Raw genomic sequence first — 51,625 nt, 5'->3', positions numbered from 1 at the left:
CTACCAACTGAGCTAACAGCCCTAACGTTTAAAGTGTTTGTATCCCTAAACGTGAGAGCACATTATATATATAATTCTGACAATTACAACCCCACAGGATAAAAAAAGTGTAATTCTCTTATAAAATTGCCAATTTATTCCAGTTTCTTTAAATTTTTGCCATTATATCGATATTGACTGCTCTATTTTTGGCTAAAGCGAGTCAATACTCAATTATTAGTCTCGAGAAAGCGCCTCAACAGGATCTAGTTTGGCAGCATTACGTGCTGGCAAGAATCCAAATACTACGCCAATCAATGTCGAGCAAACAAATGCGGCAATAATAGAAGTCGGTGAGTAGATGACTTTGAAACTGTCACCGCCCACACTATTAATCAGCTCACCAATGGCAAATGCCATTCCAATACCAATCAGTCCCCCTAGGATACAGACTAGAACGGCCTCAATGAGAAATTGCTGCATGATGTCGCTTTGACGCGCACCTACTGCCATACGAACACCAATCTCATTAGTGCGCTCGGTGACAGAGACTAGCATGATGTTCATGACCCCAATACCACCAACAATCAACGAAATAACTGCAACTGATGAGATAAGTAGGGTCATCGTACCTGTCGTTGACTCAATGGTTTGACGGATAGAGTCTGAATTTCGTAGCTCAAAGTCATCTTTGCCATGGCGACTTTCTATCAAGTCAGAGATGGCCGTCTCTGCGGCACTAGAAGAGATACTATCATCTAACAACGCCACAAAGCGGTCGATATTGGTACTACCGGTGACGCGCGACATCACTGTCGTATAAGGCATATAGATAGTAGGCGTCGTTACACTGGGACCAAAGCCACCATCGCTCTCTTCAAGTACGCCAATCACGCGTCCAGGCACACTACCAACCAATATTACCTCGCCAACAGGGTTATCAATGTCTGAGAAAAAGGTCTGTTTAGCGTTGTCATCGATGATGATATCTTGACTACGTAATGTAATGCTTTTTGCATCAAACCCTTGGCCCAGTGCTAATGTCTCACCAGTGACGGTTAGATAGTCTTCACCAACGCCATTGACGGTAGCATCCTCCTGTATATTACGATAGCGGACACTAGAGCTGGCATTTACCTGAGGGCTGACGCTGATAATATAGGGCTGATTGCCGACCGCCTCTGCATCTTCTGGTGTCAAATTGTCATCATTATAACGGCGTCTAGGATCGCCTCTAGGGTAGCCATCATTGACAGTAATGGTATTGGTACCTAACGAGCTGATATTGGCAAGGATTTGCTGCTGAGAGCCTTGTCCAAGACCTACGATAGATACGACTGCGGCAATACCGATAATAATGCCGAGCATCGTTAGTAGAGTACGCATCTTATGCGCGCGCATGGCAAGCAAAGACATTTTGAAAGCTTCAAGCAGTCGATCAATAAAACTACCAAAGGCACTTTTGCGATGCTCGCCAAGGATAGATTCTGGTTTTTTGTCTGTATGCTTATAATGCTCAGTTTGATAGTCAGCGATGACATGGCCATCTTTGAGCTCAATCACACGCTCTGCTTGTGCTGCTAGTTTTGGATCATGAGTGACCATGATAATGGTATGACCTTGTGCGCTGAGGTCATGCAAAATCGCCATGACATCTTCGCCAGACTTACTGTCTAGGGCACCAGTTGGCTCATCTGCTAAGATAACATCGCCACCATTCATCAGTGCACGAGCGACAGAAACACGCTGCTGCTGTCCACCTGAGAGCTGATTGGGACGATTGTTGACCTTATTGCCAAGGCCGAGGTCAGTTAGTAGCTTCTCAGCACGATTGGTGCGTGCCTCGGTATCCATGCCCGCATACACGGCAGGGACGGCGACGTTGTCTTTGGCACTGATATCACCAAGCAAATGATAGCGCTGAAAAATAAAACCAAAGTGCTCACGGCGCAGTTCTGCTAGCTGATCGGCATCAAGCTTACGGGCGGATTGACCATAAATCTTATAGTCACCAGCAGTGGCTTGATCTAGACAACCTAAGATATTCATCAAAGTGGACTTACCAGAGCCTGACTGTCCAATGATAGCGACCATCTCACCTTGGTGAATCGTCAGATTGATATCATGCAAGACGCGAATGGTTTGCTCACCAGCAGGGAACTCTCTGATAATGCCAGATAGTTCCATAATGGGCTTGCCTGATGCAGAGTGGTTAGCGGTATTGGTTTTTGCTGAGTTGTTTGAGCGATTAGCAGAAGTGTGTGACCCTAAGTTTTGAGCCGTGCTACTTTCAGAGCTATCTTCAGTCGACGGTTTAGGAGATTGAGATATAGTCATAGCAATGTCTTTAATAAAGGCTAATAAGCGTTATAGTGTTGTTATGAAAGGGCTGCTATGTTTAGCAAGCCTTTCTTACTCAACATAGTCAAAGCACAAGTTACATTCGAGGTCCACCAGGTACGCGGCCGCTATCTGATTTCTTACCGCTCTCTTCACTGATGATTACTTCTTCCCCTTCTTTCAAACCACTTAAGATTTGCGCATTTACTCGGTTATCAATACCGACTTCTACAGTACGCTCTTCTACGGTTCCGTCATCTTTTAATACACGTACAAACTTGCCCGTTGTTGATTTGCCTTTCTCTTTAGCTCGCTTTTCTTGTATCACTGTTGATGGTACTAATAGAGTGTTTTTGGCTTCGTTGACGATGATATATATCTGTGCCGTCATATCGATTCGGAACAAGCGGTCAGGGTTTGGTACTTCTACGTAGCCGATGTAATAGATAGCAGCGTCTGTCGAGCTGGTGCTACTGATCTGCTCTGGGGCAGGTTCGATAGCGGTTAATGTCGCATCATACTGTTTGTCTGGATTACCGATAATATTGAAATAAGCAGGCATACCAGCACTGACGTTAATGACATCAGCTTCTGAGATTTGCGCGTTGATACGTACGGTCGATAAATCTGCTAACGTCACCAATGTGGGCGCCGTTTGGTTAGCATTGACCGTAGTACCTTGCTCAGTCGTAATAGAAACGACTGTACCTGATATTGGTGCACGAATCGTGGTATAGCTTAGATCTTCTTCAGCAGTACTGACGTTAGTTCGTGATTTGCGTAATGCTGCTTGCTGACTGTTGATATTGGCTTCTGTGGTCGCAATCGCGGCTTTAGCTGTGTCGATAGCCGCACGTGCATTGGCAACGGCTGCTTTTGCAGTCTCGACACTGGTCGCCTGCGTGTCATATTCTTGTTGTGAGATAGCATCGATAGCGACTAAGTCTTGCAAACGGGCAAAATCAGACTGTGCTTGTTTGAGCTCAGATTGGCGGCTAGCAAGATCGGAATAGGCACTTTTTAGTGCTGCCTGTTTGCTGAGCGACTCTGCTTGCGCGCTTTGTAGCGCGGCTTCACTTTGCTCAAGGCTGGCTTGTTCGTTGCTCAGGTTGTTTTTTTGGGTCACTTGGTCAATCTGTGCGATCAAATCGCCTTGCTTGACTTCATCACCGACTTCAACGTACAGGCGTTTTACCTCGCCAGATACCTGCGCGCCGACATCAACGGTATTTAACGCTTTTACTTTACCAGACGCCATGACATTGTTTTCAATATCACCGACTTCAACGGTTGCGGTTAAATAGTTAGGTGTGGTTTCTTCTGGTTTTAAAAAAGTATAGGCCAAAGCCCCTAATGCTACGATAATTAAGGTGATGACACCCCATTTAATAGCAGATTTTCTGCTTATTTTGCGCATGACAACAATCCAATCACAATTAAATCAAGTGTAGATATAGTAGAGACTTCATGTGCGAAAGGGAATGATAATTAGTTTACGAAAGGTTAAGGCCTATGTAGCACAGATAACATGACAGAAAATAAGTGGCTGCTAATGGTGGGATATTAGAAAGAATATATTTAGCAATGGATAAGAAAGAGGTGTGTTTTAGAAAATCTTTTCAGTAGGATGACTTTGACAAAAAAGTAATAGAAAGGGGAAAAAATAGAAAGGCATGCCCAATCATTAGCGACTCGTCTATCGCATCGCAAACAAACGCTTACCAGCTAGCTCCAATGCTGCTTGCAATAACAGCTCCCATGCTGGTTGGCGAATAAGGCCTTTGATGGCTTGGTCACAGCGATAGAGCAGAGCAGGCCATTCGCTCGTTTGTTCTTTTGACTGACGGCGGCACGCTTGTTGGTATAACCCTTGCTTACTACGCCAAATGCCTAATGCTTGAGGGTCTTGACCATCCAGCAGTTGGATAATTTGACGCATGTCTTTGCTAATAGCCCAGAGTACTAAAGTAGTAGGCTCATCGGTCGATTTTAGCTGAAACATAATTTTGGCAACCTGCGTGCTATTACCTGCAAGCATCGCATCAGACAAATCAAACACGCTAAATTGCGCGTCGCTGACTAAGGCTGCTTGTAAGTCTGCAATATCCAATGCCACATTATTTACCGGCTGTGTAAAACTATTATAGTGCTCGTTATCTTCATTATTATCACTATTGCTAGTAGCTAATTGCGGTGCAAACAGATAAGACAGGCGCCATAGCGTTTGATAAGCACTGAGTAGGTGGTGCTCAGTGTGTGACATAAGAAGTTGCCACGCTTCTTGTGACAGTCGTAATCCAAACTTCTGCGCCTGTATTTGCAACAACTGCTGGCGCTGCTGCTCGTTGTATAAATTGCAATCAATGACAGTGCCGTATTGAGCAAAAGGGGCAAACCACTTGCTGCTCTGACTGCGTTTGTCTTGCTTAGGTGTTAGCCATAATACGCTATGACTGTGCGCACCTGTTTGCGCCTCAACAGCAAAGCGCTCAAGCCCAGCAATAACTGCTTTATCAGGTTTATGATTGCCAGTCACGATTACGGCACTCGCATCATCAAATAGAGACTGGCTGCCAAGCTCTGACAATACTTCTTGCCAACTCTTCACCGATATCAGCTCTATACGTTTGATGGCGTAGTTTTGCGCGCGCCAATGTGGACGCAGCGCATCAATCAGCCATTGACTGAGTAATGGCTCGTCACCATGCGCCAGCCACAAGCCAGCTACCGCAACCGAAGATTGCAGGAGTTTGGGATAAGCTTGTATAAAGGTATTTTGCATAGCGTGGTAGGACACAGGTTGGTAAACAGATGATAGCATTTGTAAAAATATGACGAGCGCTGTCGAACTTGCTTAGCTGACTAAGTTAGTGCGTACGCTCGTTGTTCTTCATACTTAAATGGCTGCAAATGATAGAGCTTAATAACAGTATTTGTTAAAAGTTACTTCTCAGGTACGACGACAACCGTTGGCGTTGCGCCTTTATTCATCAGTACAGACTGCTTGGCAGCAGGTGCAACTTTTGGTAGCGAAATCGCCACATATTGATCCGTGATACGGCGTGCCAAGCTGTCATACAGCCAATCACGAATTTGGTCGCCTTGCTGGTCATCAGTACTGACTGATGCTTCATTGTATTGATAGCTACGCTCGACTTGGATGGGATTGGTAAGCGTGACGGGCTTGCCATTCTCGATCGTCTGGTAGCTGACATCAGCAGAGAGTACCAAGCGAATCTCTGTCAATACACCCACCAACTCGTAACGTTTAAAACGCACGTTACTGATATCGATCGCTGCAATCGGTTTAGCACCAGCTTGTTGATTGCTGCGAATCACATCATCAACTGTCATATTGCCAATGACATCGACACCTAATTTGGTTAGGCGGCGTGTCAATGGCAATTTTAGAGGAAATGAGGTGCGATTGTCTTCGATAATGACGGCTGTTTTGTTGGCATTGAGCAGCATTGGCGAATCATAGCCGCGTAGCTGAAAACCGCAACCACTAAGCCCCGCCGTTGCACCCAATATCGCAAACATGGGTAATGCTGTAAGTATTGCGGTTGCAAGCTTCTTTGTACCAGATCTGTTTGTACCAAAGTGCAGTGCGCTTGGCGTTGGTTGTGATTGCCAAGCTTGATGCTTATATGACATAAACGCTATCCTCATATGATAAAAAGGCTTAGAGCACTAAGCCTAGGCGACTAGCCTGCAACCACGATATTAACCAGCTTGTTGGGTACGACGATTTCTTTTTTGATCTCGCCTGTGATGAACTTTGCCACACTTTCCATCGTGCGGGCTTGCTCTTTTAGTTGCTCAGGATCGCTGTTCGGTGCGACATCCATCTTACCACGCATCTTACCATTGACCTGAACGACCATTGTGATCATGTCCTGTACCAGCGCACTTTCATCAACAGTCGGGTAATCTAAGGTTAAAGTATCAAGGCCGAGCTGCTCAAGCAAATGCTCACCAACGTGCGGCGCATAGACAGACAGCATAATCAGCAGATTGGTCAACGCTTCGTGTTTAACGTGTAGCTCTTGCTCGCTACTGGCGTTAAAGGCAGTCAACTCGTTGGCAAGTTCCATCAGGCTTGATACTGGAGTGTTGAGTGCTAAACGATCACCCAAATCACTATCAATTTTGGCGATGGTTTCGTGCGTCTTACGGCGTAAGTTTTTGGCTTCTTTACTCAGACCCTCTGTGTTCAATGTCGCACCGTTCAGCGTATCAATACTGATATTAGCGGCCGTTAGCGCTTGCATGTGATCATTAGCGATGCGCCATACTTTTTTCACAAAGTTATAAGGGCCTTTTAGCGCGTCATCTGACCATTCAAGCGTCTGATCGGCAGGTGCAGTGAATAGCGTATATAAACGTACCGTGTCCGCACCGTATTTATCAATAGTCAACTGTGGATCGACACCGTTATTTTTTGATTTAGACATTTTTTCGATTTTGCCAATCGTGACTGGCTGACCATCCAGCTTTAAGGTCGCTTTGATCGGCTGTCCACGGTCGTTGTAGTCGATATCGATGTCTTCTGCAAAGTAGTAAGTGGTACTGCCATCCGCGTTGACACGGTAGAAGGTGCCAGCGAGTACCATACCTTGCGTCATTAGGTTGGCAAATGGCTCATCGCCTGTGACCAAGTTTTCATCTCGCATGAGCTTATGGAAGAAGCGCGCATACAACAGATGCATTACTGCATGCTCAACACCGCCCACGTATTGATCGACTGGCAGCCATTTATTGGCAGCAGACTTGTTGACCATGTTTTGTGTGTCAGTTGGGCTAGCAAAGCGGGCGTAATACCAGCTTGACTCTACAAAGGTGTCAAAGGTATCGGTCTCGCGCTCAGCAGGGTTACCACATTTAGGACAAGTGGTATTGACAAACTCTGGTATATTCTTGAGTGGATTACCACGACCATCAGGTACGACGTCGGTTGGCAACACAACGGGCAAATCTTGCTCTTCAACAGGTACCGTACCACAATGCTCACAGTTGATCATTGGGATAGGGCAGCCCCAATAGCGCTGGCGCGACACGCCCCAATCCCGCAGGCGGTATTGGATTTTTTTCTTGGCCAGCGATTTTGGCTCAAGTTTGGCAAGCATGGCATCAAACGCCTGCTCAAAATCTAAACCGTCAAACTCACCTGAATTGACCAGAGTGTTGCGCTCGGTATAAGCAAGATTGACTTCACTATCATTTGCCTTAGCATCCGCTTTTAAATCATCAAAATAGCCATCAGGGGTATTGATGACTTGCTTGATCGGTAGGTTGTACTTCACCGCAAATTCATAATCACGCTCATCGTGAGCAGGCACGGCCATCACTGCACCTGAGCCGTAGCTCATCAGCACGTAGTTGGCGACCCAAACTGGCACTTCTTCGCCAGTTAAAGGATGCGTCACAGTCAGACCTGTGTCCATACCGATTTTTTCGGCTTTGGCGAGATCGGCCTCAGCCACTGAACCTTTTTTGCAAAGGGCACAGAACTGGGCAATCATGTCGTCTTTTTCAGCAGCGTATTGGGCAAGTGGATGCTCTGCGGCAACGGCGACATAAGTCACGCCCATCAAAGTATCAGGACGAGTGGTGAATACATCTAAGGTGTTTTCTTCGCCAGCAATCTCATAAGGGAAATGTACTTCCATACCGGCACTACGACCAATCCAGTTGCGCTGCATGGTCAATACTTCAGAGGGCCAATGACCTTCTAGTTGATCCAAATCGTCGAGCAATTCATCGGCATAGTCAGTGATGTTGAAGTAATACATGGGGATGTCGCGTTTTTCGACTGCCGCACCACTACGCCAGCCTTTGCCATCAATGACTTGCTCGTTTGCTAAGACAGTATTGTCAACGGGATCCCAGTTGACCGTCGATAGCTTTTTGTAGACTAGGCCTTTTTTGTACAACTGCAAGAATAGCCACTGCTCCCACTGATAGTATTCAGGGCTACAAGTGGCAAACTCGCGTGACCAATCAATAGACAGGCCAAGTAGTTTTAGCTGCGCGCGCATATTGTCGATGTTGGCAAACGTCCACGCAGCAGGTGGCGTTTGGTTGGCAATCGCGGCGTTCTCAGCTGGCAAGCCAAAACCATCCCAGCCCATTGGCTGCATGACCTCATACCCTTTTAGGCGGTAATAACGGCTTAAGACGTCAGAAATCGTATAGTTACGTACGTGGCCCATATGCAGCTTGCCGCTTGGGTAAGGGAACATCGACAGCATGTAACGACTTGGTTTGTCGCTTGGCTCATTGCTGACTTCAAAGCGCTTGTCAGTGGCCCATTTGGTCTGCTGCGCAGCTTCGATCGCTTGCGGGTTATAATGATGGTTGTCGGTTTGGTCTGCTGTCACGGCGTTGCTCATAGTCGGCTCGAAATTGGTTGATACTGATTTATTTAAGACGGATTTGTTTAATACTGATCAAAATAGGTGGAATTTGACAATGCCATAGCATAGCGTAATTTGGCGAAAATTGCGACGATATGATGCATTCGCTAATAAGGTTTGCCGATTAAAAGTGAGGTATTTTTTATATCCAGTCAGCCTCCGGTATAATAGAAACGTTCACCAGTATTTATGAATAATGATAAGGAGTCATCATGACCATCACCATTTACGGTATCAAGTCTTGTAGCACGATGAAAAAGGCGTTCACTAAGCTAGACGAGCTGGGCGTTAGCTATGAGTTTCATGATTATAAAAAACAAGGTGTCGATAAAGATACAGTACAGCGCTGGGTAAATGCGTTAGGGGTTGATAAAGTGCTCAATAAGCGCGGCACAACATGGCGCAAGCTAGAGGAGAGCCAAAAGCAAGCGGCTGACGCCAGTGTGGACAATGCCATTGAGCTATTGGTTGAAAATACCAGTATGATCAAACGTCCGATTGTGGAAGGTCAGATTGACGATAAAAATCAAGGTCAGCCAATATTGTTGTGCGGCTTTGATGAAACGGAGTTTGAGCGTGTGTTTGGTTAAAAACGGGCATAAAACGCCTGAGCTAATAATTAAATCTTAGCTCGGGCTTGATAACGCCAACAATAAACCAAATCACACTAAAGTCCCAAATAATGAGCACATAGAGGCGGATCTGCTCCGCTGTCCAATCAAGGGCAAACCAGTCAATCATAAAAAACGACTTCCAGCCCTCTATCCACTTTGCGCCGCCATAGCCTATAATCCACCAACAATAGACCGTTTCTAATATAAACAGCATAAACCACAGCGACAAGGACATGATTTACTCATTTCTATGATTGGCTCAAAGCGGCGTCTATCTCACGGCTAATCAGTGTACCAACCCCTTCGTTGGTAAAAATTTCCAGTAACGTGGCATGAGGCACACGGCCATCAACGATAACGGCACTTTTAACACCGCTACGTACCGCATCAAGCGCACACTGTATTTTGGGAATCATACCGCCTGAGATCGTCCCATCTTCGATTAAAGCATCGACTTTCTTGGGTGTCAGCCCAGTCACTACCTCGCCGTCACGGCCCAATACGCCTTTGATATTGGTCAATAGCATCAGTTTCTCTGCTTGTAAAAACTCAGCCACTTTACCAGCGACTAGGTCTGCATTGATATTATAAGTATTGCCTTCTTTATCGACACCAAGTGGTGCGATAACGGGAATAAAATCAGAGGCAATGAGCATATTGATGACGTCTTTATTGACACTGACTACGTCGCCCACAAATCCTAAATCTACGGGAACCGCGACACCATCGGTACCGATTTTTTCCATCATCAGTTTTTTGGCTTGAATCAAGTTGGCGTCTTTGCCCGTGAGGCCAATTGCGCGACCGCCGTGCTTGTTAATCAAGCTAACAATTGATTTGTTGACACTGCCGCCAAGCACCATCTCTACGATATCCATCGTGCTTTTGTCAGTTACACGCATCCCATCGATACGATCAGACTGACGCCCCAGCTCTTTTAACAAGTTATCAACTTGTGGGCCACCACCATGTACAACGACTGGATGTATACCGACCGTTTTCAGCAAGACGATATCACGAGCAAATGAGCTTTCGAGTTCAGGATCGGTCATGGCATTGCCGCCATATTTCACCACGATGAGTTTATCAACAAAGCGCTGAATATAGGGCAGGGCAGTGGTTAATACTTCAGCGGTGTTTTTGGCGTCATCTAAATTAAGTGTCATTCCTAACTCCTAAAGGGCGGGTTTTAAATGGGTTGTTCTTTTTAGCATATTTAATCGATACAGGTTTAATGCCGTTATTCAGCAGGCATGGCGATAATCTGTGTTGCCAGCTCTGCATCAAATGGGCGACACAACGCGGCAAAGGTCGCTTGAATGTCTTTTAGATCATCCATGCTGTCACCAGCGAAGCGCGCAGTCAGGCTATTACTGGTATTTGATTGACGCAACACGCCAAATCCGTGCGCAAAATCCAAGCGGACACCATCAATGCAGCTAAGTCTAGTACCTGCTGGCAATAAAGACTTGGCTTGTTCGACAGCTATATGGGATCTGATAGTGGAGCAAGTACAGACTGGTGACGCACATAAAGCAGTTGGTAGATTAGCGGCGTCTAGTCGGTAATCAGAAATATCAAACGAATCAGCATGAGTCGTCACGCTTGCTAGGTTTTGCAAGTAGGTACAAACCCTCGTTAATTGCTCCATGATTGAGCAATCTGTCCTAGCAGTCTGCGGCATCGGCAAATAATGATCTGCTGTATTGACCATGGTGGGCAAGCGTTGGAGAATATCTGATAGTGCATTTTTATCATCTAAGATATTACGAGACTTGACAAACCAATGCAGTAAGCGCAATGCAGCATATATGGCATCATCATAAGGGATAAAGCGGCCATCATTAAAAATAAAATGCCCTGATAGCTCACCTGCAAAGACAATTTGACTATCAGGATGCTGTACCTGTTGGCGCATAAAGCTGCTACCGGTTTTGCTAATCACTGGCATCGCGCCAAGATCCGCCAGTAGCTTTGGCAGATGATGCGCGCATTTAATATCAAATAGCACCTCAGACGCTAAGGAGCTGGTCAAAGAATCCGGACGTTCTGTTATGGCAATGCGTGCTAACAAGTAGAGTAGGTGATCAGGCATGACCACTTTACCGTTATTATCAACGATCATCAAACGATCACCATCACCATCAAATGCTAAACCAATATCGGCACAATGAGAAGCAACAGCTTGCTGCAGCGCTGTTAGACGGTTGGGCTCGGCTGGATCAGGATTACCAAGAGGAAAGCTGCCATCTGGCGTGTCATTGAGCACAATGACATGCTGGCAAAAACGGTCAAATAAGCGCTGAGTGATGTTGCCAGTGGCACCGTGCATACAATCAATAACCACAACCAAATCAAGCTTAGACGCTGTTTTTCGGTTGTTTGTAGGTGCTGTCTGATTATCCTGAGTCAACTGGCAAAAGACTTGCTCAATAGCCGCGACATAGACATCTGCTACTTGCTTGGCAGGCAGCTCTTTAAGCAAAGCTCTAGACAATTCAGTATTGCTGCTAATATTTATATAGTGTGAGTCTGGTTCTGAGTCTAAAGTTGCTTGCTCGACCTGATTTTTAGATAAGTAATGAGTATGAGAGATTAATTGTTGATAAAGGGCTTGTATCTCTAAGCTACTAGGAGATTTATGATTGACCAACCACTTGATACCCAATATGTCTTTGGCAGAGTGGCTGGCGGTTACAATAATGCCATGACCTTGATACTGCTTTGCCCAAAACGCCATCATGGGTGTGGTAACAAGACCGAGCTGGATAACGCACAAACCCTGTTGGGCTAATACAGTAGAGAGTGTACGTGCAATCGATTCGCTGCCATGACGCATGTCATAGCCAATAACGACGATAATTTCGGCTGCTATATTCTGTTGGAAGTTAACGGTGTTATTGGGAGGGCAAGTAACATCAGTAGCAGCATGGGCATTACTATTTTTTGTGAATAGGCTGCGTTGAGAGCCATAGAGCTGAGCAAAACGATGGCCCAGCGCTTGTACAAACTCATCGGTGAAATGCGTGTTTGTACCACGGATGTCATAAGCACGAAATAAGGATTGCTGCGCCGCAAAAGATGGCATGGCTTATTCTCCTTATGAACGTGGTAAATAGGTAATTATGAATACAAAACGGGTAGCGTAACATTCTATTAATGTAAACAATTACTCTTAGTCGCCATCCCAATAATTATTTTAGCCACTAAACTGGCACTGCTAACCTGAAATCGCCACCTCAACGATCATTAATTGAGCGAATAATTACTGACGGCCTGAATGCCCGAATCCGCCAGCACCGCGTACGCTTTCATCACTGAACTCTGCAACCACTTCAAACTCAGGACGGGCAACAGGCACCACGATATACTGTGCCATGCGCTCTGCAGGGCTCAGAGTAAAGTCTTCGTTACTGCGATTCCAAATACTGACCATCAGCTCACCTTGATAGTCGGCATCAATCAGCCCAACCAAGTTACCCAAGACGATGCCGTGCTTATGGCCAAGGCCTGAGCGCGGTAGAATCATGCCTGCATAGTTAGGGTCTTGAATATAAACAGCAAGGCCCGTACCGATCAAATGGGTTTCGCCTGCTTTGATCGTTAAAGGCTCATCAATACAAGCGCGCAGATCGATACCAGCACTGCCATCGGTAGCGCGAGTCGGTAGAGAAAACGCGTCATCTTCAGTAATTTTAGGGTTGACCACTTTTACTTGTACAGCTTGCATAACGCACTCACTTAACGATTTAGAAGTTTTATAAATTAAGACTATTTAACAATATTGTATAAACAACAATGATATATAAATAGCAATGCTATATTTTTATTGGATACTTTATCATTTAGCAATTCACTAGAGTATTAACACACTCGCCAAGCCTAGGAACGACATAAAACCAACAATATCCGTCACGGTGGTCAAAATCACCGAGGCAGACAAGGCTGGGTCAATGTTCATGCGCTTAAGTAACAGCGGTATACTAATTCCCGAGACATTCGCCGCCGTCATGTTGATCGCAATGGCAAAGCCAATGACAGCACTAATTTCGATGTCATGAAACCATAATTGGGCAATAAATGCCATGATTATCGCCCAAATGATACCGTTTATCGCGCCAACCCACAGCTCTTTATTAAGGAGCCAGACTCGGTTAGAACCACCGATTTGACCCATTGCCATACCGCGGATAACGACTGTCAAGGTTTGCGAGCCTGCAATACCGCCCATACTAGCGACCACAGGCATCAATATCGCCAGCGCCACCACTTGTGCCAAGACTTCCTCGAATTGTCCAATCACCGCGGCTGCCAAGAGCGCGGTACATAGATTGATACCCAGCCAAACACTACGGCTTTTAGCACTGGTTAGAATAGGCGCAAACAGCTCTTCGTCTTGACTAACACCAGCAAGGTTTTTCATGGTGCTATCGACATCATCTTGGATAATCTCCATGATGTCCTCGCCATTTAGCTGTCCAACCAGCTCGCCATAGCTGTTCGTCACGGGCGCAAAGCGGATATCTTCTGAACGAAAAATTGCCGCGGCATCTTGGATATCTAGGCGATCATTAATGGTGATAGCCGTATCAATCAGTTCTGAGACCAGCGTATTTTGGTCATGTTTAATCAGATCTACCAGACTCAATAGCCCAAGTAATTGCTGGCTTTGATCGACCACGAGTAGCTCTTGGCTTTCGTCATCGAGTAGATCCTCGTTTTCGCGTAGCCAATCCTGTACATCCGCCAGACAGATATCATCCCGTATTTGGATAATATCAGGATCCATATAGCTCCCAACTTCCCAGTCATCATACGTATCAAGTTTATTGACTTGGACGCGTGTTTCTTCATCCAGCGTTGCCATGACTGAGGTACGCACACTCTCAGTCACGGTGTCCAAAATCTCAGAGATGTCTTGGGCGTCAAGATCTTGGGTAAACAGCGAGATTTCTTGAGAAGAAATATTCTCTAATAATGGCTGGCGGGTATCGTACTCGAGCTCAGCAAGTACCTCACCTTTAATGCTCTCTGGTACTTGCTCCCAGATGAGTAGGCGGTTTTGAGCCGGGAAGGACTCTAGTAGGCTTGCAATTTCATACTCAGATTGCTTTTCTAAAAACTCTGTAATCGCCTCATATGCTTTATCAGCAACCAAATCCTGCAAATACAGCAGTTTATATTCGGCACTATATTCAGCCGGATTATAATCTCCTGGTAGCACTGATGGTCGTTCCTGATCGGGCATCGAGGTAGGCATAAGTATTCCAATATCTTTTATAAAGTGTTAATAATAGCAAATGGCAAAACGTCGGGTTAGCGTTTGCCGAGTCAGTTCTTTTTAGCATCAGCACTGTCAATATTGATGTTAGCGCTTACCCAATAAAGCGCGAATATTGGCTAAATACTCATCAGCGACCGCTTCTGGGTCTTTGATGGCTTTTTTCTTTTTGGCCTTGGCGGGCCAGTCAACATGATCTTCAGGTAGCTCGTCCAAAAATCTGGACTCTAAGGTCACGCGCATCTGACCACCGGCACGGCGCTGGGCCGCAAGCGTCAAAGTCAGCTCACGACGCGCGCGGGTGATGCCTACGTACATCAGACGACGCTCTTCTTCGATCGTCTCACTCATAATAGAGTTGCGATGCGGTAGCATCTCTTCTTCAAGCCCCATGATATAAACAAAATCAAACTCCAAACCTTTTGCAGCATGCAAGGTCATTAGATTGACTTTGTTGGTGTTTTCTTCTTCTTGCTGCTGCTCGAGCATATCGAGCAAGACCAGCTTACGAATGATGGTATCAATCGTGCGGTCTTCGTCTTCTTCTGCGCGATTAATGAGAGATTGGATACTGGTATAGAGCATATCGATATTATCAATACGGTTTTTTTCTTGCTGCGGGGTTTTGGCATCGCTACGGACAAAATCAATATAACCCGTCTCATCAATCATTTGGCGTACGATTGGCACAGGATCAGGGTGTTGATCGAGCTCACGTGTATAGTGCTCGATGAACTCGCCAAACTCTTTGATCGTGCCATACGCTTTTGACGGCAACACATGAGCCAAGCCGGCATGAGTACAAGAAGCCAGTAGCGAGATACTATGCTCTTGAGCAAATAAGCCAAGCTTTTCTAGCGTAGCAGGTCCCATACCGCGCTTGGGTGTATTGATAATACGCAAAAACGCGCTGTCATCTTCAGGGTTCAAAATCAGGCGTAGATAGCCCATGATGTCTTTGATTTCACTACGCGCAAAGAACGACTGACCGCCCGATAACTTATAGGGTACTTGTAGCTGGCGCAATTGTGCCTCAAGCATTCGTGCCTGAAAGTTACTGCGGTAAAGTACTGCATACTGCTCCCACTCATTACCAAAACGCAATTTGTGCGTGACGATTTCTTTGGCGACGCGCTCAGATTCATCGTCATCATTACGGCAGTTGATAATCCGAATTTTTTCGCCTTGACCTTTATCTGACCACAGTTTTTTTTCAAATAAATGCTCGTTGTTCAGAATAACGGCATTGGCTGAGGTCAAAATACGGGTGGTTGAGCGGTAATTTTGCTCAAGCATGACGATTTTTAGTTTTGGGAAATCTTCTTTTAGCAGTGCCATATTTTCAGGCTTCGCCCCGCGCCACGCATAGATAGATTGGTCATCATCACCCACTACGGTAAAACGACCTTGCGGACCAACCAAATGCTTAATCATTTCATACTGGGCGGTATTGGTATCTTGATACTCATCGACCAATAGATAACGAATACGGTTTTGCCATTTGTCTCGCAGCTCTCTATTTTCACGCAAGATTTTGGTCGGCAGTACAATCAAGTCATCAAAATCGACGGCATTATACGCACGCAAGTTACGCTCATAAAGCGCATACAATGTCGCAAAAATCATGTCTTCTGGATCGTCTAACGTCTCCATCGCCTTGTCAGGCTCGATCAAATCGTTTTTCCAATCAGAGATCATTTTGATGGCTTTACCAACCAGCTCACGACTTTCAGCGCCACTTAAGTTGTCGCGCATCATCAGCTCCATCAAGAGGCGCTTACTATCATCGCTGTCCATGATAGAGAAGTTGCCTTTTAGCGGCGTATGCATCAGCTCATAGCGCAAAAACTGCAGACCAAATTGGTGAAAGGTCGATACAGTCAAGCCGCGCGTTTTTTCGCTTGGGAGCAGTTTGCTGACACGGGCTTTCATTTCACGTGCCGCCTTATTAGTAAAGGTCACCGCTGTGATGCGCTCGGCTGGCATGTCGCACTCTTGAATCAGATACGCAATTTTACGCGTGATCACCGAGGTCTTACCGGAGCCAGCACCTGCGAGCACAAGTAGTGGGCCGGATACGTAGAGCATGGCTTCTTGTTGTTTGGGATTGAGTTGACTCATAACGTGACCTGTAAGACAAAAGCAAAAAGAGGGTAGCGCTGATATAGCACAATTGATATCTTAATAATGTTTGTTATAAGGATAATAGAATTTAAGGTTTGATGATGACATATCGTAAAATTAGGTGGGTCATTATAAAGCAAAAACGGTCACTTTGGGGGAGGAGTTGGGTGATGAAAATAGGGTATGAGCGCACTTGATTTTTGGTAAATAGCGTGACAGCGTTTGCGCATCGAACAAAGCATGGATTTGGGGTTAATATAAGGTAACGTCTATATCATAATTTTTGGTAAAAAAAACACATTTTGTTTCATAGAAAATGACCGTCGAATACAGTTAAAAACTAGCTTTTAGGCACTGATATGCGTATAGTACATAAATAATTTATGCCAGTTGTCACGTCATTATTAACCACGTGTAATGAGCTATTAAATCAATTAAGTACGCAGTCAGATATGATATTGATTTAATACGTTGATCTTACGTTGTTAGAAGATGCGTTGGGCGACCAGCCTTTATCCGCGTGCATACCGGAATCTCTACCGTTGGTCAGGTCTGACATCGTCGTTAATAAGCTTGATAATTGGTTATTACCAGCAAAATACCTAACATGTGACTCAATGACAGTTACTTAAACACAGTGTCAGTGAATGACAACTGCTTTGTGTTTTCGTCTGCGTTATACCTGTCGTGAGGCGGCCTTAATGGGTCAGTGCCTGCGCTGTGTCTAACACTCGATTGGGTGAGGAGCACGTATTATCATGTCTGCTTTTAATTGGTCAGCAGTTGCTTTTATCTTAGCCGCCATTGGGCTAGTTGTCTTTATGCTGGTGGTACCGCGTTTACTTGGCGGTCGCTCTCAAGGCTTACAAAAAGAAGAGATATTTGAAGCGGGTGTTGTCGGATCTGGCAACGCCCGTATTCGTTTGTCTGCTAAATTCTATTTGGTCGCGATTTTCTTTGTGATTTTCGATTTAGAGGCGCTGTATCTCTACGCGTATTCTGTGTCAGTACGAGAGGCCGGCTGGCTTGGTTTTGCCGCTGCTGCTACCTTTATCACTATTCTGATTATCGGTTTGATTTATGAGCTGAGCTTGGGTGCGATGAACTGGGCACCTGCTGACAAGCTGCGTAAAAAGGCACGCTTATATGCCGCGCCTGCTGGCTTTAACTTAGCAGATATCACCAAGTTTGATGGTGCTCATGAGCTGATGGTCGATCCTACTGGTAAAGTACCCGCACAATCATCCGGTCAAATCAATGTCTCAAACAATATCGAAGCCAATCGCCGTCATCTACAAAACATCGATCATATTAATACCACAGGTAATGTGACGTCTGTGGACTTTGCGACGTCTGCACAAAACGACAAGCCTGCGCACTAGTGAGTGCTGCTGGCTTTCGCTGATCGCATTTTGTTGCAACGAGTGCTTGTGATTGGCCCCTTATTAATAACGAAATTTTTGGCGACAGCGTATACAAGATGAGTATGACGCCAAGCCTAATATAAAGGTTGTATGTTATGAAATACACATTAACAAAAGCCAACCCTGATGCAGATACCTACCCTGCACAGACCCGCCAAACGGTCAATGATCCTATCGAAGATGAAGTCAATAAAAACGTCTTTATGGGTCGTCTCGAAGACCTCGTTCATTCGACAGCAAACTGGGGGCGCAAGCACTCGCTCTGGCCATTTAACTTTGGTACGTCTTGCTGTTATGTTGAATATGCCACTACCTTAACCGCCGTTCATGATTTGTCACGCTTTGGGGGCGAAGTTATCCGCGCCTCACCCCGTCAGGCAGACGTTATGATCGTTGCTGGTACATGTTTTGTCAAAATGGCCCCTGTTATTCAGCGTCTTTATGAGCAAATGCTTGAGCCAAAATGGGTCATCTCTATGGGTGCTTGTGCCAACTCGGGCGGCATGTATGATATCTACTCGGTCGTACAAGGGGTGGATAAAGTGATCCCTGTCGATGTGTATGTGCCAGGCTGTCCGCCGCGTCCAGAAGCATTGATTCAAGGCTTGATGTTGCTACAAGAATCTATCACCAAAGAGCGTCGTCCATTAGGTATCCATGTCAATGAGCAGGGTATCTATCAGCCGCAAATGACGCCTGAGCGTGACCGTAAGCAAGCAGATCGTATCGCTGTCAAAAACCTGCGCAGCCCAGACAGCATCTAAGTTTAGACAGCATCTAAGTTTAGACAGTATCTAAATTTAGATAGCATGTAGATTTAGCAACCTCAATATTTTATGCGCTCATCATGGTTTGGTTATGACTGACATAGCTTCACTGTGATTGACATCGCTCAGTTATGATTAATGAAGGAATACATCATTCATGGTCACGGTAGTCGAAAACACAGATCCTAATATTAAGCCTGTCCCAGCCGTCATCACAGAGCTGGAGCAAAAGTACGCTGGTAAATTTGTCGTACAGCACACTGTGGATGAGATTCCAACAGTTTGGGTGGCGCGTGCTGATTTATTAGACATTCTCTTATTTTTGCGCAAACTGCCCAAGCCCTACGTCATGCTATTTGACTTGTCAGCGATAGATGAGCGTCTGCGTCAGCATCGTGCGGGTTTGCCTGACAGTGACTTTACGGTGTTTTATCACCTGATGTCGCTTGAGCGCAATAGTGATATACGTGTCAAGGTCGCACTGAGCGAAGACGATCTCAATGTGCCAAGCGCGACCAATATTTGGCCAAATGCCAACTGGTATGAGCGCGAAGTGTGGGACATGTTCGGTATTGTCTTTACAGGTCATCCGCATTTGACCCGTATTTTATTGCCAAAATACTGGGAAGGTCATCCGCTGCGTAAAGAATATCATGCGCGTGCGACTGAATTTACCCCGTATTTCTTGAATACCGCCAAGCAGCAATACGAGCAAGAAAACCTACGTTTTGTCCCAGAAGAGTGGGGCATGAAGCGCTCAGGTCGTGACGAAGACTTTATGTTCTTGAACATCGGTCCTAACCATCCCTCCGCTCACGGTGCGTTTCGCTTGGTACTACAGTTGGATGGCGAGGAAGTCGTCGACTGTATTCCAGATATTGGCTATCACCATCGCGGCGCAGAAAAAATGGCTGAGCGCCAGACGTGGCACTCATTTATTCCTTATACCGACCGTATCGATTATTTAGGCGGTGTGATGAATGAGCTGCCTTATATCATGTCAGTCGAAAAGCTCGCAGGCATTACCGTCCCACCTCGCGCTGAGACTATCCGTGTGATGATGAGCGAGTTTTTCCGTATTACCAACAACCTATTGTATGTCGGTACATTCATTCAGGATGCAGGTGGTATGACCCCTGTATTTTATATGTTTACCGATCGCCAAAAAGCCTATGACGTCATCGAAGCCGTGACAGGCTACCGTATGCATCCGGCTTGGTTCCGTATTGGCGGTACGGCGGCTGATCTGCCACGTGGCTGGCAGCGTTTGGTGCGTGAGTTCTTAGATTGGATGCCTAAGCGCCTGGACGAATATGTCAAAGCAGCATTACAAAACAGCGTGCTCAAAGGCCGTACCCAAGACGTCGCTCAGTATAATGCCAAGCAAGCATTGGCTTGGGGTGTGACGGGCGCTGGTCTGCGCGCGACAGGCGTGGATTTCGATATGCGTAAAGCGCGTCCTTACATGGGCTATGAAAATTACGATTTTGAAGTGCCAGTTGGTTACAACGGTGACGCTTATGATCGCTGTATGGTCAAAGTTGAAGAGATGCGTCAGTCATTGCGTATCATTCGTCAATGTATGGACAATATGCCACAAGGTCCTTACAAAGCGGATCATCCACTAGCCGTACCACCGCCAAAAGACCGTACGCTAAATGATATTGAGACATTGATTAATCATTTTATCTCAGTATCTTGGGGTCCTGTGATGCCAGCAGGTGAATGTACGACGATCGTCGAGGCGACCAAAGGTCTGAACAGTTATTATATTACCTCAGACAAAGCCACAATGAGCTATCGTACGCGTATCCGTACGCCAACGTTTGCTCATATACAGCAGATGCCATCGGTCATTAATGGCTCACTGGTTTCTGATGCCATTATGTATTTGGCATCGATTGATATTGTGATGGCGGACTGCGATCGTTAAGATTTTGATCTTTAAGGTTAAACCGCTGCTTAAAAAGTATTTGTTCATCAATATATTATTGCCTGATGGCACACCAAAATGCTGTCGCTTGTCGATATAACCACGGTTTTAAGTAGACTGATATTGGCTTGTGATAGAGCAGGATGAGTGAGGAAAGACAGAAGATTATGAAAATTGTTTCCGACAAAATGCCAAAAGTAGATGTGGAAAGCATCCTCACCACTGAGGAAATCGCTGCCATTCATGAGTTTATGCACCATTACCCACAGGCGCGTGCTGCCTCATTAGATGCGCTAAAAATTGTGCAAAAGCGCAACGGCTGGGTCGATGATGCGCAAGCAAACGCTATTGCCAACATCCTAGACATCCCGATGTCAGACATGGATGGGGTTGCGACTTTCTTTAACCGTATCTATCGCCAGCCTGTCGGTCGCCATGTGATTCTCATCTGTGACTCTGTGGCTTGTTATTTGACAGGTTATGAAGCGCTGTCAGCTGAGATCAGATCACAGCTGGGTATTGAGTATGGTCAGACCACCGCTGATGGACGTTTTACGCTATTGCCAATTTGCTGCTTGGGCAACTGTGATAAGGGACCAGCGGTACTGATTGATGAAGACACTTACGGCCCTGTCCAGCCATCTGAGGTCGCGCAATTATTGGAGCTATACGCATGAGTTTAACGATTTCAGAGCAAATTGCTCGTCGCGGTCAAGGCCAAGCGCCAAGCCAGCTAAATGCACAGCGTGTTCCAATCTATGGTGACAAAGCGACCGCCACTAGTGAAACCAAGCCATTGACGTGGCGTTTGGCGCATCATGATGCGGTGCTTGATTTAGCCACTTATGAGTCTCTAAAAGGCTTCACTGGTCTAAAAGAAGCGCTATCTAAATCGCCTAAAGACGTCGGCAATATGATTAAAGCGGCCAATGTTCGAGGTCGCGGTGGTGCAGGTTTTAACGCCGGTCTTAAATGGTCATTTATGTCACCACCAGACGGCTTGCCACGCTACCTCATCTGTAATGCTGATGAAATGGAGCCGGGTACCTTTAAAGACCGTCTATTGATGGAGCGTCTGCCGTTTCAGTTGATTGAAGGCATGCTCATTACTGCGCACGCTATCGGCGCGACTGACGGCTATATCTTTATCCGCGGTGAATATATATTGGCTGCTGAGCGTTTGGTTGCGGCTATTGAAGAATGTCTGGCCAATAATCTCATGGGCGACAATATTCTTGGCTCAGACTTTAGCTTCAATCTGCATGTGCATACTGGCGCTGGGCGTTATATCTGCGGTGAAGAAACCGCATTGATTAACAGCTTAGAAGGTCGCCGTGCTAACCCACGTACCAAACCCCCTTTCCCGCAAATCTCTGGTGCATGGGGTCGTCCAACCGTTGTTAACAACGTTGAGACTTTGTGTAATATGCCAGCGATTTTGAATCACGGCGTTGAGTGGTATCAGTCGTTATCTGAAATTAAAGGCAAAAGTAAAACGCCAGGCACCAAACTATTCGGCTGCTCAGGTTTAGTTAATGATCCAGGCCTTTGGGAATTACCGTTTGGTTATACAGCTCGCGAAATCATTGAAGATTTAGCCGGTGGTATGAAAGATGGTAAAACGCTCAAAGCTTGGCTGCCGGGCGGCGCATCGACTGACTTTTTGACTGCAGAGCATTTGGATGTGGTAGTAGATTTTGACACCATTCAAAATGCTGGTAGCCGTATGGGTACTGGTCTCATTATGGTCGTCGATGAATCACAAGACATGGTGCCACTATTGCGCAACCTTGAGATTTTCTTTCAGCGTGAGTCATGCGGTTGGTGTACACCATGCCGTGATGGTCTGCCATGGGGCGTTAAACTGCTTACCGCTATTAATAATGGTGAAGGGCAAGTGGGCGATGTAGAAAAACTAGAAGGCCTGACGCGTGACTTATGGATTGGTAAAACATTCTGTGCGCATGCTCCAGGTGCGATGGAACCACTAATGAGTGCGATTAAATATTTCCGTCCAGAGTTTGATCAAAAAATCGCGCAGGCGGTTGGTGTCGATGTTATTGATGCTGCAGCCAACCAACAGCCAGTAGTGAAATAAGGAGAGCGGCATGGCAGTCATACATATTGATGGAACCACTGTCGAAGTAGATAGTGCAGATAACTTGCTACAAGCCTGCTTATCACTTGGCATTGATGTGCCGTATTTTTGTTATCATCCAGCCCTTGGCTCAGTAGGCTCGTGCCGTCAGTGCGCGGTCAAGCAATTCCAAAATAAAGAAGATATGGAAGCCGGTCGCGGTCGTCTGGTTATGTCATGTATGGTTGCCCCTGGCGATGACATGTACATCTCGGTCACTGACGATGAAGCCAAAGCATTCCGCAAGTCGATGGTTGAGCTACTCATGACCAACCATCCACATGACTGTCCAACTTGTGAAGAGGGCGGCCATTGTCATTTGCAAGATATGACTTACATGTCAGGTCATAGCCGTCGTCGTTATCGCTTTACCAAACGTACCCATCATAACCAAGAGCTTGGTCCGTTTATCGCGCATGAGATGAACCGCTGTATCGCTTGCTATCGCTGTGTACGTTTTTACAAAGACTATGCAGGCGGCGAAGATTTGGGTGTTTATGGCTCAAACAATCGCGTTTATTTTGGTCGTGATAAAGATGGTCAGTTTGAAAGCGAATTTTCAGGCAACTTAACGGAAGTTTGCCCAACCGGTGTGTTTACTGACAAAACGCATTCTGAGCGCTACAACCGTAAATGGGACATGCAGTATGCGCCAAGCATCTGTCATGGTTGCTCAGCTGGTTGTAATATCTCACCGGGCGAGCGATATGGTGAATTGCGCCGTATCGAAAACCGCTATAACGGCGAAGTAAACCGCTATTTCTTATGTGACCGTGGTCGCTTTGGTTATGGTTATGTCAATCGTGATGATCGTCCAACCCAAGCGCTTGAACGTATCAATGATAAGCATGTCAAAATCAATATTGATTATGCATTAGATGAAACCATCAAACGTATCAAAGATAAAAAAGTCATCGGGATTGGCTCACCGCGTGCCAGTTTAGAGACCAACTTTGCGCTAAAAAATCTCGTTGGCTTTGATAACTTTTCAACCGGCCTCAATCATCAGCAGCAAGCACTGGTCAATAAATGCATCGAAGTGCTTAGCACTGAAGGCATTTATAACCCTAGCATGACCGATATCGAAACGCATGATGCAGTGCTCGTATTAGGTGAAGACATCACGCAAACTTCATCACGTGTTGCGCTGTCAGTACGTCAAGCCGCAAAAAATGAAGGCTTGAAAATGGCAGCGGCGCTGCAAACGCAACCTTGGCTTGCTGAACCAGTTAAGCGTATCGCTCAAGATGCGCTAAGCCCAGTCTATGTCATCGATGTAACGCAAACTAAGCTAGAAGATATCAGTAAAGTGAGCGTAGTGGCGACCCCTGAAGACATCACTAAGCTTGGCTTCAAGGTTGCTGATGAGATTGCGAGCTTCGCTGATGACTTAGCAGACATAGCAGATCCACAAGCAGCTGAACAAGATGCTGATACAAGTACTGAAACTGACGGTATGCAAGCATTGGCGCAGCAAATCGCTTATGACTTGATTCAAGCTGATAAGCCTTTAGTTGTCTCGGGTAGTAGCTTATCTTCTACCGCATTGATAGAAGCAGCAGCACAGATTACCCAAGCGTTGACCCAAAAACGCGCGGCAATTAAAGCGACCGAGCAACAGCAGGTCGAGGCACATAATGCCAAAGTACAGGCAGCGCAAGCAAAAGCGGCTAATGACCAGCCTGAAGAAGACCAAGATTTATCTGCTAAGCCAAACAAACCTGAAACGGGCGTGAATACAGAAGCGCAGGATGATGTCGAACGCGCACCTGCTGAAAACCTTGAATTAAAAGAAGTGAATAACAAGTATCAGGCACAAGCAGGTATTTATCTAACGGTTCCTGATGCCAATAGCATGGGCGTTTGTATGCTTGGCGGTCAGTCAGTTGAAGAACTGCTAGCGACTGATTACGATGTGGTTGTGGTTGCAGAAAACCAGCTAACAGATGCGATTGATGCCAATAAACTCACGCAGCTATTGACTGATAAAACGGTCATTGCGTTAGATCATCAGCTGCTTGATTGGCATAAGGACGTCGATATCGTATTGCCAGCGGCTAGCTTTGCAGAAGCGGATGGTACATTGATATCAGCTGAAGGCCGTGCGCAGCGCTTCTTCCAAGTTTACGATAACGAATACTACCATCCGATGAGCAGTATTAAAGAAGGCTGGCGCTGGATACATGCTGTGCATAGCAGCATTGAAGGTCGTGATGTCGACTGGACGCAGCTAGATGATGTTATCAATGCGTTGATTGCCACCCATCCTAAGCTTGCAGGTATCAAAGGTGCTGCGCCTGATGCTGATTACCGTATAACGGGTCTGAAAATCGCGCGTCAACCGCGTCGTTATTCAGGTCGTACTGCTATGCGTGCGCCAATCTCAGTGCACGAGCCAATGCAGCCGAAAGATTTGGACACTGGTCTGACCTTCTCAATGGAAGGTTATAGCGGTAAAGAAGCACCAAGCTCGATGATTCCTTTTGCCAATGCGGCAGGTTGGAACTCACCGCAAGCGTGGAACAAATACCAAGACAAAGTCGGCGGTCATCTAAAAAATGGTGATCCAGGGGTGCGTTTGTTCGATCAGCTAGAGCGCCTAGCCACTCGTCAATATGTGGCGCCAGAAGCCATGTCATCGAATACAACTGACTTACAGCACGGCCAAGCCAAACTGGTACCGATTCATAATATCTATGCCAGCTCAATGATGGCATCACGTAGCCCAATCGTCGCAGAGCAGCTGCCAGTTGCAGCATGGCGTATCGGTATAGATGATGCCAAAGACTGGAATATTGCTACTGGTGATTACTTGGCGATTGAAATTGATAAGCAACAAATCACCTTGCCAGTACAGCTGGTTGGTTATTTGGCAGAAGGCTGTATCGGTTACCCAGTCGGGCAGGTGAGTATTATTCACCCATCAATGCCAGCGTCGGTACGGAAAGTAGACGCACCAGTAACGATGATGGGCAGCATGGCTAACGATATGATGAACAATAACGACACAGCGCAAATGAACGCAGCGCCGACCACCACGCAGGAGGTGTAATATGCAAGTTACCCGTATTATCCCTGATGTGCCAAGTTTTTTGGCGGGTAGCATGAGCTTTGATACTTGGTCTATTCTGTTTTTGGTGGGTCAATCGCTAGTCATCTTTTTGGTCGTGGTATTGGTTGCCGCAATGATGATTGTCTATGAGCGCCGCATGCTGGCATTATGGCAAGATCGTTATGGTCCAAACCGCGTAGGGCCTTTTGGTTCGTTGCAGTTAGTCGCTGACATGCTCAAAATCTTCTTTAAAGAAGACTGGACACCAAACTTTACTGATAAGTTTATGTTCACCTTGGCACCTGCGGTCGCAATGTTTACTGCCTTGGCTTCATTTGCCATTATTCCTATCTCGCCAACACTTGGCGTGGTTGATTGGGATATTGGTATTTTGTTTTTCTTTGCCATGGCGGGTATTGCGGTATATGCCGTGATGTTCGGTGGTTGGGCATCTGCCAATAAATTCTCGCTACTCGGTGGTTTGCGCTCAGCTGCACAGACGATCAGTTACGAAGTGTTTTTAGGTTTGTCGTTGATGGGCGTTGTTGCACTGACAGGTTCATTTAACTTACGCGCCATTGTTGAGTCACAAGTCGACGGCTGGTATATCATTCCGCAGTTTTTTGGGTTTTTAACCTTTGTGGTCGCGGGTGTGGCGGTTACGCACAGACATCCATTTGACCAACCAGAAGCAGAGCAAGAACTGGCTGAAGGCTATCATGTCGAATATTCGGGCATGAAGTTTGGTATGTTCTTCATTGGTGAGTATGTCAACGTTGTCTTGATTTCTGCCTTGATGACTTGCTTGTTCTTTGGCGGTTGGCTTGCGCCGTTCAATTTAGATATCCCATTTATTCCACCAGCTTTTTGGTTCATGATTAAAACGCTGTTCTTTATGACCATGTTTATTTTGGCTCGAGGCTCACTCATGCGTCCGCGTTATGATCAGGTGATGAACTTTGGCTGGAAAGTATGTCTGCCAGTAACGCTGATTAATCTATTAATCACTGCTGCGGTCATTTTGATCTTTTCCCCAACGTTATAGTCATTACTAGCCATCACTGATGAACTAGGGTAAAGCTGATAAGGATAATAATCCCATGTTTACTACCATAAAAAAGACCGTCATTGGTATATTTACCATTGTCCGCAGCATGTGGATGGTCAATAGTCATGCGCTCAGACCGCGTGACACCATCCTTTATCCTGAAGAGCCGGTACCTGTGCCGCCGCGTTTTCGTGGACGTATTGTCCTCACGCGTGATCCTGATGGAGACGAGCGCTGCGTCGCTTGTAACTTGTGTGCGGTGGCATGTCCGGTAGGGTGTATCTCATTACAAAAAGCCGAGCGTGAAGATGGACGCTGGTATCCAGAGTTTTTTAGAATTAACTTCTCACGCTGTATCTTTTGTGGATTGTGTGAAGAAGCCTGTCCAACGACAGCGATTCAAATGACCCCAGATTTTGAGCTGGGTGAATATAAGCGCCAAGATTTGGTCTATGAAAAAGAGCATTTGCTCATTTCAGGACCAGGTAAATACCCTGATTATAACTATTATCGTGTGACAGGTATGGCGGTAGCAGATAAACCAAAAGGTGCAGCACAAAACGAATCTGCACCGATTGATCTAAGGAGCTTGCTACCATGATGAATATTTTGAACCATCCTGAACTGGCTGGGTTTTATTCACTGGCGGCAGTGGCAATATTTGCCAGTCTGCGCGTCGTGACTCAGGCCAATCCAGTGCATGCTATCTTATCGATGATTGTATCGTTGCTGGCAATTGCTGGGATATTCTTTGTATTAGGAGCGCCGTTTGCAGGTGCGCTAGAGATTGTTGTTTATGCTGGTGCCATTATGGTGCTATTTGTTTTCGTTATCATGATGCTGAACTTGGGCATGAGTAATGATGAGCGCGAAGAGCGTTGGCTCGATGCTGGTACTTGGGCGATACCGACAGGATTGACGATAATCATTGCCGTTGTGCTCTATGCAATGATTGGTATGGGTCATGATGAAGCCGTTATGATGGGTGGCACGACTATCTCTGCCAAAGCAGTCGGTACGGTGCTATTTACCAAATATATCATGCTGGTTGAAATTGCAGCTTTGTTACTACTAGCGGCTTTGGTGGCGGCATATCATTTGGGTAAAGAGTCGATTGATGAAGAGATCGTCGATCATGCGAGTCAAGACTTTCAGCCAAGTGTAGGCAGTATCAAACAATACGATAATGACAGTGCGCTTACACAGCATGATGGCGTAGAAATGGCTAAGCCCTACGAATATAAAGATGTTGACCCGCATGACTATGTTGGTATGAAGATAGGCATGAACACAGGTGCGAACAAAGTGACGCGCAAGGAGGCAGACTAATGGTACTAGCAGCAAGCGTGGCACAAGAGGTGTCAAACGTGCCGTTTGCCCACGAGGTGGCAGGCTTAGTACAGCCAGTTGCTGAGGCGCAAAATGTACTGGGTATGATACCCATGAGCCATGGGCTGATTTTGGCAGGTATTTTATTTGCCATCGGTCTGTGCGGCGTCATGGTACGACGTAACTTCTTATTTATGCTCATGAGTCTTGAGATCATGATGAATGCGGCAGCACTAGCATTTGTCGTGGCAGGTAGTCGCTGGGTCGATCCAGACGGGCAGATTATGTTTATCTTTATTTTGACCTTGGCCGCGGCTGAAGCGTCGATTGGTCTGGCAATATTATTGCGTTTTTATCATCAGCGTGGGCATCTCGATGTCGATAGCGCCAATGAGATGAAAGGATGATGTCATGAGTTTATTACCATTAACCTTTATATTCCCGCTCATTGGCTTTTTGATTTTAGCCTTTATGCGCGACAAACTATCAGAGACGGTCGCAGCGATTGTCGGCGTGGGTAGCATGCTGTTATCAGCATTATGTACGCTAGTCGTTAGCTATACCTTTTTGACCACCAATCCAGCTGGAACGGTAATTGAAGTTCCGCTATGGACATGGTTCCAAGTTGGCGACTTTGCGCCGCATTTTGGCTTGAGCTTTGATGGTCTTGCATTGACTATGACAGGCATCATTACTGGGATTGGCTTTTTGATTCATCTGTTTGCCTCTTGGTATATGAAAGGCGACACTGGCTTTGCCCGTTTCTTTAGCTATATGAACTTGTTTGTGGCCAGCATGCTGTTACTGGTACTCGCAGATGATTTGTTCTTGCTATATCTTGGCTGGGAAGGCGTGGGTATCTGTTCGTACTTATTGATTGGTTATTATTACCATGACAGAGCCAACGGTCGCGCCGCGATGAAAGCCTTTACGGTTACGCGTGTTGGTGATGTGTTCTTAGCCTTCGGTTTGTTCTTATTATTCCGCGAATTCGGTACGCTTAATATTCAAGAGATTATTACGCGCGCGCCAGAAGTGTTCGATATCAATAATCCAACGATGATACTTACCACGATGATGTTGGTCGGCGGCGCAATGGGTAAATCAGCGCAGTTGCCACTACACACATGGCTTGCTGATGCGATGGCAGGTCCAACACCCGTATCGGCATTGATTCACGCGGCAACAATGGTAACGGCTGGCGTTTATCTGATTGCCCGCTTGCATCCATTGTTTGAGTTGACCCCAGGCATCTTATTATATTGGGTTGGTGGCGTCGGGGCATTGACGCTGGTCGTTGCTGGATTCTGTGCGCTCGCGCAAACAGACATCAAACGTATCCTTGCGTATTCAACCATGAGTCAAATTGGCTATATGTTCTTAGCGCTTGGCGTGGGTGCGTGGCAAGGGGCAATCTTCCATTTGATGACCCATGCTTTCTTTAAAGCATTATTATTCTTATCATCAGGTGCGGTTATTCTTGCGGTACATCATGAGCAAGATATCTTTAAAATGGGCGGTCTGCGTAAAAAGATACCATTGGTATTTTGGTGTTATATCATTGGTGGCGGTGCGCTCGCGGCGATACCTTGGGTTACCGTTGGTTTTTATTCTAAAGAAGCGATTCTTTGGGAAACTTATGCCACAGGTCACTTAGTACTATTCTATATGGGTGTGTTCGGCGCATTCTTAACCGCAATCTATACGTTCCGTATGATTTGGATCATATTCTTCGGTGAAGAAAAAACCCATGCGCACAAGCTATCAGGGGTGTCGTACTGGTTACCTTTATCGGTATTACTTGTATTGTCTACCGCTGTTGGTGCATGGATTACGCCGCCACTGCAAGGCGTATTGCCAGAGAGCGTGGGTCACTTATTAGAAGTCGCGGGTCAAGACCATGCTAAGCACACCGCAGAGTATATCGCGATGGGTGCGATGGTGGCCGGTTTGATATTGGCAGCACTATTATATGTCGTCAATAAAGGTCGCATGCTCATGAGCTTTAAGCGCTCACGTATTGGCGGGGCGCTATATCATTGGTGCTATCACGGCCTAGGTTTCGATGCGCTATACGATATAATTTTTGTAAAACCCTTTTTGTTCATCGGCCGCTTATTAAAAGCCGACCCTATCGATAAAACGTGGCTATTCTTGCCTAAGCTGGCTTCGGCAGGTAATAAAGTATTGTCTGCGACGCAAACAGGGTCTCTTCGAGGTTATGCCACAAGCTTTGGCTTGGGTATGGCTGTATTGCTGGTGCTGGTAATGATAACGGTGGTGTAAAGATGATGGAGTTACAACAAACGTGGATGCTGCCAGCATTAATCGCAATTCCTTTTATTGCAGGATTGCTATGCTGGTTGGTGGAGCGATTTAATAAACGTCTGCCGCGCTGGATTGCCTTGATCGGTATGATGTTGACCTTTGCTTTGTCATTAGTACTTTGGCAGCAGGGTGATTTTAGCGGTATGAGTAAGCAGATCATCGCGCCAGATGCTGCCGTGCCTTGGGTCGCTGAATTTAGTGTGCCGTGGATACCGAGCTTTGGTATTAGCTTTCACTTGGCGTTAGATGGTTTGTCACTGATGATGGTAGTCTTAACAAGCTTGCTTGGTGTGGCAGCTGTTGCCTGTTCGTGGAATGAGATTCAGCGCCGCGTTGGCTTTTTCCACCTAAACTTGCTATGGAGTTTGGGCGGCGTTATCGGGGTTTTCTTAGCGATTGATCTGTTCTTATTCTTCTTCTTTTGGGAGATGATGCTGGTTCCTATCTATTTCTTGATCGCGCTTTGGGGTCATGATGTGGTTGGCAAAACCAAAGAATATGCCGCAACCAAATTCTTTATCTATACCCAAGCGTCTGGGCTTATCATGCTCATCGGTATTTTGGTATTGGTCATTATCAGCTACGCCCAAACTGGGGTGGTCAGCTTTAACTATAATGACTTGCTTGGTACGTCACTTGGCGGCTGGGAATATCCCATCATGCTGTGCTTCTTCATTGGTTTTGCGGTGAAGTTGCCTATTGTACCTTTTCATGGCTGGTTGCCAGATGCGCATGCGCAAGCACCAACGGCAGGTTCGGTGGATTTGGCAGGTGTGCTCATTAAGACGGCTGCCTATGGTTTGATTCGTTTTGTGTTGCCGCTATTCCCAGTAGCGTCACAAGAGTTTGCACCGATAGCTATAACTCTAGGTACGATTGGTATCTTCTACGGTGCTTGGCTCGCGTTTATGCAGACCGACATGAAGCGTTTGCTAGCGTATACCAGTATCTCGCATATGGGCTTTGTGGTATTAGCAATCTATGCTGGAACATTGCTCAGCTTACAAGGTCTGATGATTCAGATGCTTGCTCATGGCTTGAGCTCAGCCGCACTATTTATCATGGCAGGGCAGCTATATGAGCGTCTGCATACACGTGATTTGACCTTGATGGGTGGTATGTGGGGACAGTTCCGTTACTATGCACCGATATTGATGTTCTTCTGTGCGGCGTTGCTTGGTATTCCAGGTACAGGTAACTTCATTGGCGAGTTCATGATTTTATTTGGCTCATTTGCTCAGTATCCTGTGTTTGTGGTATTTGCGACATTCAGCTTGGTGCTTGCAGGTCTATACTCGCTTATTTTGATTCATCGCGCGTTATTTGGTGAAAACAACATCGCTGCATTGGCAGAGCGAGAGACTAAGTCACATGGTTTGCCTGCACGTAGATTAAAAGATTTGGGCAAGCGCGAGCTGTCATTACTATTGATGTTAGCGGCTGGTTTGGTATGGCTCGGATTATATCCACAGCCGTTCCTTGATACCTCAAGTCACGCGATGCAGTGGATCAACAATGCATATATATACAGTCAAGTGACACAGGTAGATGCGTCGCAAATGCTTGATGTAATGGAGGCACGTTAAGTCATGAATGAGATTACAATGAATGATTTGATAGGGCTTGTGCCTTACGCGCCGATTATCGCCGTAGTGATTACGGTACTCGTGGTGATGATTGCCATCACTATCAAGCGCTCGCATATGGTCACTGGTACAATCACCGTAGTCGGTTTGAATATTGCTCTGGTTACGTTACTTGGGCAAATGACGGGCTTTATTGAAAGCGGTGCTATTGCGCCAAATGCTGAGCAGTTATTTGTGATTGATAACTTTGCTCAGTTCAATATGGTGATAGTTCTAGTTTGTGCCTTGGCGTGTTGTACGCTATCGTATGCGTACTTGGCCGATCTAAAAGACAATAAAGAAGAGCTATACTTGCTCATGCTGCTGTCGACCATTGGTGCATTACTCATGGTAAGCGCGCAGCATATGGCATCATTCTTTATGAGTCTTGAGATGCTGTCAGTGCCTTTATATGGTTTGCTCGCTTATACTTATATGCGTAACCGCTCGCTTGAGTCAGGACTAAAATATCTAGTATTGTCGGCGACAGCGTCAGCGACTTTACTCATGGGTATGGCCTTTATCTATGCAGAAGTAGGCTCGTTGGCATTTAAGCCAATCAGCATGGTATTGGGCAATATTTTTGAATCGCCACTACTGATATTGGGTGCGGCGATGATGATGTTTGGTATCGCCTTTAAACTCTCGGCTGCGCCCTTTCATATGTGGACGCCAGATGTTTATGAAGGCGCGCCTGTCCCTATTGCGACCTTTTTGGCGTCTGTCTCAAAAGTTGCCATGATGGCGCTGGCGGTTCGATTCTTAATCGATACCTCTTTATTGGCATTGCCATCGGTGCAAATGTTATTAATGGTGATGGCAACCTTGTCTATCTTGGTAGGTAACTTGTTAGCTGTGCGTCAGACCAGCCTCAAACGTCTATTGGGTTATTCATCCATTGCCCATATGGGTTATGTGATGATCGTCATCGTCAGTATTGGCGCTGCTGCTGATAGCATTTCTAGTATGTATATGGCGGTGTATGCCTTTACGTCTATCGGTGCCTTTGGTGTGGTGACATTGATGTCGAGTCCATATCGCCTATCTGGTGAGGCTGATGAGCTGACACATTATCAAGGGCTATTCTGGCGTCGTCCAGTATTGACGGCCGTGATGACAATCATGATGCTGTCGCTGGCTGGTATTCCATTGACCGCAGGCTTTATCACCAAGCTATTTGCGATATTGGCTGCTGTACAAGGAACCAACTGGTTCTTAGCAGCGATGATTATCCTAGGTAGTGCGATTGGTCTATTCTACTACTTGCGCGTGTTACTCACACTGTTCAAGCGTCCTAAGCAGTTCATCGAGTTTGACGTGTCCGGACAATGGGGTATTCGTACCGGCGGTATTATGGTTATTGCGGTGACGGCCATTATCCTGTTCTTTGGTATTTTGCCAAATAGTATGATCGAATGGGCAAGCTTGGCTCGTATTTGGTAGATTCAATGATTTATGCGATAAGATAAGCCATTTGTTGCTTATCTGTTGTTACGGTTAAAAAACCAAGATGCGCCCGCTTTATGATAAGCTTGGCGCATCTTTTTTTGCTTAATTTTTGTCTTTGGCAAACTTATCTTATAAAAATACCATTTAATAAAATATGAGTGATGAACAGTTATGAGTGATAATATTCAAACGGTAACGGTGCTCAGCAAAACCACATGGACGCCAAATTTATTTAGCTTTACCGTCAGCCGTCCTGATAGTTTTAAGTTTACTGCCGGACAGTTTGTGCGCTTGGGTGTCAATCCGAGTCAATTAAAATATTACCAACAGGTTGAGGCAAGTGATGAAGTCTCTAATGAAGCATTGAATGAAGATATCTTTCGAGCGTATTCGATTGTGTCTTCGCCATTCGATGAGGTGCTAGAGTTTTTCTCCATTGTGATTCCTGATGGTGCCTTTACTTCACAGCTGCAACATCTACAAGTGGGCGATGAGTTACTGCTTAATACCATGCCATTTGGATTCTTAACGTTAGCGCGTTATCAAAAACCATTGCCAAAGGATTTGTGGCTGCTCGCGACAGGGACTGGTCTTGCACCGTTTTTGTCGATGCTACAAGACCTAAAGACATGGGAAGATTACGAGCATATCGTGCTAGCCTATAGCGCACGCTCGACGGATGAGCTTGCGTACGTTGAGCAAATCGAGCGCTTGCAAGACGATTTTGGCTCGCTGGTTGATAATCCTGCAAAGCTGATTTTCATTCCTATCGTCACCCGAGAGACTGTCGACGGCGCGTTATCAGAGCGTCTGCCAAAGCTGTTATTAGAAGGCACGTTGCAAGCGCGTGCGGGTATCGATTTGGATGTCGATACGACGCATGTCATGCTATGTGGTAACCCAGATATGGTGGATGATACCAAAGAGGCGTTAAAGACATTGGGTCTGGTGATGAATCGCCGCGGTGAGGGTAATATCGCTGTTGAGAACTATTGGTAGGGGCAGCTAACGATTGTCTCATTTAATAAAAAACGCTGCATCTATCAGGCCAATAACCTGTGAGATGTAGCGTTTTTTTGGAGACATCGTTTATGGATCGTTATTCTTGGCTGGGTTCGGTGGCATCGTCTACAGGGTTGATAGGGCCTTGCATCAATTGCGGCTCATCATCGTCGCTAATGATATCTTCGTTATTGCTTGAGGCCAATAAGTCACGATAGTTAATCTGCGCCTTCAAAACCATTTGCTCTTCTTCAAGCTTTCCATAGTTGACCTGTACTTTATACAACGTACTCATGATCTTTTTGTTGTTTTTTAGCCAGCGGTTAATATCGAGGTAAATCACTTCATCTTTTGGGCGAGCAATATTGACGTAGGAGAGAATAAAGCCCAATGGGTCTTTTTTGAGGACGCTATGATAAAACCAAATAGCAAGCTTGATCCCTTGGCGCTTAACAAAAGACTCGCAGCGTAGATTTAATATATCGGTATACGTCTGCTGACCAAACACAAAACGTTGGACATTACGATCGAGCTGCACATGTATCAAACTAAAGTTACTGGCCACTTCAGCGTAAATACCGCCAGCATCAACCGTGCAGTATAAGCGAAACCAGTCATCATGCATTTCAACACGCAGCTCTAGTATGGCTTTTACATTATCCGTCACAAAGCTTTGTAGCGCCTCGTTGACGTATTTTTGTGCGACTGGTAGGGATATCTCATCTTCGAGTTTGTCTGTCGTTTTATGATAGATGTCTTTAACCGATTGAGCGATACGCTCCCAACCACTATCAAGTGATTCGTCAAAACGATAGCCGATGTTCTCAAAGAACTCGTCAAAACTGTCTGAATTATTCACGTTATCAAAGTCGCTCAAACTTATTATCCTTATAATTATAGGGCTTAGCACCAGCGTTTTAAAACAGTATATAACAAATACCGTGGCTTCAAAATGGACACATGCGTTTTATGACAATTCATTTGATATCATAAAGACGATACCTGTTTTATAACATTTTTAGTGATAGGAATTTGTTTTAAGTAGATGAAAGGTTGTAAACACTGACTGATTAGCGCCATCTCTCGACCCTATCGGTTGGGCTAGCGACATAGTTTTATGTCATGTTATGATAGCGCCGACATATATCGTGCATATCACTACATGCTCATTCATAAACCATACGCCTTACCTATCAGCTGAGACCCATTGTGGCCTATATCAAAGACTCACAGAGCTACCATTTTTCGGCGCAGCCTCCCAAGCGTGATGTGAGCTTACCTGTAGCGGTCGTCATTGCGGTCGCCATACACGTGTTGATTATTTTTGGCATCAGCTTTTCGATGGGTAAAGACCCTGCGGCCATGATGCAGGATGTGGCAAAGGCGCTCACCGATAATATGCAGCCAAACGAAGACGCGCATTTTATTGCCAACGCCTCACAAGAAGGCGGCGGCACCATAGAGGAGCGGCTGAGACAAGAGAATGACCAAATGAGTCCATTGTCTGCTGAGCAAATGAGCGAGACACAAGACGTCATCAATCTACAGCGCCAAGTTCGACAGCAGCGCTACCAAGAGAGCTATCTGCGCACCACGTTAAGCTGGCGTCAGGCGAGCGTAGAGTCGGATAATGATAGCAAACAAGCACAAGATGACATCATGGCACAAGAAGCGCGTCTGCGTAAGCAAATCGCTACTTTAGAAGCGCAATTGTCTCAACGTCAGCAAGTCTATGCGACCAAATCCAAAGTGGTCACTATGGATAGTAACTCGACCACGCGCGGGGCAGCAGCTGACTATATCAATACCTTCCGTGAGCATGTCGAGCGTGTCGGCAATCTGCATTATCCTGTGCAAGCACGGGCGCAAGGCATTACGGGTGAAGTGCGGCTCATGGTCATCATTAGTAATAATGGCAATATTAAAGCCATTCGTCTGCTAGAAAGCTCAAATTCGACGATACTGGATGAGGCCGCAAAACAGTCAGTACGACAAGCAGCACCTTTTGGACAATTTACCAAAGAGATGAGTGATATTGTCGAGTTACGACTGATACGTACTTATCGCTATAGCGACGAAGTGGATGTCACCTACTAACGCCACAAAACGAAAACTACAAAACTAAAGCGATAAAAAATCAGTGACACGATAAATAAACATAGAATATCAACGAATACGTCATAATATTTGACGACAATAATTAAGATTAATCGACACCCAAATTTATAACACACCGCTATCGAGTAAAGAGTTAGTATGGAATTTTTAGGTTTTACAGTAGATGTTGCAACGCTCACCAGCAATGCATTAGAGATAGTCATCAAGGTGGCTTTGGCAATACTTATATTTATCGTTGGACGTTGGCTTGCCAAAAAAGCCGTCGACTTTTTTGGCCGTCTCATGGCGCGTAGTCATTTAGATGAAACAGTCTCTGGCTTTTTAAGCCGTCTGTTGTATGGCGTGCTATTGGTTGTCGTAGTCTTAGCCGCACTTAGCAAAGTTGGCGTACAGACCACCTCGGTCGTTGCTATCTTGGGCGGTGCCGCGGTTGCAGTTGGTTTGTCACTAAAGGATCAATTATCAAATTTTGCCGCTGGCATTATGATCGTGACTTTTCGCCCATTTGTACGCGGTGATTATGTGCAAATCAGCAGCTATACGGGTACAGTGACAGAGATTACCTTGGTCAACACGCATCTAACGACCATTAACAATCATGACATCATTATTCCTAACAGCGACATCACAACCTCAGCGGTGGTCAACTATACAGCACTACCCAATCGTCGCGTCGATATCACCGTGGGCATTGGCTATGATGCAGATATCAAAACGGCCAAAGATCTGATGCTGAGCCTCGCCAGAAATAACCCGTTGTCTTTCACCGATCCTGAGCCTATTGTACGAGTGACCAATCTTGGTGACAATTCAGTTGATTTGACATTGAACGTATGGACGACCAATGCTGATTGGTGGACCATGCAGTGCCAGTTACTTGAGCAGTTCAAACACGCGTTGGATGATGAGGATATTGAGATTCCATTCCCGCAGCGCAGTATCCATGTCAAAGGTTTGGATCAAATGATCAATCAAATGGGTCAAGCACAAAAGCTGCCGACCACTAAAGATTGATTAAGACTGAATTAAAGATAGGGATTTGGTAGGTTTAGGGCTGCCAAAATCTCAATCTCAAAGCGCTCCATTTCATCTTGCTCAGCCTCTCCGAGCTCATGATCAAAACCCAGTAGGTGCAGCACGCCATGTATCAGTAAATGACTGATGTGCTGCACCACGGTTTTGTCTTGCTCTTGTGCCTCACGTACCATGACCTCATGACAGATAATAAGCTCACCAAGAGACAGTGTTGGCATTAGTCCGATGATGGCGACAGGCAACTCACTTGGATAAGACAAAATATTGGTCGCATAGTCCTTACCACGTGCCTCTAAATTGAGGGCTTGGCCTTCGATTTCATCTGTGATATATATATCCAAGGTTTTAGGTTTTTCTTGCCACAGCTCAGAATCGATATCTGCAAAGTAGGGTAGCGTCAGCCCTTCATTGATGCGCGCGTTCATATAATCTAAAGTTGCCATCATGACAGATAATAGATACTTACGATCATAAAATTTATCCAATACTTCGTCACTGATACTATCGGCTGCATTAATATCCAGTGCTACCAAGCTGTCATCATCATTAGTAGCACTATGATCTTGGTGGCTATTATTACTGTCAAATTGGTTCATATCGTTGTCCTGTTTTATTATAAATGGGCGTGTTTAGTTGGCTATACCCAATCTAGACCATGCCTCACCCAAGTAATGCTAAACCTAAGCAGTCTCTGCCAAGAAAAAACCGGACTACTTTAGTAATCCGGTTTTTCTATGCAATATAAATCTTTATAGTAAATTGTTCTAGCTTTATTATAGTTGATCCAATTTAAGAGCGGTACAAGGCAACCGAGTGCAGATGTATATGTCATACTTCAAGCGAGGTTAACGCTATAACGCTTTTATAGTGGATTGACTATATTAGATCTCTTGCAAAAGTACCAGCTCATTGACTTCCACTGACGGAGTTACAAGGGCTGACGATGACTTATGCAAGAAGTCTATTATAGTTTGGCAGCAGCATTAGCCACAGCTTGTCTACGTTCTTGTTCTTTGATACGTTCAAACTTACGTTTTTCTTCTAGAGCCATTTGCTCTTCATCGTACACGTCATACGCTTCAACGATTTGTTGTACCAACTGATGGCGTACCACGTCTTTTGAATCAAATTTGGTGATGTGAATCTCTTCGATGTCTTTTAAGATATGCATTGCCTGCGCGAGACCTGACTTATGACCGCGCGGCAAATCGACCTGCGTGATGTCACCAGTAATCACTGCACGTGAGCCAAAGCCTAGACGTGTCAAAAACATTTTCATCTGTTCAGGCGTCGTGTTCTGTGCTTCATCCAAAATGACAAATGAGTTATTGAGCGTACGACCACGCATATACGCAAGCGGGGCGATTTCGATGATTTGTTTTTCGATCATCTTGCCAACTTTCTCAAAACCTATCATCTCATAGAGCGCGTCATACAATGGACGCAAGTAAGGGTCAATTTTTTGCGTCAAATCACCAGGCAAGAAGCCTAGTTTTTCGCCAGCTTCTACGGCTGGACGTACTAGCAAGATACGCTCAATCTCGTTACGCTCTAGCATATCGACTGCACAAGCGACCGCAAGATAGGTTTTACCAGTACCAGCAGGGCCAATACCAAACGACACATCAGAGCTTAAGACGTTTTTTACATAGCGCTGCTGGTTGCCACCGCGCGGTATGATGCGACCTTTGCGCGTACGCAGACTGACGGGCGTAAACTCATTGGCCTCATCTGATTCTGCATCCTCGATATCATCATCCTGCTCATCGTCGTCCATATCCTCATCACGCGAGATGCTAGATTGAATAATCAGATGCAGCTCTTCTGCGCTGATATCCTTGGTGTTTTGGGCTTCATCGACCATCTTGTAGATGATACGTTCACCGCGCTCGACAGCGGTCACATCGCCACTTAAGCAAAAATCGCCTTGGCGTTGCATGATTTTGATATCGAGGCGTTCTTGGATGTATTTCATGTGGTTGTTATATTCGCCAAGTACGGTTTTGAGCTGTGCTGGCGTTAGGGATTCAAACTTTATACGGCGGCTCATGGTATCAGTCAAGCGATTATCCTTGTATTGTGTGCCCGGCGCTGTGATTTCATTTTGATAGCGTCACGGGTTTCAGAGATAAAGTAGTTAGTAGCGTTATATGGGTGTTGAGTAGTTATAGTAAATACTAAAAATGACGGTAATATTATTGTTGGTTTTGTGGAAGATAATAAATAAAAGTCTTGCCTTCATTATGGTAGAGAATTTTTAAAATTCAAGCGATACATTGAGCAGATAGCGTTGTTTTTGTATGTCGATTGCAATCAACACACTACTCTAAATCGAGCCAATGGCATATCTATTAAGTTCATTTATCGGTTAGATAACATCATCAGTGAAAAGTAACGCTCGCATTGAAATATTAATAAGTTAAGTTTTTACTGATTTTACTAATATAAACCTTGCTTGCGATGAGGATGGACGAACGATTTGTCTACGGTTAAGAGCGCAGCATGATAGGCAATTTGTGGTAATCTATGAGCGATATTACAGCACTTAATCGCTAAAGACGTGTCTGCCCAACAATTATAATAGGAACAACAACGATGCAAGAGACAGGTTCACCTTTATCCAATTCTAAAAGCCTACCTGAAAGAAGAGAAGCAATCACCGACCAGCAAGTGCTTATCGTCGGTGGCGGTCATGTCGGTTTGTCTTTTGCCTTACTACTGGCGCATCACGGCATTGCTAGCACGCTATTAGAAAAAAACCGTTATCCAACCATCAGTCCGACCGATGACCGTACGCGCAGTCATTATTTGGACAGTCGTAATACAGCGTTATCTCGGCGTACGGTACAGATCTATCAAGAGATTGGATTGTGGGATGAATTGCAAAGCCATGCCTGCCGAATTGATAGCGTGCAAATTAGTGAGCAAGGTAGCTTTGGGCGCGCACAGCTCAACAAAGCCGAGGAGAAAGTAGAGTCGTTTGGACAAGTCATTGAGAACGCGTGGCTAGGGCGTAAGCTCTTATTAGCCGCACAGCAGTCACCACTTATTACCTTGATTGATAATGCCAGCGTTAATACCGTTGCCCAACAAGTGGATGGCGTGATGCTGAGCTTTAGCAACGATGACGCAGCAGAAAACGAGCAACAGCTACAAGCCAGCGTGTTAGTCGCTTGTGATGGGCGCGATTCTACGGTACGTCAGTTGTTAAATATCGGCACCACAACCTATGACTATCAGCAAACCGCTATCGTTGGTGTGGTAGAGACCGATAGACCGCATGAGCATGTAGCGATTGAGCGTTTTAGCCCAGCAGGGCCGCTAGCTGTGCTGCCACTGACAGATCCAGAGGGCGACGGCAATGACACCTATCAACAAGGTTATAGACGATCTGTGGTTTGGGTCTGTCCAACAGGTGAAGAAACCAAATATCTAGAAGACGACGCGCAGTTCTTGCAGACGCTACAGCAAGCGTTTGGACAACGCGCGGGCACGTTTGTCGCCGCTGGTCGCCGCGGCGCGTATCCGTTATCGCGTGTGCTAGCAGATAAGCAGGTCGAGGGTCGCTGCGTTATCATGGGCAATGCCGCTCATACTTTGCATCCTGTCGCGGGTCAAGGCTTTAATCTTTGTATGCGAGATGCTCATGTATTGGCGCAAATGATGAGCGCACAAGTGCTCAAAGGCGAAGACATCGGTAATGCACAACTACTAAAGCGCTATGAAAAAGCGCGTCAAACGGATCAAAAGCGGGTGATTCGATTCTGTGATGCCGTGGTACATGGCTTTACCCATCCTAATCCCGCCATTAAGTTTGTACGTAATATGGCATTACTGGCCTTTGATAAATTGCCAAATATCAAGCCATTGGTGGCAACCTACGCGATGGGTTTAAAGTCATAGCGCTATAGTTAATCCTCTTTAAAAGAGTGACAGCGTTAACCTCGCTTGCAGTATTGCCTATACATCTGCACTCGGTTGCCTTGTCTCTCTTTTAAACTGAATCAACTATATGTAATTGAGATTGATAATAAGCATTCTAATATTGAGCAATATTGAGAGACACCTTATGAAAAACAATCATACGCTGATTATCGGTGGCGGTATCGTTGGCGCGACGCTCGCGCTAAAGCTTGCGCAGCACAAAATGCCAGTGACCTTGGTTGATGCCTGTCCTGCGCGTGACGAGTCTGCGTGGCAAGCGGTGCTAAGCAAACGTGACGCGCGTGTCTATGCGCTTAGTTTGGCGAGTATTAATTTGCTTACAGAGGTTGGCGCGTGGCAACACATTACCGCATCCAAGCGTAAAGCCGACTATTCGCAAATGCAGGTTTGGCAGTTGAACGGCATGGGCGAGCTATTATTTGGTGACAGTCATGACCAAAGCGCTGCGCCTGAGATACTCGGTAGTATGGTGGAGCCAGCCGTTATTGAGCACGCCTTATGGCAGCGTTTGCATAAAGCGGATGTCAGCGACTATCTGACCGTTATCGCTGGGCATAAAGTGGTCAATATGGACTGGCTAGGTGCACAGCAAGGTTACCGTGTGACCTTGGATGATGGGACAGCGATTGATGCGCGTCTGTTGGTTGGTGCTGATGGGCGTGGCTCATTTGTCCGTCAACAAGCAGGCATTGGACTTGATACGCTCGATTATAATCAAACCGCGATTTGCTGTGCGATTCAAACAGAGAAACCACATCAAGCGACTGCTCGTCAAGCCATGTTGCCAACGGGGACGCTAGCGCTCTTGCCGCTAGCGGATATTACTGATGACGATAAGGCAAATCCACAACATTGGCAATCTATCGTATGGACCTTGCCGCGCAATCAGGCATTGGCATTGATAGAGGAAGACGACCGCTTTATCGCAGATAAACTCGCAGCGGCAAGTCATTACGAGCTGGGTGCTATAAAGCAGATTGAGTCCATCGCCAGTTTTCCTTTAGCAGCACAACAAGCAAAAAACTACGTCGCTGATAACTTGGTACTCATCGGTGATGCCGCCCATGGCGTGCATCCGCTAGCAGGCCAAGGGTTGAACCTCGGTATGCTAGATGTAAAAGTGTTGTGTGAGCAGTTGATGCATGACTTTACCCGTAGTGGCGGCACGCTGTGGGGCAGTAATCAAACGCTGCGTCATTATGAGCGCTCGCGTCGTCCGCATAATAGCCTGATGATGCACAGCTTTTCGGCACTGAATTGGTTGTTTGCAGGGTCGCTTGCTCAAGTGCGCCCCGTGCAGCAAATTCGTAATGAAGCCATGTACCGCGTCGGCAAAATCAAACCGTTGATGCGCTTGTTTGCAAAGCAGGCGAGTGGAATTTAGGGACAATAGCTTAAGGATGAGTAGCTTATGAATATTAAATCATTGAATATAGTGACGGTTGCTATAAGCACTTTATTGTTAATAGGCTGTCAAACCACAACCAGTGCGCCACCTAGCGATATACCTCAGATTGATAATATTGTTACTTTGATACCGGATATTCCTGATTCAGATGGCGATGGCGTACTTGATGATATAGACGAGTGTCCTGAAACGCCACCTAGCGTAGTGGTTGATGCTAAAGGCTGTCTTATAGAGGTCTATACCAGTGGGCTTGAAATGGAATTTAACGGCTTTTTCCCGCCAATGAGCAGTCAATTACCTGCTATTTATAATGAAGATTTTATAACTATGGTAAAAAGTCTCAATGAGTATCCAAAAGCTAATGTTTTTATTTTTGGTCATGTAGCAGCAAATGAAATTAATCAAGACTCTTTAGCGCGCAATCGGGCGCTTATCGTCAAGAATACTTTAGCATCGCAGCATGGAATTGATGCTAAGCGTATGCGTACTTATGATTGCTCAAATAATATTTTTGTTGAAAATACAGATAATATAGATCGTAACTTTAAAGCGCTTAATAATGAAAGTATTGAGTCAAAACACAGCCGAGTAACCTTAAAGGCCAGCAGTTCAGTACAGGACTTAACGAATCTTGAATATGACTATTATATAGAAATATATGGTGAGTACGCTAAGTACTGTGAGCTCTTCGAATAATAACGACTGATTTTCATCAACCTTTAAAAGTTAACCTTATCCCAACGCCGAAAAAAATACCATCAGCACTGGCGAGACAATATTAATCAAAAAGCCAAAACTAATCGCCAGTGGCACCACTTTTAGACCGCCAGATTGTTGAATAATAGGCAAGGTAAAGTCTAAGCTCGTTGCGCCGCCAAGCCCCACCGCAGCCGAAGGATATTTGCGCATAAATACAGGAATGAATAGCAGCGCAAAAAATTCCCGTATCAAATCATTAAATAGCGCGACACTGCCCCATACCGCGCCGTAAGCATCGGTCATGACAATCGCGGATAGCGAATACCAACCAAACCCCGACGCCATTGCCAAGCCTTTCGTCCACGACACATCGGTAAATAGTAAGGCAAACACAAGCCCACCAACCAACACCGATAGCGTAAAAATAACGCTCATCTCGACGCCGCGCTTATTGAGCATGACTTCTTTGAGCGTAATGCCTGAACCCTTTAAGCCAATACCGACCAGCAAAATCAAAATCATCAGCATGGCGGTCATGGTGTTTTCAGGCGGCATATAACCTGCCGGTAAAAAATAACCAATCACCATGCCAATCACGACACAAACCACTTGTGCCAAGCTACCGCGGATACTGACGCGGTGCTCTTTAGATTTGACGCTTGGTTTTTTGGCATGCCATGGTCGTACGCGGTCAAATACCATCAGTGCAAACAATCCTGTGCCTATTGTCAATATGGATAAGACAGTCACGTACAGTGCAATTTCGCCAACTTGATTACCCAGCCCTTCTACCTGTGATAGCTCAATACCGATCAGTGCCAAGATAAGATAGACTAAATAAGACAAGCCTGTATCGGCAAGTTTGGTCATGGTTGGGTTAGACGGAATGGCAAAGCCAATAAACATTGGCATCAAGACCAAAACGAGGGTAATTAGGCTTTGCATGGTGGTCAGCTCGCAGCGATTTTAACAAGACATTTTAGTAAGCTTGCGATTGTACCATAACCCTGACCGAATACTAAAAACCCACTAGGTAGCCTACATTGATTGATATTTTGTGAGCTGATAGGACTTGCGACAAGTCAATCAATCTCTGCTATTGGCTGACTTTTTCTAGAACGTTGATGTGCACACTGCTCCGTCAAGCAATCAACGTTTTCCACATATTGTTTAGCGTTTTCGATATATTTATAGATTGAGCAGAGGAGATATGTTGCTGATATGGCTCACGCTGCGGCTCAACCACACTTGCCCGAGGTATATCCGATAGCTTTGGATAATCATGGCGATAATGTCCGCCGCGACTCTCCATACGCTGATAAGCAGACTGAATAATTAAGGTCGCTAAAGCAAGCTGTCTGGTTAATTGAAAATATGCCAGCTCATGTATGTTCGTGGGGCTGTCATTTTTAATGATATTTTGTTGTCCAAGCTCAGTACTGGCAAGCGAAACTTGCCACTTTTGTATTTGGGTTAATGCTTGTTCTAATTGTCCCGCGCTACGGGTGATACCCATGTTAGTGGTCATGAGCACTTTTAGTGCGGCAGTGATTTTGGTCATGTCCGCCTCAGCGCCAGATAGCTTGTCATCATTGTCATATTCGGACGCTGTAAATAACGTATCAGTCAAAATAATTGACTGCGCATCTGTGAGCGTAGGCACTGACCAAGATTCAATGACGGATTGATTTATGTCACGATAAGCATCATTACCTATCTTCTCTGCGTTTGCTAAACGGGTGACATACTGAGGCAAATGGTCTGCGATATTACGACCAACCACCACGCACTCCAACAACGAATTACTTGCTAAGCGGTTCGCCCCATGTAGCCCTGTATAAGCGACTTCACCAGCCGCATAAAGTCCTGGTACATCCGTCAATCCATTGGCATCAGTCACCACACCGCCACAGCTATAATGCGCAGTCGGGGCAACTGGAATAGGATCTGTCGTGATATCAATCCCGAGCGTTAATAGCGTTTGGTAAATCTGCGGGAAATGCGCTTTTATAAAGTCAGTGGCTAAGTGACTGACATCAAGATGCACGTAGCCAAGCCCGTTGTTATCAATCTGCGCGGCTATCGCCCGAGCGACGATATCGCGCGGTGCCAATTCAGCACGGGCATCCACGTCCAACATAAAGCGGACACCCGTCTTTGGACAATATAACCGTCCCCCTTCACCGCGCAGTGCCTCAGATATCAAAAAGCTGCTGTCATCTAGCGCTAAGCCTGTTGGGTGAAACTGAATGAACTCCAAGTTTGCCAAGCGGCAGCCTGCTTGCCATGCCATCATCACGCCATCACCGACGCAGACGTTAGGCGCGCTGGCACGCTTGAATAATTGACCTAAGCCGCCACTAGCCAGTACCACTGCACGACTATGAAAGGTGAGCGGGCGCCCATTGATATGATCAAAGACAAGCACCCCTCGGCAATGCTTAGCATCGCTATTATCTGTAAAAAAAGGCTTGTCGCTCGCTATAGGCAGTGTCAGTAACTCAAGCGCTTCATGATAAGGCAAAATAGTGATATTGGTAGCAGCTTGCGCTTTGATGGTTAATGCGTCCATCACGTGTCGACCCGTCGCATCGTCCGCATGGGCGACGCGTCTACAGCCGTGACCGCCTTCTTTTGTTAAATGCAAGTCGCTAGTCTGTAACTGAGAAAATTCCTGTGCGCTTGTATTATCCAAAGCGTTAGGTGAGTTCTGCGTAAAAGGGACACCTTGCGCGCATAGCCACTGAACCGCTTGCTGTCCTGCACCCAAGATACGGGCAGTATTATCGGGTGTGCAAAGCCCGGCACCAGCCACTAAGGTATCAGCAACATGGTCAGACACAGAGTCATCTTTGTCTAGACTAGCGGCAATGCCACCTTGAGCATAGTGACTTGAGCAAACCTCAAGTGCCGCTTTACTCAAAACCGTGATATTCAGTGACTTTGGTAGCGATAACGCTGTACTCAAGCCTGCCAGTCCAGCGCCAATGATAAGGACGTCAGTGTTGACAATATGGCTCATGCGACTACTCCTACAGTTATCAGGAATACAGTTATCAGGGATGGTGGTACGGGTTTGATTGGCTGAGCGCGGCTGACTCATGCTAGGCTGCCCCAACATTGGCAAACAATGCACGGTCTTGAACGATATCGCCACTGGCGGCCACACGTTGCTTTTGCGATTCAGCAAAATCAAGCATACGTTGTAAGGGTTTTCTAGCGGCGGCGGCAAGCTCAGGCGTCATTAGTACCTCACCGCTGTTATTGGTCAAGCATTGCTCGATACCTTTTAGGCCATTCATCGCCATCCAAGGACAAAAGGCACAGCTTTTACAGCTTGCGCTTTCACCAGCGGTAGGCGCTGCCAAAAAGCGTTTGTTCGGCGAGCGTTTTTGCATTTCATGCAATATGCCGAGGTCAGTTGCAACGATAAAGGTGTCAGCATCCATCTCATACGTTGATTGCAACAGTTTACTGGTTGAACCAACGACATCAGCGAGTGCCACCACGCTATCGGGCGACTCAGGATGTACCAAGACTTTGGCTTCTGGGTACTCGGCTTTTAATTGCAGCAATTCAGTGGCTTTAAACTCATTATGCACGAGGCAAGACCCTTGCCAAAGCAGCATATCTGCACCCGTCTCACGAGCGATGTATTTGCCCAAATGACGGTCAGGCCCCCAGATGATCGGCTCACCTTGTGCATGCAAATGACGGACGATATCGATACCGACCGATGATGTCACAACCCAGTCAGCGCGGGCTTTCACCGCGGCGCTGGTATTGGCATAAACGACGACGGTACGTTCAGGGTGGGCATCACAAAATGCGGAAAACTCATCAGCAGGACAACCCAAATCGAGCGAACATTCCGCCTCCAAATCTGGCATAAGCACGGTTTTTTCCATACTTAAAATCTTTGCTGATTCGCCCATAAAGCGTACACCAGCGACGACTAGGGTCTGGGCGCTATGGGCTTGTCCAAACCGAGCCATCTCAAGCGAGTCACCGACGCAGCCACCTGTCGCAAGTGCTAAGTCTTGGATAAAAGGATCGACATAGTAGTGTGCAACGAGTACCGCGTTATTATCTTTCAATAATTTTTTGATGTTTTCTTCAACCACGAGTCGTTCAGCACGAGGCAAGTCTGCTGGCATTTTTGCTCTGGCATATTCGATGTTCATCTGAGTGGCGATGCGATTGTCGGTACTCATGATGGGTGCGTCGTAAGGATAAATTTTCATAATGGCAACCTCTGTTGGCGCTATAGTGATAAATGGTGTGCTAAAACAAGATATTTGGTTAAATAAATTTAATTGGTCTTTAATTATGCTCATTTTGAGTATAAATACAAGTGTTTTTTATAGGTTTACTGATTTATTTCCTCTGTTGTCATCATTTATTCTTGGTTATGTGATAGAGATTCTTTAGCATGTCTCTGCACCATCCTTGATAGTAGAAGGACCATTTTGATGTTGTCTGATTGCAACGCCAGACTATGATATTTTTAGATTCACGTTATACTGTTTTAGGTTTGAGGCGTACTATCATTATCAGCCTTGAGAACCCCTTTATGCCATTTTAAAGAGACAGGATAATCCCCAAAACTATGACGTTGTCTTATTCACATGCGCACCAGCAAGGTAGCGGCACAACTGAAGTGGTCGCTGTATTGGTCGCGATTACCGATCATATCGCTCGTGTCCTAACCGTTGACCAAGGCAAACTGTTGCCAAATGGGCCGCTTATGCCATTACATCGCTCGCTACAGGCAGGCGTGCGTCAATGGGTAGAAGAGCAGACGCAGCAGCCGCTCGGATATTTGGAGCAGCTATATACCTTTGTTGATACCAACAGACGTAACGTTGATGGTCATGCATTGGTGTACGTCAGCTACCTTGGTTTGGTACAAGAAACTCAAATGCAGGTATTGCAAAGCCAAGCGCTATGGCGAAATTGGTATGATTATTTCCCATGGGAAAATCATTTGGATGGTATGCCTAGTATCATTATGGACTTTATCATCCCTATGCTATTGGAGTGGGCGAGTAGCGCTGAAGACTCAGTTGCCCGGCAGCGCAGGCGTCAACGTATTGGTTTGTGCTGGGGACTTAGCGAAGAGTTTTTGACAGATAGCGAGTTCATAGAAACTGAACCAGTTGGCGATAAGGCTGATGAAAGCAGAGAATGGATCGCAGAGCATGTGCTGCTGCGCTACGAGATGCTGTATGAAGCAGGACTGATACCAGAAGCGCCCAATTATCCGCCTAATTACCAAACGGTTCAATTGCCAAGCGACTGGTCTCAGCGTATCGGCATACCGATGTATTACGATCATCGCCGCGTGATTGCCACCGCTATCTCCAGACTACGCGCCAAGATTGAATATCGACCGCTTATCTTTGGGTTGATGCCAGATGTGTTTACTTTATCCCAATTGCAGCAAAGTGTTGAGGCCTTATCAGGCATACGCTTGCACAAACAAAACTTTCGCCGTTTGCTGGAATCTCAGAATCTTGTGATGGAGACAGGAGAGAGTAGTAGTGCTCAGCGTGGTCGCCCCGCCAAACTCTATCGTTTTCGCCATGATATCGAGCTACAAAGCTTATTGATGGACAGCAAACTTCCTAAGCGTAAATAATTGCTACTAACAAATACAGCTAGGTCAATTTCATATAGAAATCGACTTGCTCAATAAAAACTTTTTCACCTTCGCTTGCAGGAGCGTCAACTTTACGCTATATTTATGCTCATTTTGAGTTTAAATATTTGGACGTTTTTATTCATATTACGCCTACATAAGGGTCAAACATGACAATTGAAAAAGAGCCAGTATTGGATGACGTATTGCTTAAACCTTTGGTAGAAGATGCGCTAGCGGAAGATTTGGGCAGGCGTGGTGATGTCACCTCGCAAGCCACTATCCCAGCAGATATGCAAGCCCAGCTACAAATCAAGGCGCGACAATCAGGTGTGATATGCGGTATGGATTTGGCGCGGTTGTCTTTTGCCTTAGTTGATGCAAGCATTAAGTTTGTGGCTCAAGTGCAGGATGGCGAAACAGTCGCCGCTGGTGCCGTATTGGCTACTGTAAAAGGTAATGCACGCCATCTGCTAACAGCAGAACGTACAGCATTAAACTTCATGACGCATCTGAGCGGTATTGCGACTGCGACCCGTCAGATCGTCGATAGCGTGGCGCAATATCCAGCGCAGATTACTTGTACGCGTAAGACTATTCCAGGTCTGCGTATTGTACAAAAATACGCGGTACGCTGCGGTGGCGGTCGCAATCATCGTTTGGGACTGGATGATGCGATTTTAATCAAAGACAATCATATCGCCATTGTTGGTGATATAAAGACGGCTATCGAGCAAGCGCAACACTTTGCTGGGCATCTGATTCCGATTGAGGTTGAAGTCGATACACTAGAACAATTAGAGCAGGCGCTAGAGGCGGGTGTGAGTTTGGTATTGCTAGACAATATGTCGCCAGAAATCTTATCGCAAGCGGTTGCTATGTGTAAAGGTCGCGCAAAGACTGAAGCATCCGGTGGTATTACGCCTGAAACGGTACGAGCCGCCGCCAGTACAGGGGTTGATTTTATCGCGATGGGCTACCTAACGCACAGTACTACCGCTTTGGATATTGGCTTAGATTTTAGTGCATAGGCCATCAATTATTTCAGCTTTATCTGAGTCATAGCTTTTATATTCGCTGGATTTTTCGCCAAGATGACATAGAAGGGTAACCGAGCAAAGTTAATGATTTAACTCGCTTATCTGCCTATGTTACAATGCTATTATGAATTGCCTATTGGGTCATCGTCGCACTCGCACGATGGCCTTATCTTTTTGCACCAATGCTATCAATAGACAAGCGAGCGCTCAGTGAATACTGAAATTATCAAGATAATCCTAGCCTTTATGGTATTGATCAATCCATTTAGCGCATTGACGTTGTTCTTGGATTTGACTCGCGGCTATTCGATGAGAAATCGACGTAAGGTGGCGCGCGTTGCCTGTCTGACCATTTTTATTACCATTAGCTTTTTTACGGTGGCAGGTGAGAGCTTACTAAAAGCACTAGGTATCTCTATCGGTTCGTTTCAACTGGCGGGTGGAATATTGGTGTTCTTGATTTCACTAAATATGATGAACGGTGAAGGCAACCCTGTTAAGCCTGATCAAGAGAACTTCGATGTCGACCACGTGCAAGATGCACTGCCGACGATGGCATCCGCAGTGGTCCCCATTGCGATACCGATGATGATTGGACCAGGTGGTATTTCTACCGTTATTATTTATTCATCGCAAGTCTCAGGCATTTTGCAGGTATCTGCCATCATCATTGCTGGTCTCTTCATTAGTTTATTTTGCTACTTGGCATTGATGGCTGCTGGTCGTATCAGCCGCTTGCTCGGTGATACCGGTCTTAACATCATGAGCCGGATCATGGGTATGCTATTAGCAGCCGTGTCTATCGAGATTATCGTTAGCGGTCTGCGCACACTGTTTCCTGCTTTAATCTAAGCTATTTATTCTGTGTCTAGGGCGTGTTGAACATTC

At 45.8% G+C, this 51,625-nt stretch carries 40 protein-coding genes; 23 read left to right on the top strand and 17 right to left on the bottom strand.

Annotated features, from left to right (window positions below; genetic code table 11):
* Positions 1 to 216 precede the first annotated feature (216 nt).
* From B3V51_RS08775 to leuS, 5 genes are all read right to left on the bottom strand, one after another.
* Complete coding sequence (locus B3V51_RS08775) at positions 217 to 2,166, bottom strand: MacB family efflux pump subunit (RefSeq protein ID WP_284719809.1); 1,950 nt, start codon at positions 2,164 to 2,166, stop codon at positions 217 to 219.
* 250 nt (positions 2,167 to 2,416) lie between these two features.
* Entirely contained in the window at positions 2,417 to 3,736 is a 1,320-nt protein-coding gene (locus B3V51_RS08770; RefSeq protein ID WP_212563802.1) for an efflux RND transporter periplasmic adaptor subunit, read from the bottom strand.
* Positions 3,737 to 4,015: 279 nt separating this feature from the next.
* Positions 4,016 to 5,101 carry a DNA polymerase III subunit delta gene (gene holA / locus B3V51_RS08765; protein ID WP_286708279.1) on the bottom strand — a complete coding sequence of 362 codons (1,086 nt, stop codon included), beginning with the start codon at positions 5,099 to 5,101 and terminating at the stop codon, positions 4,016 to 4,018.
* A 161-nt stretch (positions 5,102 to 5,262) separates the two neighbouring features.
* The gene (locus B3V51_RS08760) at positions 5,263 to 5,976 is read right to left on the bottom strand and encodes a hypothetical protein (RefSeq protein ID WP_286708278.1); all 714 of its coding nucleotides are present in this window, start codon (positions 5,974 to 5,976) and stop codon (positions 5,263 to 5,265) included.
* 50 nt (positions 5,977 to 6,026) lie between these two features.
* Complete coding sequence (gene leuS / locus B3V51_RS08755) at positions 6,027 to 8,714, bottom strand: leucine--tRNA ligase (protein WP_212563800.1); 2,688 nt, start codon at positions 8,712 to 8,714, stop codon at positions 6,027 to 6,029.
* A gap of 236 nt (positions 8,715 to 8,950) precedes the next feature.
* Here leuS and B3V51_RS08750 point away from each other — a divergent pair, with 236 nt between their 5' ends.
* Positions 8,951 to 9,328 (top strand): arsenate reductase, encoded by a 378-nt coding sequence (locus B3V51_RS08750; protein WP_286708277.1) that lies wholly within the window; start codon positions 8,951 to 8,953, stop codon positions 9,326 to 9,328.
* A 22-nt stretch (positions 9,329 to 9,350) separates the two neighbouring features.
* Here B3V51_RS08750 and B3V51_RS08745 read toward each other — a convergent pair whose 3' ends face one another.
* The 6 genes from B3V51_RS08745 to B3V51_RS08720 all read right to left on the bottom strand — a co-directional run bounded on the left by B3V51_RS08745 (position 9,351) and on the right by B3V51_RS08720 (position 16,754).
* Complete coding sequence (locus B3V51_RS08745) at positions 9,351 to 9,587, bottom strand: hypothetical protein (RefSeq protein WP_286708276.1); 237 nt, start codon at positions 9,585 to 9,587, stop codon at positions 9,351 to 9,353.
* Between the two features lie 13 nt (positions 9,588 to 9,600).
* The gene (gene argB / locus B3V51_RS08740; RefSeq protein ID WP_075106372.1) at positions 9,601 to 10,518 is read right to left on the bottom strand and encodes an acetylglutamate kinase; all 918 of its coding nucleotides are present in this window, start codon (positions 10,516 to 10,518) and stop codon (positions 9,601 to 9,603) included.
* 74 nt (positions 10,519 to 10,592) lie between these two features.
* Positions 10,593 to 12,440: a phosphomannomutase gene (locus tag B3V51_RS08735; RefSeq protein WP_286708275.1), complete on the bottom strand. Its 1,848-nt coding sequence runs from the start codon at positions 12,438 to 12,440 to the stop codon at positions 10,593 to 10,595.
* 177 nt (positions 12,441 to 12,617) lie between these two features.
* A complete protein-coding gene (dut, locus tag B3V51_RS08730; RefSeq protein WP_286708274.1) occupies positions 12,618 to 13,082 on the bottom strand; it encodes a dUTP diphosphatase in 465 nt (154 codons plus the stop codon).
* Positions 13,083 to 13,208: 126 nt separating this feature from the next.
* On the bottom strand, positions 13,209 to 14,600 hold the full coding sequence (gene mgtE / locus B3V51_RS08725; protein ID WP_212564543.1) for a magnesium transporter: 1,392 nt from the start codon (positions 14,598 to 14,600) through the stop codon (positions 13,209 to 13,211).
* A 120-nt stretch (positions 14,601 to 14,720) separates the two neighbouring features.
* Positions 14,721 to 16,754: a UvrD-helicase domain-containing protein gene (locus B3V51_RS08720; protein ID WP_286708273.1), complete on the bottom strand. Its 2,034-nt coding sequence runs from the start codon at positions 16,752 to 16,754 to the stop codon at positions 14,721 to 14,723.
* A 761-nt stretch (positions 16,755 to 17,515) separates the two neighbouring features.
* Between B3V51_RS08720 and ndhC the strand changes: the two genes are divergently transcribed.
* From ndhC to B3V51_RS08650, 14 genes are all read left to right on the top strand, one after another.
* Positions 17,516 to 18,139, top strand: coding sequence for an NADH-quinone oxidoreductase subunit A (ndhC, locus tag B3V51_RS08715; RefSeq protein WP_284719127.1), 624 nt, complete (start codon positions 17,516 to 17,518; stop codon positions 18,137 to 18,139).
* 137 nt (positions 18,140 to 18,276) lie between these two features.
* Positions 18,277 to 18,945, top strand: a complete 669-nt coding sequence (locus tag B3V51_RS08710) for a NuoB/complex I 20 kDa subunit family protein (protein WP_284719128.1) — start codon at positions 18,277 to 18,279, stop codon at positions 18,943 to 18,945.
* 160 nt (positions 18,946 to 19,105) lie between these two features.
* Entirely contained in the window at positions 19,106 to 20,881 is a 1,776-nt protein-coding gene (nuoC, locus tag B3V51_RS08705; protein ID WP_286708272.1) for an NADH-quinone oxidoreductase subunit C/D, read from the top strand.
* 167 nt (positions 20,882 to 21,048) lie between these two features.
* Positions 21,049 to 21,558, top strand: coding sequence for an NADH-quinone oxidoreductase subunit NuoE (gene nuoE, locus B3V51_RS08700; RefSeq protein ID WP_058024550.1), 510 nt, complete (start codon positions 21,049 to 21,051; stop codon positions 21,556 to 21,558).
* Positions 21,555 to 22,979 (top strand): NADH-quinone oxidoreductase subunit NuoF, encoded by a 1,425-nt coding sequence (gene nuoF / locus B3V51_RS08695; RefSeq protein ID WP_286708271.1) that lies wholly within the window; start codon positions 21,555 to 21,557, stop codon positions 22,977 to 22,979. Before nuoE ends, nuoF begins: the two co-directional genes overlap by 4 nt.
* A gap of 10 nt (positions 22,980 to 22,989) precedes the next feature.
* Positions 22,990 to 26,070: an NADH-quinone oxidoreductase subunit NuoG gene (gene nuoG, locus B3V51_RS08690; protein WP_286708270.1), complete on the top strand. Its 3,081-nt coding sequence runs from the start codon at positions 22,990 to 22,992 to the stop codon at positions 26,068 to 26,070.
* Between the two features lie 52 nt (positions 26,071 to 26,122).
* The gene (gene nuoH / locus B3V51_RS08685) at positions 26,123 to 27,115 is read left to right on the top strand and encodes an NADH-quinone oxidoreductase subunit NuoH (RefSeq protein ID WP_200960330.1); all 993 of its coding nucleotides are present in this window, start codon (positions 26,123 to 26,125) and stop codon (positions 27,113 to 27,115) included.
* A 55-nt stretch (positions 27,116 to 27,170) separates the two neighbouring features.
* Positions 27,171 to 27,719: an NADH-quinone oxidoreductase subunit NuoI gene (gene nuoI, locus B3V51_RS08680; RefSeq protein ID WP_010198902.1), complete on the top strand. Its 549-nt coding sequence runs from the start codon at positions 27,171 to 27,173 to the stop codon at positions 27,717 to 27,719.
* Positions 27,716 to 28,447 (top strand): NADH-quinone oxidoreductase subunit J, encoded by a 732-nt coding sequence (gene nuoJ, locus B3V51_RS08675; RefSeq protein ID WP_212563791.1) that lies wholly within the window; start codon positions 27,716 to 27,718, stop codon positions 28,445 to 28,447. Before nuoI ends, nuoJ begins: the two co-directional genes overlap by 4 nt.
* 98 nt (positions 28,448 to 28,545) lie before the next feature.
* Entirely contained in the window at positions 28,546 to 28,854 is a 309-nt protein-coding gene (gene nuoK, locus B3V51_RS08670; RefSeq protein WP_025653102.1) for an NADH-quinone oxidoreductase subunit NuoK, read from the top strand.
* Positions 28,855 to 28,858: 4 nt separating this feature from the next.
* Positions 28,859 to 30,733, top strand: a complete 1,875-nt coding sequence (gene nuoL / locus B3V51_RS08665; protein WP_286708269.1) for an NADH-quinone oxidoreductase subunit L — start codon at positions 28,859 to 28,861, stop codon at positions 30,731 to 30,733.
* A 5-nt stretch (positions 30,734 to 30,738) separates the two neighbouring features.
* Positions 30,739 to 32,361 carry an NADH-quinone oxidoreductase subunit M gene (gene nuoM / locus B3V51_RS08660; protein WP_286708282.1) on the top strand — a complete coding sequence of 541 codons (1,623 nt, stop codon included), beginning with the start codon at positions 30,739 to 30,741 and terminating at the stop codon, positions 32,359 to 32,361.
* A gap of 3 nt (positions 32,362 to 32,364) precedes the next feature.
* Positions 32,365 to 33,843 (top strand): NADH-quinone oxidoreductase subunit NuoN, encoded by a 1,479-nt coding sequence (nuoN, locus tag B3V51_RS08655; RefSeq protein WP_071003293.1) that lies wholly within the window; start codon positions 32,365 to 32,367, stop codon positions 33,841 to 33,843.
* A 177-nt stretch (positions 33,844 to 34,020) separates the two neighbouring features.
* Positions 34,021 to 34,848, top strand: coding sequence for a ferredoxin--NADP reductase (locus tag B3V51_RS08650; protein ID WP_212563789.1), 828 nt, complete (start codon positions 34,021 to 34,023; stop codon positions 34,846 to 34,848).
* A 100-nt stretch (positions 34,849 to 34,948) separates the two neighbouring features.
* Here B3V51_RS08650 and B3V51_RS08645 read toward each other — a convergent pair whose 3' ends face one another.
* On the bottom strand, positions 34,949 to 35,728 hold the full coding sequence (locus B3V51_RS08645; protein ID WP_227674292.1) for a hypothetical protein: 780 nt from the start codon (positions 35,726 to 35,728) through the stop codon (positions 34,949 to 34,951).
* A 332-nt stretch (positions 35,729 to 36,060) separates the two neighbouring features.
* Here B3V51_RS08645 and B3V51_RS08640 point away from each other — a divergent pair, with 332 nt between their 5' ends.
* Both B3V51_RS08640 and B3V51_RS08635 read left to right on the top strand, forming a co-directional pair.
* Positions 36,061 to 36,948, top strand: coding sequence for an energy transducer TonB (locus B3V51_RS08640; protein ID WP_286708268.1), 888 nt, complete (start codon positions 36,061 to 36,063; stop codon positions 36,946 to 36,948).
* A gap of 159 nt (positions 36,949 to 37,107) precedes the next feature.
* On the top strand, positions 37,108 to 37,983 hold the full coding sequence (locus tag B3V51_RS08635) for a mechanosensitive ion channel family protein (RefSeq protein WP_286708267.1): 876 nt from the start codon (positions 37,108 to 37,110) through the stop codon (positions 37,981 to 37,983).
* An 11-nt stretch (positions 37,984 to 37,994) separates the two neighbouring features.
* Here B3V51_RS08635 and ybeY read toward each other — a convergent pair whose 3' ends face one another.
* Positions 37,995 to 38,600, bottom strand: a complete 606-nt coding sequence (gene ybeY, locus B3V51_RS08630) for an rRNA maturation RNase YbeY (RefSeq protein ID WP_286708266.1) — start codon at positions 38,598 to 38,600, stop codon at positions 37,995 to 37,997.
* Between the two features lie 368 nt (positions 38,601 to 38,968).
* Positions 38,969 to 40,054 (bottom strand): PhoH family protein, encoded by a 1,086-nt coding sequence (locus B3V51_RS08625; protein WP_286708281.1) that lies wholly within the window; start codon positions 40,052 to 40,054, stop codon positions 38,969 to 38,971.
* A gap of 545 nt (positions 40,055 to 40,599) precedes the next feature.
* Here B3V51_RS08625 and B3V51_RS08620 point away from each other — a divergent pair.
* The 3 genes from B3V51_RS08620 (at position 40,600) to B3V51_RS08610 (ending at position 44,053) form a co-directional block, all read left to right on the top strand.
* Complete coding sequence (locus tag B3V51_RS08620; RefSeq protein WP_083328950.1) at positions 40,600 to 41,907, top strand: UbiH/UbiF/VisC/COQ6 family ubiquinone biosynthesis hydroxylase; 1,308 nt, start codon at positions 40,600 to 40,602, stop codon at positions 41,905 to 41,907.
* 166 nt (positions 41,908 to 42,073) lie between these two features.
* Positions 42,074 to 43,333, top strand: coding sequence for an FAD-dependent monooxygenase (locus B3V51_RS08615; RefSeq protein WP_286708265.1), 1,260 nt, complete (start codon positions 42,074 to 42,076; stop codon positions 43,331 to 43,333).
* A 27-nt stretch (positions 43,334 to 43,360) separates the two neighbouring features.
* Positions 43,361 to 44,053 (top strand): OmpA family protein, encoded by a 693-nt coding sequence (locus B3V51_RS08610; protein ID WP_093070684.1) that lies wholly within the window; start codon positions 43,361 to 43,363, stop codon positions 44,051 to 44,053.
* 36 nt (positions 44,054 to 44,089) lie between these two features.
* On the opposite strand, the gene B3V51_RS08605 is transcribed toward B3V51_RS08610, so the two are convergent.
* The 3 genes from B3V51_RS08605 to nadA all read right to left on the bottom strand — a co-directional run bounded on the left by B3V51_RS08605 (position 44,090) and on the right by nadA (position 48,300).
* Positions 44,090 to 45,001: a lysine exporter LysO family protein gene (locus tag B3V51_RS08605; protein ID WP_286708264.1), complete on the bottom strand. Its 912-nt coding sequence runs from the start codon at positions 44,999 to 45,001 to the stop codon at positions 44,090 to 44,092.
* A 196-nt stretch (positions 45,002 to 45,197) separates the two neighbouring features.
* Positions 45,198 to 47,159 carry an L-aspartate oxidase gene (gene nadB / locus B3V51_RS08600; protein ID WP_228724618.1) on the bottom strand — a complete coding sequence of 654 codons (1,962 nt, stop codon included), beginning with the start codon at positions 47,157 to 47,159 and terminating at the stop codon, positions 45,198 to 45,200.
* Position 47,160: 1 nt separating this feature from the next.
* Positions 47,161 to 48,300 carry a quinolinate synthase NadA gene (gene nadA / locus B3V51_RS08595; protein WP_186474899.1) on the bottom strand — a complete coding sequence of 380 codons (1,140 nt, stop codon included), beginning with the start codon at positions 48,298 to 48,300 and terminating at the stop codon, positions 47,161 to 47,163.
* 365 nt (positions 48,301 to 48,665) lie between these two features.
* On the opposite strand from nadA, the gene B3V51_RS08590 reads away from it, so the two are divergent.
* The 3 genes from B3V51_RS08590 to B3V51_RS08580 all read left to right on the top strand — a co-directional run bounded on the left by B3V51_RS08590 (position 48,666) and on the right by B3V51_RS08580 (position 51,589).
* Complete coding sequence (locus tag B3V51_RS08590) at positions 48,666 to 49,697, top strand: NUDIX hydrolase (RefSeq protein WP_286708263.1); 1,032 nt, start codon at positions 48,666 to 48,668, stop codon at positions 49,695 to 49,697.
* 170 nt (positions 49,698 to 49,867) lie between these two features.
* A complete protein-coding gene (gene nadC / locus B3V51_RS08585) occupies positions 49,868 to 50,728 on the top strand; it encodes a carboxylating nicotinate-nucleotide diphosphorylase (RefSeq protein ID WP_286708262.1) in 861 nt (286 codons plus the stop codon).
* A gap of 219 nt (positions 50,729 to 50,947) precedes the next feature.
* Positions 50,948 to 51,589: a MarC family protein gene (locus B3V51_RS08580; RefSeq protein WP_286708261.1), complete on the top strand. Its 642-nt coding sequence runs from the start codon at positions 50,948 to 50,950 to the stop codon at positions 51,587 to 51,589.
* The last annotated feature ends 36 nt before the right edge of the window (positions 51,590 to 51,625 follow it).

The organism is Psychrobacter sp. UBA2514 (genome assembly GCF_002341255.1).
GTDB classification, from domain to species: Bacteria; Pseudomonadota; Gammaproteobacteria; order Pseudomonadales; family Moraxellaceae; genus Psychrobacter; species Psychrobacter pacificensis.
This window is presented reverse-complemented; position numbering and strand designations above follow the sequence as displayed.

Bases quoted from the DNA above. Each gene is read 5' to 3' on its own strand.
- B3V51_RS08775 (WP_284719809.1), bottom strand. From the start codon at position 2,166: ATGGAACTATCTGGCATTATCAGAGAGTTCCCTGCTGGTGAGCAAACC.
- B3V51_RS08770 (WP_212563802.1), bottom strand. From the start codon at position 3,736: ATGCGCAAAATAAGCAGAAAATCTGCTATTAAATGGGGTGTCATCACC.
- holA (WP_286708279.1), bottom strand. From the start codon at position 5,101: ATGCAAAATACCTTTATACAAGCTTATCCCAAACTCCTGCAATCTTCG.
- B3V51_RS08760 (WP_286708278.1), bottom strand. From the start codon at position 5,976: ATGTCATATAAGCATCAAGCTTGGCAATCACAACCAACGCCAAGCGCA.
- leuS (WP_212563800.1), bottom strand. From the start codon at position 8,714: ATGAGCAACGCCGTGACAGCAGACCAAACCGACAACCATCATTATAAC.
- B3V51_RS08750 (WP_286708277.1), top strand. From the start codon at position 8,951: ATGACCATCACCATTTACGGTATCAAGTCTTGTAGCACGATGAAAAAG.
- B3V51_RS08745 (WP_286708276.1), bottom strand. From the start codon at position 9,587: ATGTCCTTGTCGCTGTGGTTTATGCTGTTTATATTAGAAACGGTCTAT.
- argB (WP_075106372.1), bottom strand. From the start codon at position 10,518: ATGACACTTAATTTAGATGACGCCAAAAACACCGCTGAAGTATTAACC.
- B3V51_RS08735 (WP_286708275.1), bottom strand. From the start codon at position 12,440: ATGCCATCTTTTGCGGCGCAGCAATCCTTATTTCGTGCTTATGACATC.
- dut (WP_286708274.1), bottom strand. From the start codon at position 13,082: ATGCAAGCTGTACAAGTAAAAGTGGTCAACCCTAAAATTACTGAAGAT.
- mgtE (WP_212564543.1), bottom strand. From the start codon at position 14,600: ATGCCCGATCAGGAACGACCATCAGTGCTACCAGGAGATTATAATCCG.
- B3V51_RS08720 (WP_286708273.1), bottom strand. From the start codon at position 16,754: ATGAGTCAACTCAATCCCAAACAACAAGAAGCCATGCTCTACGTATCC.
- ndhC (WP_284719127.1), top strand. From the start codon at position 17,516: ATGTCTGCTTTTAATTGGTCAGCAGTTGCTTTTATCTTAGCCGCCATT.
- B3V51_RS08710 (WP_284719128.1), top strand. From the start codon at position 18,277: ATGAAATACACATTAACAAAAGCCAACCCTGATGCAGATACCTACCCT.
- nuoC (WP_286708272.1), top strand. From the start codon at position 19,106: ATGGTCACGGTAGTCGAAAACACAGATCCTAATATTAAGCCTGTCCCA.
- nuoE (WP_058024550.1), top strand. From the start codon at position 21,049: ATGAAAATTGTTTCCGACAAAATGCCAAAAGTAGATGTGGAAAGCATC.
- nuoF (WP_286708271.1), top strand. From the start codon at position 21,555: ATGAGTTTAACGATTTCAGAGCAAATTGCTCGTCGCGGTCAAGGCCAA.
- nuoG (WP_286708270.1), top strand. From the start codon at position 22,990: ATGGCAGTCATACATATTGATGGAACCACTGTCGAAGTAGATAGTGCA.
- nuoH (WP_200960330.1), top strand. From the start codon at position 26,123: ATGAGCTTTGATACTTGGTCTATTCTGTTTTTGGTGGGTCAATCGCTA.
- nuoI (WP_010198902.1), top strand. From the start codon at position 27,171: ATGTTTACTACCATAAAAAAGACCGTCATTGGTATATTTACCATTGTC.
- nuoJ (WP_212563791.1), top strand. From the start codon at position 27,716: ATGATGAATATTTTGAACCATCCTGAACTGGCTGGGTTTTATTCACTG.
- nuoL (WP_286708269.1), top strand. From the start codon at position 28,859: ATGAGTTTATTACCATTAACCTTTATATTCCCGCTCATTGGCTTTTTG.
- nuoM (WP_286708282.1), top strand. From the start codon at position 30,739: ATGGAGTTACAACAAACGTGGATGCTGCCAGCATTAATCGCAATTCCT.
- nuoN (WP_071003293.1), top strand. From the start codon at position 32,365: ATGAATGAGATTACAATGAATGATTTGATAGGGCTTGTGCCTTACGCG.
- B3V51_RS08650 (WP_212563789.1), top strand. From the start codon at position 34,021: ATGAGTGATAATATTCAAACGGTAACGGTGCTCAGCAAAACCACATGG.
- B3V51_RS08635 (WP_286708267.1), top strand. From the start codon at position 37,108: ATGGAATTTTTAGGTTTTACAGTAGATGTTGCAACGCTCACCAGCAAT.
- ybeY (WP_286708266.1), bottom strand. From the start codon at position 38,600: ATGAACCAATTTGACAGTAATAATAGCCACCAAGATCATAGTGCTACT.
- B3V51_RS08625 (WP_286708281.1), bottom strand. From the start codon at position 40,054: ATGAGCCGCCGTATAAAGTTTGAATCCCTAACGCCAGCACAGCTCAAA.
- B3V51_RS08620 (WP_083328950.1), top strand. From the start codon at position 40,600: ATGCAAGAGACAGGTTCACCTTTATCCAATTCTAAAAGCCTACCTGAA.
- B3V51_RS08615 (WP_286708265.1), top strand. From the start codon at position 42,074: ATGAAAAACAATCATACGCTGATTATCGGTGGCGGTATCGTTGGCGCG.
- B3V51_RS08610 (WP_093070684.1), top strand. From the start codon at position 43,361: ATGAATATTAAATCATTGAATATAGTGACGGTTGCTATAAGCACTTTA.
- B3V51_RS08605 (WP_286708264.1), bottom strand. From the start codon at position 45,001: ATGCAAAGCCTAATTACCCTCGTTTTGGTCTTGATGCCAATGTTTATT.
- nadB (WP_228724618.1), bottom strand. From the start codon at position 47,159: ATGAGTCAGCCGCGCTCAGCCAATCAAACCCGTACCACCATCCCTGAT.
- nadA (WP_186474899.1), bottom strand. From the start codon at position 48,300: ATGAAAATTTATCCTTACGACGCACCCATCATGAGTACCGACAATCGC.
- B3V51_RS08590 (WP_286708263.1), top strand. From the start codon at position 48,666: ATGACGTTGTCTTATTCACATGCGCACCAGCAAGGTAGCGGCACAACT.
- nadC (WP_286708262.1), top strand. From the start codon at position 49,868: ATGACAATTGAAAAAGAGCCAGTATTGGATGACGTATTGCTTAAACCT.